Genomic DNA, 54363 nt, shown 5'->3' on the forward strand with positions numbered 1-54363 from the left:
CATTTCGAACCCGGAAGCTAAGCCTCACAGCGCCGATGGTACTGCAGGGGGGACCCTGTGGGAGAGTAGGACGCCGCCGAACAATCTTTGGGAAAACCCCCGCATCGAAAGATGCGGGGGTTTTCTGCGTTCACGGCCCTTTGCGGAGAGTCCTTTTCCGCAAGGCCTGGGAGACCTAGAAGGTCACCTCGGCCGTCTCCACCGTGCCACCCTGCCGGCCGGGTGCGTCGTGCCATTTCCAGTAGAGGTTGGTGTGCGCGATCACCTGCTCCGGGGCGGGAGCGCCGTACTTGGTGAGGTCCTCCGTGGTGTGGGCGTCGGCGACCAGCGTCGCGTCGTAGCCACGGACGATCGCGCCGTGCAGGGTGGATCGGATGCATACGTCCGTCTGGGCGCCCGTGACGAGCAGCCGGCCCACCTTCCGCTCCGCCAGCACCTCCTCCAGACGGGTGTCCTCGAAGGAGTCCGGGTAGCTCTTGGGGACCAGGGGCTCGGTGTCCCGGCGGACCAGCTCGGGGACGTAGGCCCAGTTCTCGCTGCCCTCCTCCAACTGCTCGTCGGAGTGCTGCACCCAGATGACCGGCACGTCCGCCGCGCGGGCCCTGCCGATCAGGGTGTCGATGTTGGCGATGACGCCGTCGCGGTCATGGGCATCCGCCACCACGCCGTTCTGGACGTCGATGACGAGCAGTGCGGTGTTGGGTCGTTCGGGAAGTGTGGTCATGGGGGCCACCGTAGAGCCAGGCACCGACAGTGGGCGCCCGTATATCGGGTGAGGGTGGTGACGGGCGCGGCTACCGTGGCCGCATGAGTACCCCGACCAGCGATGACTACGTCGTCCGCGCCATACGCCCCGACGAGTGGGCGGCCGTGAAGCAGTTGCGCCTGGACGCGCTGCGGGACCCGGTCGCGCACATCGCTTTCCTCGAGACCTACGAGGACGCCCTGGGCCGACCGGACTCCTTCTACCAGGAACGGGCGATCGGGTCCGGTGAAGGGTCCGACACGGCGCGGCAGTTCATCGCCGAGGCGCCCGACGGGAGCTGGGCCGGCACCGTCACCGTGCTGCTGGAGCAGGCCGGGACGACGGACTGGGCCGGGTATCCGGTCGAGCGGCGGCAGTGTCATGTGGTCGGTGTGTTCGTCCGGCCGGAGCACCGTGGAAACGGGCTGATCAAGATGCTGTTCGACGCCGGTGTCTCATGGGCCTGGCGGCAGCGTGCCGAGCGGGTGCGGCTGTTCGTGCACGCGGACAACGCGCGGGCCCAGGGCGCCTACCGCAAGGTGGGCTTCGGGCCGAGCGGGCTGGTCGTGTCGTTCTCGAAGGACGAGGCCGAGAACGAGCTGGAGTTCGTGCTGGAGCGGTGACCAGCCCGCCGCGGCCTACTTGGGGCCCGGGACGGCGGTCAGGCCGGCAGTTCCCGGTGCGGCCAGCGGGCTCTGGCCTGTTCGCGGGAGCGGAGCAGGGCGAGGGTGGGCATGCCCTGGTCGGCTCCGGTGGCGAGCAGATCGGGGAGTTGGGGCACGGGGGCCACGGCCGCGATGTCGTCCAGGACCAGGGTCAGTGGTGGGTCGAGCCGACCGGAGGATGACCGTTCGGCCATGCGCCGGCCGTGCTCGACCACGCTCGAGACGAGGGCCGTCAGGAGGGGCATCGCACCCGGGTGGGTCCTGGGGTCCTCGATGGATTCACCGACCACATAAAGCGTGCCCCCTTCGTGGACGAAGGAATCCAAGGCAAGGGCATCAGTTCGGTTCGGAGTGCAGGCTTCGCGGATGTTGACAGTGGACAGGGCGGACAGCGCCCGGCTGATCAACTCCTGTGCCATGTCCCGCCGTTCGGGATGCGCGGTGAGGGCGGCCTCGAGCTCGCCCGCGGCGCCGGGGGCGGCCTTGGTGTGGGTGCGGAGGGTGCGTACGGCGTCCTGGACCTGGGTGCCCTGGGCCCAGCGGTGGACATGGCGGACGGTGCGGGACTCCAGGGCGGCGGCGTGCAGGTAGCTGCGCAGCAGCGTGGTGGCGGTGTCGGCCACGGCCTGGTCGAGTTTTCCGGTGGGCCGGACGGGGCCGAGGAGGCCCTTGGCCCTGTTCAGCGCCGTTTCCTTGTCCTCGCAGCCGCTGGTGGGGGACCAGTGGAGGCGGGCCGGGGTGTCGCAGAGGTGGGTGGGGTCGTAGAGGTGGACGGGGCCCAGTTTGGTTCTGGCGTCCTTGGTCTCCGCCCAGAGGGCGGGGTTGGAGGTGACCACCAGGGTCGGGCCCGGGGCGTGCTGGACGGCCCGGACCGCGGTGGTGTGCCGGGTCGCCGGCGCGCCGTAGCGCACCCCGCCCTCGCCGCTGGACGCCTCCGGATCGGCCGTCGGAGCAACGCCGCCCATGAGGTGTTCCACAGGCTGTGGAGCCGGCTCGGTGCGCGCCACCAGGACCTCGTGCCGCTGCTCCGGCACCGCCTCGGGCACGGGGACGACGGCAGGAACGGCAGTCGCGGCGGCAGTCGGGTCAGGAGCGGCAGCGGGCGCCGTGACCTCCGTCCGGCCCGGCGCCGTTCCCCGCTCGGAGGCGCGCCGTGCCTTCTCCGCCCGCCATCTCGCCACCGTGCTCATCACGAACAGGGTGAGGACGAGCAGGATCATGAGCTGGCCGATGAACAGGCCCCAGAACAGGCCCCAGCCGGAGAGCTGGGCGGTGGGGGTGTCCGGCCAGGCGCCGGGCAGGTCGTGCGGCTCGCCGATGAGGTGACGCATGGCCAGGGCCGTGCGGGTGAACGTCACGCCGTCCGGCCACGCGCCGTGGGCGAACAGGGCCGCCAGACCGGTGGCCGTCCACACCAGCACCGTCATGCCGAGGAGGAAGGCGAGGATGCCGATCAGCAGCCCGTCGGGGATTCCGCCCTGACCCTCCCGACGGGTGTCACGGCGCTCGTCCGGTCTCACTCCTGCCTCCCCCTACGCCACCGTCGATTCCGAGTCGCCCAGGTGCTGCTCCACGTAGGCCGCCGCCCGCTGCTCGGCCTCCAGTTCGGCGGCGCGCAGGGCGTCGCCGGCCGCCCGGTCGCTGGAGGACTCGGTCATCGCGCGGTCGGTGAAGACCAGCGGGCGCTCGGTCTCCGTGACGAGGTGTTTGACCACCTGGACGTTGCCGTTGACGTCCCAGACGGCGATGCCCGGGGTGAGGGAGGGGATGATCTCGACCGCCCAGCGCGGCAGACCGAGGACCCGGCCCGTCGCTCTCGCCTCGTCGGCCTTCTGGGCGTAGATGGTCCTGGTCGACGCCATCTTCAGGATCGCCGCCGCCTCCTTCGCCGCGGCGCCGTCCACCACGTCGGACAGGTGGTGGACGACCGCCACGAAGGACAGGCCCAGCCGGCGCCCGAACTTCAGCAGCCGCTGGAAGAGCTGCGCCACGAACGGGCTGTTGATGATGTGCCAGGCCTCTTCCACGAGGAAGATGCGCTTCTTGCGGTCGGGGCGGATCCAGGTGTGCTCCAGCCACACGCCGACGATCGCCATCAGGATGGGCATGGCGATGGAGTTGCGGTCGATGTGGGACAGGTCGAACACGATCAGCGGGGCGTCCAGATCGATGCCGACCGTGGTCGGGCCGTCGAACATGCCCCGCAGGTCACCGTCGACCAGCCGGTCCAGGACCAGGGCGACGTCCAGGCCCCACGCCCGTACGTCGTCTATGGCGACGTTCATCGCCTCCGCGGACTCCGGCTCCGGGTGCCGCAGTTGCTCCACGATGTCGGTGAGGACCGGCTGGCGGTCGAGGATGGACTCGTTGACGTAGGAGTGGGCGACCTTGAGGGCGAAGCCGGAGCGCTCGTCCAGGCCGTGCCCCATCGCGACCTCGATGATGGTCCGGAGCAGCGCGAGCTGGCCCGTGGTGGTGATCGAGGGGTCCAGGGGGTTCAGCCGGATGCCGTGGTTCAGGGCGGCGGTCGGGTCCAGGCGGATGGGAGTTATCCCCAGCTCCTCCGCGATCAGGTTCCATTCGCCGACGCCGTCCTCGCCCTGGGCGTCCAGGACGACGACCTGGCGGTCCTTGAAGCGCAGCTGCCTGAGGACGTACGTCTTCTCCAGGGCCGACTTGCCGTTGCCGGACTCGCCGAGCACCAGCCAGTGGGGGGCCGGCAGCTGCTGGCCGTAGAGCTGGAAGGGGTCGTAGATGTAGCCCTTGCCGGAGTACACCTCGCGGCCGATGATGACGCCCGAGTCGCCGAGGCCGGGCGCGGCGGTGGGCAGGTACACCGCCTGGGCCTGGCCCGTGGAGGTGCGCACCGGCAGCCGGGTCGTCTCGACCTTCCCGAACAGGAAGGACGTGAAGGCTTCCGTGAGGACGGACAGCGGGTCCCGCATCAGCGCATCAGCCCCTACCTTCGAATGCCGGTGGCGAAGGGAAGTGTGTTCACGAAGGCCCGGTGGTGCTCGCGGTCGCACCACTCCAGCTTCAGGTACGACTTTCCGGCGGAGGCCCTTATGGTCCGCTTGTCGCGGTTGAGGGCCTCCGGGGACCGGGCGGAGACGGTGATGTAGCCGACCAGGTTGACGCCGGCCGCGCCGCTGGCGAGGTCTTCTCCTCGCTGGTCAAGACGGTTGTGGGCGGCGATGTCGCGCGGGTCGACGGTGCGGTTCATCTTGGCGGCGCGGGAGGCCTCGGCCTCGTCGTTTGTCTTCTCGGTCAGCATGCGTTCGATGGCTACCTCGGTGGGCTCGAGATCCATCGTCACGGCGACCGTTCGGATGACGTCCGGGGTGTGGACGAGCAGGGGTGCGAGGAAGTTGACGCCGACGGGGGTCATCGGCCACTCCTTCACCCAGGCGGTGGCGTGGCACCAGGGGGCGCGGGTGGCGGACTCGCGGGTCTTGGCCTGGAGGTAGGTGGGCTCCATGGCGTCCAGTTCGGCCGGCCAGGCGTTGCGCTGGGTCATCGCCTGGATGTGGTCGATGGGGTGGTCCGGGTCGTACATGGAGTGGATGAGGGAGGAGAGTCTGCCCTGCCCGAGGGGCTGGCGGACGCGGATGTCGGCCTCCTGGAGCCGGGAGCAGATGTCGGTCAGCTCGCGGGCCATGACGACGGCGAGCCCGGCGTCCCGGTCGACCTTGCCGCCGTGCGCGCGGACGGACCGGGCCATGACGTGTGCCTCGGCGGCCAGTTCGCGGCCGTAGTGCATGCAGGCGACGAGGTAGGCGCGGTGCTGCTCGCTGCTGGTGGACACCATGGACTGGAGCTGGTCGTAGGACCGGGACAGCCAGTCGGGTGCCTTGTCGTCGCCGCGCAGCGTAACGTCCTTGGCGTGGGCGTCGGGGTCGGCGGGCAGGGTGCGGGCGAGCATCTGCAGCCGGGTGACGAAGCCGTCGCCGTTGGCGACGTGCTTGAGCAGCGTGCCGAAGCGGTCGACGAGGGCTTCCTGGTCCTCGGAGTCGCGCAGGCCGACGCCGGGGCCCTCGATCTCGATGGCGGCGGTGACGGTCTTGCGGTCGGCGTGCAGCAGTACGGCGATCTCGTCGGGCCCGAACGGCGCGGCGAGCCAGGTGATCCGTCCGATGCCGGGCGGCGGCCCGACCTCGACCTCCCGCCCGTCCAGCCGGGTGCCGGCCTCGACCACTGCGGAGCGGTAGGTGGCACCGCGCTTGACGCTGCGCTTGTACGAGCGGTTGATCTCGAACCACTTGTAGAACGTGCGGCGCTTGTACGGCACGTAGACCGCGGCGAGCGCGAGCAGCGGGAAGCCCGTCAGCAGCACGATCCGCAGGGACAGGACGGGGACGAGGAGGCCGCTCATCATGCCGAGGAACGCGCCGGCGACGATCAGCGCGATCTCACCGGATTCGCGGTTCCGGCCGATGATCGCGTTCGGCCGGGCGCGGCCGATCAGATACGTACGGCGGGGCGTGACCGGATGGGACATGTGGGACTCGGTCGTCAACGCCCTTCACCTCCTGAGCGGTTGCTGCTGCTGTCGCGTGTGTTGCCGGCGTGCGGGGTGTTGACCGGGCTGGGCGCGCGCGGTGCGGGCGCGGCGGAGGGGACTGCTCCGCCGCCCTGTGCGGTACGGCCGCTGTGCGCGGCGACGCCGCCGGAGGCGGGGTTGGCGGGGCGGGCGCCGGTGGAGCCGCCGCCGCCCGAGCCGTTGTTGTCGGCGCGGGTGCTGTGCGTCTTGATGCCCTGGGCGACGAGGGTGGCCGGGGAGCTGATCACCGCGGCGGCCTTGCCTTCGGCGCCCTGCATGATGCGGTTGCTGCGGGAGCCGGCGATCTCGTCGCCGAAGCCGGGGACGAAGCGGTAGATCATCGCGCTGGCGAAGATGGCGAGCAGGATGATGGCGAGGCCGGAGACGACGGCGGAGAAGGCGTCGGGGCCGTTGTCACCGGCCAGCGCGCCGGCCAGGCCGAGCACGATGACGATGACGGGCTTGACCAGGATGACGGCGATCATGATCCCGGCCCAGCGCCGTACGTGGCCCCACAGGTTCTTGTCGACCAGTCCGGCGTAGACGACCGTGCCGAGCAGGGCGCCGACGTAGAGCAGGGCGGCGCGGATGACCAGTTCGAGCCAGAGGATGCCGGCGGCGAGGATGCTGACCAGGGAGACGACGATCAGCATGATCGGTCCGCCGCCGATGTCGTCGCCCTTGTCGAGGGCGCCGGAGAAGGTGCCGAAGAACGTGTCGGTCTGGTCGCCGGTCGCCCTGGCGAGGACGTCCGTGACGCCGTCGGCCGCGGAGACGACGGTGTAAAGGATCAGCGGGGTGAAGGCGGAGGCGAGCACCGTCAGCCACAGGAAGCCGACGGCCTCCGAGATGGCGGTGGTCAGCGGCACGCCGCGTACCGCCCGCTTGGCGACGGCCAGCAGCCACAGCAGCAGCGTGAGGATCGTGGAGGCCGCGAAGACCACGGCGTACTGCTGCAGGAACTTGGTGTTCGTGAAGTCGACGTTGGCGGTCTCCTGCACGGCGTCACTGAGCTTGCCGATGGTCCAGGACGCGGCGTCGGCACAGCCCTTGCCGAGGGAGGAGAGGGGGTCGAGGGTGGAGGTGAGGGGGTTGTCGGGGGTGGTGAGGCCCTTTTTCGAGCCGCCTCTGTCCTTCTCGCAGAACTGTTTGGCGGCGCCGCGGATCAGGTCGCAGGCGTCGTCGCTCTTCGAGGGTGAGGGCGTGGGCGCGGCGACGGCGCGGGCGGCCAGCAGCACCGTGGCCGTCTGCACGGCTCCGAGAACCGCCGTGATCCTGAGGACGCGGTGGTTAGCGCGCATACGTGAACCCTCCGTACTCCTCGACGGCCTTCGTCATGTCGTCGGCGGTGGAAGCCGTCTGATCGCGGCCCACGGGAACGGGTCCGTCCTTCTGCTGGAAGTCGGTGACCTTCCAGTCGTTGTCCATCCACTTCAGCTCGTACGTCGTGGTGTACCAGCTCTCGGTCACCGGGTTGGTCGAGCCTTCGCCGGAGAGGCCGAACAGCGAGGTGTACCAGACCTCGACCGCCATGGTGTCCGTGCCCGACGAGGCGACCTTGGTGCCGACGGGGATGACCCGCGAGACGAACGTCTGGCCCTTGGGGGCGGAGCCATCCTTGGCCAGGCCGATGTTGGCGAGAAACTTCTCGCTGGTGTAGGCACTGTCCATGTCGGACTGCTTGGCCGCGGCCACGTCCGGGGCATAGACCAGGTTGACGATCTGGTGCCGCCACCCGGTGTTGAACATCTCCGCCGACCCCAGCGACACCGCATAGTTAGCGGCAGCGCTCTGCGCCCCCTGCTCCGTGTGGGCGAAGCCCGAGGGGATGTTGGCGGACTTGGTGTCGACCGGCTTCGTGCCGGTCGCCGCCGTGGACGCGGCCTTCGGCCGGTCCCCCTTGTCGGCGGAGGCGTCCGTCGAGGAACCGTCTCCCCGGTTCGCGAAGGCGATCGCCGCGATGAGGAGGACCACCACGCCGACGACCGTGATCAGGCCCCGGGAGGAGGAGCGGCCCGTTCTGCGGGGTGCGCCGCCGTAGGGGTCGCCGCCGGGCAGGCGGGTACGGGTCTGGCCCGTCTCGGTGTAACCCTGCTCGTCTCCGGGACTCATGCCGGGTAGGCCCCCTCCACGTCGTAGACATACGACGGTAGCCGTGCTGGTTCCCGCGCGGGCGCGGTGTGGTGACTCGACATCAGGGAAACGCAACCTCAGCCGGTGGGCACGACGGGTGGGTGGGGTGGAGGGGACGACCGGGCCGGCCCGGCGGTGGAGGGGGTGTCAGACCGCCATGCCGTACACGATCGTGAACAGGGTGCCGAGGGAGCCGATGATGAACACCCCGGTGAGGCCCGCGATGATGAGGCCCTTGCCCTGTTCCGCGCTGAAGGTGTCCCGCAGGGCCGTCGCGCCGATCCGCTGCTTGGCCGCTCCCCAGACCGCGATGCCGAGGCAGAGCAGAATGGCCACGGCCATGACCACCTCGATCATCACCTTGGCCTCGTTGCCCAGGCTGCCGAAGGGGCCCCAGTCCGGAGCGATCCCGCCGATGATGGTGTTGATGTCTCCCTTGTCGGCCGCAAAGAGCATGTAAGTCACCGCCCCTGGTGGGTAGTTCCGCAAGCCCCCTGCGGTGTGCAGAGGTCAGGTCCATTCTCGCCGACAACGCCGCGGTCGTATGTCGACTTGACGTCATTGGCCGGCGGGTTTCGTACGAATGAGTCGTACGGTCACTCTGTGTATCACGGCAGGTCACGCCGGGCAACGACGCCGGAGCGGAACCTGTCGTGTGGTTCCGTCGTTGACCCCTTCTACGACTCCGCACGCTTTCTGACGGCTGGTCGGGTGAGGCGTCGACACGATGTTCTCACGCCGGGTCAGCCGACCTCGATGTGCTGGTCCATCCCGAGCTGCTTGTGGCCGTCGACCGGGCAGTACAGGTCGTACGTGCCCTTCTTGAGGTGCACCGTCAGCGTCCCTTCCTGACCGCTCTGGAGATTCTTCGTCCTGGCGTCCTCCACGCCGGGGCCGTCGATCGACAGGGCGTGCGTGATCCTGCCGTGGTTGTCGGAGACGAAGGTGTAGGTGCCCGGTGCGAGGGACGACCGGGACAGCTTCAGCGCGTACTCGGTCTCGGTGACCGTCACCCGGGTCCCCGAGTTCGCCCCGGTCGCGGAGTGGCTCGCCGTCGTGCCGCCGCCCCCACCGGAGCAGGCGGCGAGAACGAGCGCGGCCGCGCACGCTCCCGCCGCGGCACCGAGTGGCGTGAGGGTCCTGTGTGCCGAGAGTGTCATGCGGCTCATCCCCTTCCGGGTGAAAGGCCGTCCATGGCTGTATACGGGCGAGTACGCGCCAGGGTTTGCCGCGACCGGGTGCCCCCTTGGGCGACGGGGATGGTGACCTGATGTGACGACTCGGGAGGCGGGAGTGGCGGGGGGACAGTACGGTGGATGCGACCGCGCGGCCCCGTTCGGGAGGTCTCGCGGGAACGGTTTCGGTGTGGTCGGGACGGCTTTCTCAGCTCGTGGCGGGGAGTGGGGGCCTGATGCAGCGCATCTCTCGCACCGCCCGTGTCTGGTTCACCTCGCGGCCCGCGCTCCTCGGTGCCGTTGTGCTGCTCGCGCTGACCTCCGCCTCCGTCGCGGCTGCCGACGACGGGCCCGGGCCGCTCGGGCTCACGGCCGCGGCCGCCGAGACGGCGCGGACCGTGCGGGTGGGCGCGCTGTTCGGGGCCGACCGGGTCGGCGAACTGGCCGGCGGGCACTTCTGCACCGCATCGGTAGTGCACAGCCCGCAGCGCGATCTGATCGTCACCGCGGCCCACTGCGTGGACGGTGTCGACGGCGATCTGGTGTTCGCGCCGGGATACCGGGACGGTGAGGCGCCGTACGGGGTGTGGAGGGTGGGGAAGCGGTTCGTTCCGGACGGGTGGGCGAAGGGGCAGGACGAGGACAGCGACGTCGCCCTGGCCCACCTGGACGCGCTGGACGGCAGGAAGATCGAGGACGTGGTCGGGGCCAACCGGTTCCGGACCGGGGTGGCCACCGGTGCCGACGCCGTGACGCTGACCGGCTACCCCGACTCCCGCGAGGCGCCCGTCAGCTGTACCAACAGGCCTGACCGGGACAGCCGTACCCAGCAGCGCATCGACTGCCCCGGCTTCCCGGCGGGCACCAGCGGCAGCCCGTGGACCGACGGCGAAGGTCAGGTCGTCGGGGTGCTCGGCGGGCACGAGAAGGGCGGGGACACGGCCGACGTCTCGTACAGCGTGGTGCTGCGCGGGCAGGCCGCGGAGCTGTACCGGGAGGCCACGGCGGCGCCCTGAGGGCGCGTCAGCCGCCGCGCCGCTCGCCGTTCCCGCCGTTCCCCTGTGAAATGGCGCCACTTCAGGCCGATGAGGACTGGAACCGGTCCGACATGGGGGAGAGTTGGACCGTGCGGAAGGTATGGGTGCTCGGGGGTGCGGCGGTCGGGCTCGGCATGGGCTTCGTCATGCTGCTCGTCGTCGGGGTGTACGTGGTCGCCGGAAACCTCGTCAACAACGTCGCCGCGGGCAGCCGCGGGCTCGCCAAGGGCGCCGTACCGGCCGCCTACAAGCAGCTCGTGCAGCGGTGGGGCAACCTGTGCCCCGCGCTGAGCCCGGCGCTGCTCGCCGCCCAGCTGTACCAGGAGAGCGGCTGGAACCCGACCGTCGTCAGCCCGGCGGACGCGCGCGGCATCGCCCAGTTCATCCCGAGCACCTGGGCGACCCACGGCATCGACGGCGACGGCGACGGCAAGCGCGACATCTGGGACCCGAATGACGCGATTCCGTCGGCCGCGTCGTACGACTGCGAACTCGCCAAGTACGTCAAGGACGTTCCGGGGAACGTCTCCGACAACATGCTCGCCGCCTACAACGCGGGCGCCTACCGCGTCATAAGGTCGGGCGGGGTGCCGGCCATCAGCGAGACCCAGAACTACGTCAAGCGGATCCGCAGCCTGGAGAAGAGCTTCGCCGCGCCGGTCACCCGGCTCGACCCGAGCCGGCAGGCCGCCGGTGCCATCGGCTTCGCCCAGAGCAAGCTCGGAACGCCCTATCTCTGGGGCGGCGACGGTACCGCCGACCAGGGAGGACGCTTCGACTGCTCGGGTCTGACCAAGGCCGCGTACGAGAAGGTCGGCATCACCCTGCCCCGGGTCGCCAACGACCAGTACAACGCCGGTCCGCACCCCTCACGGGACGAGCTGATGCCGGGCGATCTGGTCTTCTTCTCCGACGACCTCACCGACTCGCGGGCCATCCGGCACGTGGGTATCTACGTCGGCGGCGGGTACATGATCGACGCGCCGAGGACGGGTGCCGTGATCCGGTTCGACTCCGTCGACACCCCCGACTACTTCGGTGCCACCCGGGTGACGGAAGATGGCGCAAAAGCACTCCCCACCAACGTGTGAACCAAGCGTGAACCTGCCCCCTGAGCTGCGGAGATGAGTCTCTCTTCGATAACGTCTGCGTGATCATTCGGTGGAGAGTGGAACGTATTGACGGGGACCGTGCGTTCCTGTTGACGTAGCCGAGCGGACGTCAGTGCGGCAGCGCAGCGGATGCGGATCTACGACCACGGGGAGCCGGAGCGACGCACACGAGGTGCGTCCGGGACTACGACGAAGGGGCCACAGCACCATGGCTGTACTCGCCGAATCCGGATCGAACCCCGACGTCGACCTGCTGTACGACATCAATGGCCTGGCCAAGGAAGCGCCGCACTGGTTCGACCGGGTCATGGAGTTCGTGGGTGAGTACGGGCTGCTGGTGGCCATGGTGCTGCTCGTGCTGTGGTGCTGGTGGTCCGTGCGGCGGCGCGGCGGCGAGGAGGCGGCCTCCTCCGTAGCGGCGCTGGTGTGGGCTCCGCTGGCGGCCGGCATCGCGGTCCTGGTGAACGTGCCGATACGGGGGTTCGTCGAGCGGCCGCGGCCCTTCGTGGACCATCGGGGGCTGGACGTCCTCGTCTCCGGGAAGACGGACTTCTCCTTCGTCAGCGACCACGCGACGATCACGATGGCGCTGGGGGTCGGGCTGTTCGTGGCCAACCGCCGCTTCGGCCTGGCCGGTATCGGGGTGGCGCTGCTGGAAGGGTTCTGCCGGGTCTACATGGGCGTGCACTACCCGACGGACGTCGTCGGCGGATTCGCCCTGGGCACGGCGGTCGCGCTGCTGCTGTCGCCGCCGGCCATGGCGCTGCTGACGCCGCTGATGAAGGCGGTCGAGCGGTCGGCGCGGGCGGGGTGGCTCGTGCGGAGCCGCTCCGCGGGGGAGCGGCGAAACGCCCTGCTTCCTGATTCCCGTGACGCGTTGAAGTCCGAGGAACGGGACCTCGCGGCGTAGCCACGGCTGGTGCGGGGTCGTCCCCCGGCGCTCCCGGTCAAGTCATCGGCGTTCCCGCCGAAGTGACTGGCGCTCCCGCCGAAGTGACTGGCGCTCCCGGCCAAGTCACTGGCACTCCACGCCAAGGCGGTCCGCGGTGCGTCCGGCGACGATGGGTTGCCGGAACAGCACTCCCGAACCGACCTGGGGGAACCAGATGACCAAACGGCACGCGCTGCCCGTCGCGGCCGGCCTGGCAGCGGCGGTGTTGGCGCTGACGTCGACCAGTCAGGCCGAGGCCGCATCCGCGCTTCGGCACAAGAACTCCCGCTCCGGCTACTGCCTGGGCATGCACTCCAGCAGGAGCACCATCAACCTGATGGGATGCGGCTCCTCACGCACCTACTGGAAGTCGTACGCGGCGACCTATGTCGGCGGCAAGAAGTACGTGAAGCTCAAGAGCATCCACAACCGCAAGTGTCTGGGCGTCGCCGGCCAGTCCACCGCCGGCGGTGCGGCGCTGGCATGGGGCAACTGCACCAGCACGAGGGACCACTCGCAGCTGTGGCGGGTGCACTACGTCCGCGGCGGCAACTATCTGATCATCAACGCCGATTCGGGGAAGTGCGTCGGAACGCGGGGCAGTTCGACGGCGAAGGGGACCCTGGTCGTTCAGGGGCGCTGCAACTCGGCGACGGGAAGCACCCAGCTTTGGAAGCGGCTCTGAGCGGCTGAGCCGGCGCCTTCAACAGCGGCGGTTCGGGGCCCGGGGCGCTGTCGCCCCGGGCCCCGGCCGTCCGTGCGTGCCGCTTTCCGTCCCGCTGTACGTTCCGCTTTCCGTTCCGCGGGAATGGGCCCGGTCGCGGTAGTCGCTGGGCGTGATGCCGTGCAGCGCGCGGAAGGCGCGGGTGAAGTCCGCGGGCCGGGGGAATCCCCACCGGTGCGCGACGGCGGCGATGGCCAGATGACGCTTCGCCGGGTCGGCCAGGTCCCGGCGGCAGTGCTCCATGCGCCGGGCGCGTGTCCAGGAACGCACGCTCACGCCGTGCTGCTGGAAGAGCCGGTGCAGCGAGCGGACCGATATGTGGTGGGCAGCCGCGATCCCCTCCGCGGTGAGCGCGGGGTCGCCCAGGTGACGCTGGATGAACGAGGTGACGCGCAGGAACAGGGCACGTTGCCGGGTGTCGGCCGGGACATCGCTCTCCCGGTCCAAGTGGTGGGCGAGGACGGCGGTGACCAGGTCCAGACCGACCGTCCCGAGCCGCGCGGCGTCCTGGGGGGTGTAGCGGGTGGTGTCCTCCGCCAGGTGGGTCAGAAAGGTCGCCAGCAGCAGTCCGACCCCCTCGTCGCCGGGGAGGGCCCGGGCCGTGAGCCGCTCGACGCGGGGGGCGGGCAGGGGGAGCAGCGCCCGGGGGAGCTGGATGAGGAGGGCCTCGCCGTCGGCGTAGCCCTCGAACGGGCGTGAGCTGTCGAAGAGCAGCAGCTGCCCCGGCTCGGCCGGGACCTGGCACCGGTTCTGTTCGAGCACGTGGGAGCCGGAGCGGGGAAGCGCGATCTGGAGGCACTCCGGGTCCGAGGCGTGGATCAGGCGTGGTGTCCGGAGCGTGCGGAACGACGAGTACGACATCGCCGAGACCTGCGCCGGGCCCAGCGGCATCGTCTTGAACCAGCCGGCGAAGGTGTCGATGTCCACCAGCCGGAACGCCGTCGGCATCACCGCGTGACGGGTGACCTCGGCCCACGCGGCAAGAGCGTCCCGCGCGGGAAAGTCCCCGCTGTCAAAGACCTTCTCCACGATTTTCTCCCAGGCCGCCTGACCCGTGTCGGCCGTCCTGCGCGCTTCCCCGGTCTGGATGCTCCCACGAGGAGCGCGCCGACGGCGACGGTACGTGGCGGTTTACACCCCTTGGGGGTAAGAGAAGAAGCGGTCCGGGTCGTACTGCTTCTTCACCGTGCTCAGCCGCGTCGCCGCGTCTCCGTAGTAGGCCTGGCGCCAGTTCTTCAGGGTGGGGTCCGTGTAGTTCTGGTAGGCCGCGCCGGAGGCGTGGGGGACCATGGCCTGGTGAGCCGACGTCAGCCACGACTGCGCCGTGCCGCCGGAGGCACCCGCGCCCCAGGAGGCGATGTACTGCGCCAGCATCCGGGAGCGGCGGTGGACGAAGGCCGTCGCCGTGGGGGAGACCCGGTTGACCGCGCCGCCGAGGGCGGTGAACGCGATGCTGCCCGCGCCGCCGCGGACGGAGCCGATCTGCTTGAGCAGGGTCTGGATGCCCGCGGCGGACAGCGAGCGGTCGAAGAAGTCGGAGCGGGCCGCGTAGGTCTCCCGGCCCAGCCTGCCCTGGGAGGAACGGCCCGGGGTGGAGCCGGGCAGGTGGCACTGGGCGTCGGAGGAGAAGGAGGAACAGCCGGCGTAGATCTCCATGGCCTCCTCGTAGCCCCGGCGGCGCAGCGAGACCGAGGAGGCGTTCGCGCCGGCCTTGTGGGCCAGGCGGTCCACGGCGTTCTGCAGCTCGCCGTAGGTGCCCAGGGAGAAACAGGCCACCGAGACGGTGGGGGTCCGGCCCGGTGAGCAGGCCAGGTGCAGGGAGGACCAGATCTCGTCCGGCTGGGACGGGCCCCACTCCTGCCAGGCCTTGACGACCGCGGCCGCCTTGGACCAGGGCCAGGTCATGTACGCGGTCACCGCCTGCGGCGCCGGGTGGGTCTTGAAGTGCAGCTCGGTGACGACGCCGAAGTTGCCGTTGCCCGCGCCGCGCAGCGCCCAGAACAGGTCGGAGTGGTGCTGCGCGTCGGCCGTCACCTGGGTGCCGTCGGCGGTGACGAGCGTCGCCTGGGTGAGGCTGTCGCAGGTCAGGCCGTAGGCGCGGGAGGCGACACCGTGGCCGCCGCCGAGGACCAGGCCGGAGACGCCGACGGTGGGGCAGGAGCCGGCGGGTATGGTCACGCCCTTCGCGGCCAGCGCGCGGTAGACGTCGATCAGTTTGGACCCGGCACCGACCACCGCCTGCCCGCCGCTCACCCGGATCCGGTTCAGCCGGGAGACGTCGAGGACGAGCCGCTTGTCGCCGGAGGAGTAGCCCGCGTAGGAGTGGCCGCCGTTGCGTATCGACACGCGTATGCCGTGGGCCTTCGCGTACGCCAGCGTCGTACGGATGTCGGCGGTGTGGGCGACGTAGGCCACCGCTGCCGGTTTCAGGCCGTCGAAGCGGGTGTTGTACAGCTGGTGGGCCGTCGTCCAGCTCGCGTCCCCGGGGCGCATCAGGGTGCCGTCCAGGTCGTGGGCGAGGGCCGCCCAGTTCGCGGCGGCGGCCTGGCTGGTGGTCTTCAGCGCCGTACCGGAGGATGAGAATGACCGCGCCGAGGACCGCGCCGAGGACCGCGCGGAGGCGTCCGTGCCGGAACTGCAGCCCGCCAGCGCGGTGGTGGCCAGCGCGGCCGTGCCGCCCGTGATCAACGTACGCCGTTCCATGTCCGTCGCCTTTCCTCGGCTCTCCTGGAACGAGACGACGTCATGCGCACACGGGTTCCCGTCGCACGAGGACGAACATCGAAGGTGTGTCCGCGCGAGAGGGAGGCCGGAACCTCCACGTGCTCTCCCCGTGAGCATTCCGTGACCTCACCGGGCCGACGGCAGGGGTTCACCCCACGTTCACTTCCGGCCATCGGCGGCTTCACCTGTTCTGCCTAATTTCGGCCTTACGCGGTGCTCGGGGCGGCCATGAACGCGCTCACGCACCTTCGATGTCTTCGCACGCCGCCCACTGCGGCGGCTCCTGGAAGGAACTCCCGAAAGTGAAGCTTCAGCGCAAGAACCGGCTGCGCGCCCTCTCGCTCGGTGCTGTCGCCGTCTCCGGCGCCCTGGCCCTGACGGCGTGCGGTTCCGACGACACGGGCAAGAAGGCGACGGACGGTTCCTCGTCGTCGACCAGCGCCGGCTCCATCAAGTGCGACGACGCCAAGGGGCAGCTCCTCGCCGACGGCTCCTCCGCGCAGAAGAACGCGATCGACGCCTGGGTGAAGAACTTCTCGCAGGCCTGCGGCGTGCAGATCAACTACAAGGGCGGCGGCTCGGGCGCCGGTGTCACCGCGTTCACGCAGGGCCAGGTCGCCTTCGCCGGCTCCGACTCCGCGCTGAAGCCGGAAGAGGTCACCGCCTCCAAGAAGGTCTGCTCCGGCGGCCAGGGCATCGACCTCCCGATGGTCGGCGGCCCGATCGCCGTCGGCTTCAACGTCCCGGGTGTGGACAACCTGGTCCTGGACGCGCCGACCCTCGCCAAGATCTTCGACAGCAAGATCACCAACTGGAACGACCCGGCGATCAAGAAGCTGAACCCGTCGGCGAAGCTTCCCGACCTCAAGATCCAGCCGTTCCACCGCTCGGACGAGTCCGGCACCACGGACAACTTCACCAAGTACCTGATGGCCACCACCCCGGACAACTGGAAGTACTCCGGCGGCAAGGCCTGGCAGGCCAAGGGCGGCCAGTCCGCTCCGCAGTCCGCGGGCGTGGCCCAGCAGGTGAAGCAGACCTCCGGCGCCATCGGCTACTTCGAGCTGTCCTACGTCTCGGACGGCATCAAGCCCGTCTCCATCGACACGGGCGCCGGCAAGCCGGTCGCGCCCAGCACCGAGAGCGCCACCGCCGACATCGCGGCCGCCAAGGTCGTCGGCACCGGCAAGGACCTGTCGCTGCAGCTCGACTACAAGACCAAGGCCGAGGGCGCGTACCCGATCACCCTGGTCACCTACGAGATCGTCTGCGACAAGGGCAACAAGGCGGACAGCCTGCCCGCCACCAAGGCCTTCCTGCGCTACATCGCCAGCGAGGACGGCCAGAAGATCCTCTCGGGCATCGACTACGCGCCCGTCCCCGACGAGATCATCGCCAAGGTCCGCACCACCATCGAGGGCCTGAACTGACCTGAGTGCGGTCCGGCCCCCCGCGGGGCCGGGCCGCACCGTCCGGTGCACCGCCGCCCGGAGTCGCACCGCCCCCCGACGGGCGTACGGCTCCACCGAGCCGCCCATCGAAGCGGCTCCGCAGACCGGAGAACCCGATGGACATATCGACGCAGACAACCGACGCACTTCCACCCCGTCCCGAGCCGACCCTGACCGAGCAGGCGCGCAGCGCCCGCGGCGCGAGCCGCCCCGGTGACCGCGTCTTCCTCGGCCTGTCCCGTGGCTCGGGCATCCTGCTGCTGGTGATCATGGCCGCGATCGCGGTCTTCCTCACCTACCGCGCCTCGCTCGCGATCAGCAAGGACCACGGCAACTTCCTGACCACCTTCGAGTGGAACACCAACCTCACCCCGCCGGTCTTCGGCATCGCGGTGCTGGCCTTCGGCACGGTCGTCTCCTCGGTCGTCGCCATGGCCATCGCGGTCCCGGTCTCGGTCGCCATCGCGCTGTTCATCACGCACTACGCGCCGCGCAGGCTGGCCGGCCCGGTCGCGTACGTGATCGACCTGCTCGCCGCCGTGCCGTCCATCGTGTACGGCCTGTGGGGCGCCCTGATCCTCGTACCGCACATGACCGGCCTCTACGGCTGGCTGGACAAGTACCTGGGCTGGACCGGCGTCTTCGACTGGCAGGGCGGCGCCCCGCGCTCGATGCTCACCGTCGGCCTCCTGCTCGCGATCATGATCCTGCCGATCATCACCAACGTGAGCCGTGAGGTCTTCCGGCAGGTCCCGCAGATGCACGAGGAGGCCGCGCTGGCCCTCGGCGCCACGCGCTGGGAGGTCATCCGCATGGCGGTGCTGCCCTTCGGCCGCTCCGGCGTGATCTCCGCCTCGATGCTCGGCCTCGGCCGCGCCCTCGGCGAGACGATGGCCGTCGCCACCGTGCTCTCCCCGACCTTCGACATCCAGGCCAGCCTGCTCGACCCGGGCGGCGGCACCTTCGCCCAGAACATCGCCAGCAAGTTCAGCGAGGCGACGCAGGACGGCCGGGACGCGCTGATCGCCTCCGGTCTGGTCCTGTTCGTCATCACCCTGCTGGTCAACGGTGCGGCCCGCGCGATCATCGCCCGCCGCAAGGAGTACTCGGGGGCCAACGCATGAGCACCGCCAGCCTCGCCGACAAGCGCGCCAACTCGCTGCGCGGCGCGAGCCTGCCGAAGTGGTCCCCCTGGGCCATCGCCGCCGGATCCCTCGTGGTCGCGGTGGGCGTCGGCCTCGCCGCCGGCCTGGACAGCAAGGTCCAGTGGGGCCTGATCGCCGCGATCCTGTTCATCCTCGGCACGTTCGGCATCGCCGCCCGCGTCGAGGGCCGCCGCCAGGCCAAGGACCGCGTCGCGACCTCGCTCGTCTGGGTCGCCTTCCTGCTCGCCGTCATCCCCCTGGTCTCCCTGATCTGGGTGACCGTGGCGCGCGGTGTGAAGGTCCTCGACGTCTACTTCCTCACCCACTCCATGGGGGTCGTCGCCGACTCCGAGCCGGGCGGCGGCATCTACGCCGCCATCATCGGCAGCCTTGAGCAGGTCGGCCTCGCCACCGTGATCGGCGCGCCGGTCGGCATCCTCACCGCGATCTACCTGGTGGAGTACGGCCGCGGCAGGCTCGCCAAGGCCGTCACCTTCTTCGTCGACGTGATGACCGGCATCCCCTCGATCGTCGCGGGCCTGTTCATCCTCAGCCTGATGCTGATCTTCAGCATGCAGCCCTTCGGCTTCGCCGGCTCACTCGCGCTGGCCATCCTGATGATGCCCGTCGTGGTCCGCTCCACCGAGGAGATGCTCAAGCTCGTACCGAACGAGCTGCGTGAGGCGTCGCTGGCGCTGGGCGTGCCGAAGTGGCGCACCATCCTCAAGGTGGTCCTGCCGACCTCGATCGGTGGCATCACCACCGGCGTCATGCTCGCCGTCGCCCGTATCGCGGGCGAGACCGCGCCGGTGCTGCTGCTGGTGTTCGGCAACCCGTTCATCAACAACAACCCCTTCGAGGGCGCGCAGGCGTCGCTGCCGCTGTACATCTACCAGCAGTACTCGCAGAGCGCTGGTGCCAACGCGGCGTACGACCGAGCGTGGGCGGCCTCGCTCACGCTGATCGCCTTCGTGATGATCCTCAACATGGTGGCCCGGGGCATCGCCCGCTGGAAGGCCCCGAAGACCGGTCGCTAAGGCATCGATCGGCGGCTACCGCCGCGTGGCGACCCCCTCAGCGACTGACTGGAAGTGAAGTAGTTATGGCCAAGCGAATCGACGTGAGCGGACTCACCGCTTACTACGGCTCCCACAAGGCGATCGAGGACATCTCGATGACGGTCGAGCCGCGCTCGGTGACGGCGTTCATCGGGCCGTCCGGCTGCGGCAAGTCGACGTTCCTGCGCACGCTGAACCGGATGCACGAGGTGACCTCCGGCGGCCGTGTCGAGGGCAAGGTGCTGCTGGACGACGAGGACCTGTACGGCGCCGGGATCGACCCGGTGTCGGTGCGGCGCGAGGTCGGCATGGTGTTCCAGCGGCCGAACCCCTTCCCGACGATGTCGATCTTCGACAACGTGGCGGCGGGGCTGCGGCTGAACGGCAGCTACAAGAAGTCCGAGCTCAGCGACGTCGTGGAGAAGTCGCTGAAGGGCGCGAACCTCTGGAACGAGGTCAAGGACCGGCTGAACAAGCCCGGCTCCGGCCTGTCCGGCGGTCAGCAGCAGCGGCTCTGCATCGCCCGGGCGATCGCCGTGGAGCCGAAGGTGCTGCTGATGGACGAGCCGTGCTCGGCCCTGGACCCGATCTCCACGCTCGCCATCGAGGACCTGATCGGTGAGCTGAAGGAGCGCTTCACGATCGTCATCGTGACGCACAACATGCAGCAGGCGGCCCGGGTGTCGGACCGCACGGCGTTCTTCAACCTGGCGGCGGTCGGCCAGCCCGGGCGGCTGATCGAGATCGACGACACCGAGCGGATCTTCTCCAACCCGTCGGTGCAGGCCACGGAGGACTACATCTCCGGACGCTTCGGATAGGTCCTCCCGTTCGGATCAGGCCGGACCAGGGCGCGGTACCGGGCCCGCGAGCCCGGCGTGATCCACACCGGAGGGCCTGAGTCCCAGATCCCCTCGCGGTGCTGCATGGCGGTGCCACCGCGAGGACGCAAAAGGGCCCGCCCCCGGAATTCCGGGGGCGGGCCCGATTCGTCGTACCGGCCGTCCCGCCGGAGGACGGTCTACAGGACGGTCAGGTTCACGATCCCGAAGGCCGCCGCGGCGACCAGGGCCGCCGCCGGCATCGTGATGAACCAGCCCATGACGATGTTCTTGGCCACGCCCCAGCGCACCGCGTTCACCCGCTTCGTCGCGCCCACGCCCATGATCGCCGAGGTGATGACATGGGTGGTGGAGATCGGCGCCTTGAAGATGAACGCCGTGGTGAACATGATCGACGCGCCCGTCGCCTCGGCCGCGAACCCCTGCGGCGGGTCGAGCTCGATGATCTTGCGGCCCAGCGTGCGCATGATCCGCCAGCCACCGGCGTACGTCCCCAGGGACAGCATCACGGCGCAGACGATCTTGACCCAGACCGGGATCGGGTCGCCGAAGGTCTCGTGGCCCGAGATGACCAGGGCCAGCACCACGACACCCATGGTCTTCTGGGCGTCCTGCAGACCGTGCCCGAGAGCCATCGCGGCCGCCGACACCGTCTGCGCTATACGGAAGCCCCGCTTGGCCTTGTGCGGGTTGGACCGGCGGAACAGCCACAGGATGGCCGTCATCACCAGGTAGCCGACGATCAGGCCGACGACCGGCGACAGGAACATCGGAATGACGACCTTGTTCAGGACGCCGTTCCACAGCACCTCGGTGCCGCCCGCGAGCGCCGCGCCCACCATGCCGCCGAAGAGGGCGTGCGAGGACGAAGAGGGCAGGCCGAAGTACCAGGTCAGCAGGTTCCAGACGATGGCACCGACCAGGGCCGCGAAGAGGATGGCCATCCCCTTCGAGCCCTGTGGTGTCTCGATCAGGCCCTCGCTGACGGTCTTGGCGACCCCGGAGCCCAGGAAGGCACCGGCGAGGTTCATCACCGCGGCCATGGCGAGAGCCGCCCGCGGGGTCAGCGCCCGCGTCGACACCGAGGTCGCGATCGCGTTCGCGGAGTCGTGGAAGCCGTTCGTGTACGTGAAGAAGAGCGCGACCGCGACGGTCACGATCAGGGCGAGGGTGTCCATCGACGCCTCAGGACTCCTTGACGGCGATGGTCTCCACCGTGTTCGCCACGTGCTCGAACGCGTCCGCCGCCTCCTCGAGCACATCCACGATCTGCTTCAGCTTCAGCACCTCGATCGCGTCGTACTTGCCGTTGAAGAGGTGCGCCAGCAGCTTGCGGTGGATCTGGTCGGCCTGGTTCTCGAGCCGGTTGATCTCGATCCAGTACTCGGTGAGGTTGTCCATCGTGCGGAGGTTCGGCATCGCCTCCGCGGTCAGCTCGGCCGCCCTGGCCAGCACCTCGATCTGCTGCTCGACGCCCTTCGGCAGCTCCTCGACGTTGTAGAGGACGACCAGGTCGACGGCCTCTTCCATGAAGTCCATGATGTCGTCCAGGGACCCGGCGAGGGTGTAGATGTCCTCACGGTCGAAGGGCGTGATGAACGAGGAGTTCAGCTGGTGGAAGATCGCGTGCGTGGCGTCGTCACCTGCGTGTTCCGCGGCCCGCATACGCTCTGCGATCTCGGCCCGGGCGGAAGCGTCCGCCCCGAGCAGTTCCATCAGGAGCTTCGAGCCGGTGACGATGTTGTCCGCGGACGCGGCGAACATGTCGTAGAAGCTCGTCTCCCTGGGGGTCAGACGAAAGCGCACTTGGGGTCCTCTAGGTGCTTCGGTTTCGGTCAGGCTGATGCTAGGCGCAACATCCGGCCACGGCTATCGGGCCGTCTCCCAGTGTCGCCCATCGTTCGGATCGATCAGCACGGGGGCGTACCAAGGGCCCTCTACCCCGCGAAATTCGTTACCATATACCCAGTAGGGGTATCTATCCGCAGCTCGTCCCGACATGGAGGCCCGTGATGACGACGACCGAGGCCGGCGCCACGCACGGTTACCACAAGCAGAAGGACGAGCACCTCAAGCGGCTGCGCCGCATCGAGGGCCAGATCCGCGGCCTGCAGCGCATGGTCGACGAGGACACGTACTGCATCGACATACTCACCCAGGTGTCCGCCTCCACCAAGGCCCTGCAGTCCTTCGCCCTGCAACTGCTGGAGGAGCACCTGCGGCACTGCGTGGCGGACGCGGCCCTCAGGGGCGGCGAGGAGATCGAGGCCAAGGTGGACGAGGCGACGAAGGCGATCGGCCGGCTGCTGCGCACCTGAGCTGCGCCGGTCTCAGAGCCGGTCCCGGCTCCGGGGGCGATCGGCGGATTTCCGCTCCTCGGCCACCCGCAGCACCTCGTCGATGCTCTCCAGGCTCAGCCGGTCCTCGGCGGCCGAGGCGGCGATGATCAGCTCTCCGCACAGCTCGATCTCGGCCAGGGCCACGTGGTCCTGAACTGCCGTACCGCCGAGCGGAGCCACGTGCGTCACCTCGTCTCTGCCGTCACCGACTTCCTAGAGTAGGCAGCGCCCCACACACCGCGCATGGCACGGACGGGCTAGTTCGACAGGCGCGTCACTGACTAGTGCCCTGACTGGATCTCGTCCCCGGCGCCGGGCTCGCTCTCGGCGACGCGGCCCGCGTAGATGTCCGCCGCGCTCGGCAGCCGCACGTCCACGGGGGTGCCGAACCCGAACAGCAGCGTGCTCGAGGCGACCGCGACCGGCGTCTTCTCGCGGCCGTTGACGAAGCTGAAGCGCTGGCGCAGCTTGCGGATGCGGCCCTGGTCGTCCAGGTAGGCGTCGAACGGCACCTCCGCCGTGGCGAACCCCTTCGCCGCCGCGGCCAGGGACGCCCGGTTGTCCGCCGAGGCGCTCACCGACGCACGGGACAGGTCCGCCGTCCCCCGGTAGTGGCGCACCGGAGTCCCGCCCACCTCGGTCCGCCCCACGTACGTCGCCGTGCGTGTCCCGCGCAGCACCTCCGCCGCCGCGTACGGGTCGGTGGCGCCGCCGGTGACGAGGTTGCCGTCGGACAGGCCCGCGGTCTCCACCCGTACCCACTTGTCGGCGGGTACGCCCGCGCCCCGGTTCTTCATGAACAGGGCACCGGGCGCGAGGAGCTCGGTGATGGGCCGGTGCTCGGGGGTGCCCGCCGGGTCCTCCGGGAGCACCACGGTCAGCTCCCCGAGCCGGTGCCGGAAGTCGTAGCCGCCCCGGCCGCGGATGGTGACCCGGGTGCCGCCGGTCGCCATCTCCATGGACGTGGTGGCCTTGGAGCTGCCCGCCTCGCGCAGGGTGTCGGCGGCCCGCCGCAGCACGGCCACCGGGTCGCCGCCGGCGCCGTGCGCGCCCTCGGCCGCGGCCCGGTCACCGGTGCACCCGGTGGCCGCCGCCCCTAGCCCGAGCATGACTCCCACCGCGAGGGCGATCCTTCCCGCGCGCCTGTACTGCCGCCGATCCATCGCGTGAAACCCCCAGCCGGTAGGTCCGTCACGGGCCCCCTGTCTTCCCGGTTAACGACCGGTAGGGAGCACCGTCACGCGCTGCCGTACCGTTGTCACCGTGGTGCAGCAGGACGGGCCGGGGCGAGCCCGGCAGGGGCAGGAACACCTCACGGCGACGACCGAGCAGGGCCGCTTCTGCGTGGCCCGCTGCAGCTGCGGCTGGCGCGGCCCGGCCCGCCGGGCCCGCAGCCTCGCCAGAGCGGACGCGGAGGCCCACGCGGAGGTGGAGTGAAGCGGCCCTACCGGGCAGCCCCTCAGCGGTGTTCGAAGCGCCGGGTGAGGGCGTCGACGAGGTCGCGGTCGCGGGGCTGGGTCAGCCGGTGGCGGGCCTCGGCGGGGGAGAGCCACAGGATCCGGTCCACCTCGTCGTTCGGGGCGAAGGCTCCCGCGGTGGCCTCGGCCGCCCAGTAACGCACCCGTTTGGGACGGCCGTTGGCCAGGTAGCTCAGGGTCGGCAGCTCGGATCCGGGCTCGGCCGTGTACCCGGTCTCCTCCGCGACCTCGCGCAGGGCGCCCGCGAGCGCGTCCTCGCCCCGCTTCAGCTTGCCCTTCGGGTGGGACCAGTCGTCGTACTTGGGCCGGTGGACCAGGCAGAGCTCCAGACCGCCGGCCGCCGGCGAGCGGCGCCACAGGACGCAGCCCGCCGCCTCGACCGTGGTGTCGTTCACACCGCCTCCTCGCGGGGGTTCAGGACGCGCCGACCGTCTGCTTCTGCCAGGCCTGCTGGAAGGCGAACCTGGCGGCCTCCACCTCGTGCCGCTGGTCGGCGTGGAGCACGCCCAGGGCGTACGCCGTCGCCGGGGCGATGCGGGGGGTACGGGCCGCCTGGGCCGCCGCTGCCGCCGCCTCCGAGGCGTCCCGGTGGCGGTTCAGGGACTGGCCTGCCGTCAGCAGCCGTACGTCGACAGGGGAGTTGCCGCCGTGCAACACCTCGCGGGCGTAGCGGTGCAGGCGCAGCAGCAGGCGGACCTGGTGCCAGGGGCCGTCCTGGGGGTGCGGCGACGGGTCCGGGGACAGGCCGTGGACCAGGGCCGCCGCGTTGTAGGGGTGGCCCGCGGTGAGCAGCGGGAGGGCGGCGACGGCCTGGGTGAGGCGTTCCTCGGCCGCGGCGGCGAGGGGGTGCAGCGCGGTGCCGGTCGCGTTGGGGGTGAGCGGGACCTCGCTCGCCAGTAAGGCCACTTTGTCGGCGACCGCGTGGAAGCGGGAGGAGCCGAGGGCCTGCAGGGCCGTGGAGTGGGCCCGGGTCCGGGCCAGGGTGAGCTGGCGTTCCAGCAGGGCCCCCGCCTTGGCCGCACCGACCGTCAGGTTGCCGCGTTCCGGGGCGTGCGCCGGACGGGCGGGGCCACCGGTGCCGGGCAGCGCCGCGTTCACCGGGGCGGGTGCCGACCCGGTGCCGCGACCGCCGGCCGCCCCGGCCGCGTCGGTCAGGGTGCCGACGGTCACCGCGGCCACGGGCTGGGCCGGCAGCGCCGCGGTACCCGAGAGCCGGTTCAGGGCCTGCAGCAGCCGTTCCAGGCGGGCCTCGTAGGCGTGCTCCAGTTTCAGGGTGCCCGACAGCCAGGCCAGTTCCGGGCGCATCTCCTCCGACCAGTCCGGGTCGAGCAGCGGGCGGAAGGTGTGCAGGCTGGCGCTGATGCGGCGGACCGAGCGGCGCAGCAGCAGCGCCGCGTCGACGGACTCCTGCGCGCCGCCCGCGCTGACGCCGCCGGTCTCCCGGTGCGCGCGCAGCGCGCGGAGGAACTCCGTGGCCCGGCCGCGTAGATGGCCCGCGAGGGCGTCTCCGGTCACCGCCTGGGCCGTGGGGTCCGTCGGGTCAAGGTGTCGCTGTGCCACGCCGGCGCCTCCGGGCGTCTATGAGCATCTCCTGGACGTTGCGCAGGGGCTGTCCGTCCGCGTCGGTCGCGTGCCGGGTCCACTCGCCGTCGGGGCCGAGGTGCCAGGAGGCGGTGGTGTCGGACATACCGGTGTCGAGCAGCCGGTTCAGGGACGCCCGATGGCCGGGGTCGGTGACCCGGACCAGGGCCTCGATCCGGCGGTCGAGGTTGCGGTGCATCATGTCGGCGCTGCCGATCCACACCTCGGGTTCGCCGCCGTTGCCGAAGGCGAACAGCCGGGAGTGCTCGAGGAAGCGGCCGAGAATGGAGCGCACCCGGATGTTCTCCGACAGGCCCGCGACGCCGGGGCGGACGGCACAGATGCCGCGCACCCACACGTCCACCGGAACGCCGGCCTGGGAGGCGCGGTACAGCGCGTCGATGACCGCCTCGTCGACCATCGAGTTGACCTTGATGCGCACGAAGGCGGGGCGGCCCGCCCGGTGGTGCTGGACCTCCTTGTCGATCCGCGCTATCAGGCCGTCGCGCAGCGACTTGGGGGCGACGAGGAGGCGGCGGTAGGTCTCCCGGCGGGAGTAGCCGGACAGCCGGTTGAAGAGGTCGGAGAGGTCCGCGCCGACCTGCGGGTCGGCGGTGAGCAGGCCGAGGTCCTCGTACAGCCGGGCCGTCTTCGGGTGGTAGTTGCCGGTGCCGACGTGGCTGTAGCGGCGGAGGGTCTCGCCCTCCTGACGGACCACCAGGGACAGCTTGCAGTGCGTCTTCAGGCCGACCAGGCCGTACACCACGTGGCAGCCGGCCTCCTCCAGCTTGCGCGCCCACTTGATGTTGGCGTGCTCGTCGAAGCGGGCCTTGATCTCGACCAGGACGAGGACCTGCTTGCCGGACTCGGCGGCGTCGATGAGGGCGTCGACTATCGGGGAGTCGCCGGAGGTGCGGTACAGGGTCTGCTTGATCGCCAGGACGTCCGGGTCGGCGGCCGCCTGCTCCAGGAAGGCCTGCACGGAGGTGGAGAAGGAGTCGTACGGGTGGTGCAGCAGCACGTCCCGGGCGCGCAGGGCGGCGAAGATGTCCGGCGCGGACGCCGACTCCACCTCGGCCAGGTCGCGGTGGGTGCCCGCGACGAACTTCGGGTACTTCAGCTCCGGCCGGTCGAGGCTGTGGATGCGGAAGAGACCGGTGAGGTCCAGGGGGCCGGGCAGCGGGTACACCTCGGCCTCGGAGATCTTCAGCTCGCGGACCAGCAGGTCCAGCACCTCGCGGTCGACGGACTCCTCGACCTCAAGGCGCACCGGCGGTCCGAAGCGGCGCCGCATGAGCTCCTTCTCCAGGGCCTGGAGCAGGTTCTCGGTGTCGTCCTCCTCGACCTCGAGGTCCTCGTTGCGGGTGAGCCGGAAGGCGTGGTGCTCCAGCACCTCCATGCCCGGGAACAGTTCCTCCAGGTGCGCGGCGATGACGTCCTCGAGCGGGACGTAGCGGCCCGGGGCGGCCTCCAGGAAGCGGGACAGCAGCGGCGGCACCTTCACGCGCGCGAAGTGCCGGTGGCCGCTGACCGGGTTGCGCACGACGACGGCCAGGTTCAGGGACAGGCCGGAGATGTACGGGAACGGGTGCGCGGGGTCGACGGCCAGCGGGGTCAGCACGGGGAAGATCTGGTGCCGGAAGAGCGTGAAGAGGCGTGCCTGCTCCTTCTCGGTCAGCTCGTTCCAGCGGACCAGGTGGATGCCCTCGTCGGCGAGCGCGGGGGCCACGTCCTCGTGGTAGCAGGCGGCGTGCCGGGCCATGAGCTCGCGCGAGCGGGCCCAGATCATCTCCAGCACCTCGCGCGGCTGGAGACCGGACGCGGAGCGGGTGGCGACACCGGTGGCGATGCGGCGCTTCAGGCCGGCCACCCGGACCATGAAGAACTCGTCCAGGTTGCTGGCGAAGATCGCCAGGAAGTTGGCCCGCTCCAGCAGGGGCGTGTTCGGGTCCTCGGCGAGTTCCAGGACGCGCTCGTTGAAGGCGAGCCAGCTTCGCTCCCGGTCGAGGAAACGACCCTGGGGCAGCGGCGCCCCGTCGCTCTGCGCCTCTTCGTAGGCGTCGAGGTCGGCGTCGAGGTCGGGTTCCAGGTCGGAAACGGTCGCGGCGACCGCATGGGACCGGTGCGCGGCGATGGAGCCCACGGAGGGCTGCGTGTGCTGGGCCTCTGCCTGGGTGTCTTGCTGACTCATGACACCATTCTTCCGCGCCACCCGCGAGACAGGCGCGTCGGAACGTGCGGGCGGGAGCGTCACGGCCCCGTTCCCCGCGGGCCCCCCGGGGGGCGGCGAAGGCTCTGGCACGACGGGCTTCATTGGCCGAGCGTCGCAAGCCAGTCTGAATCGATGGTTACGGAGACATGACGTCCCGGATATCGGGGGGCGGCCCCCGGGTGCGTCCCTCCCCCCGTGGAAGGGACGCACACCCGGGTAACGGCCTAGGCGGCCCGGCGGCGCAGCACCAGGAAGGCGGCCGTCGTCACCAGCGTGGTCAGGGCCAGCACGACGCCCGTCTCCACCAGGTGCAGGGGCCAGAAGTGGGACGCGGGGTGGTAGACGGCGAAATCGCCGCCGGCGTTCCGTCCCTCGCGCACCTGCCAGGCGCCGGCCGGCAGCGTGAACGGTTTCGGGGAGGTGCGGGTGAGCGCCGGCCACAGATCCGCGCGGTACTGGGTGAGCAGCAGGTTGACCAGCCACATCGCGGCGACGGCGGAGCCGAGCGCGGCCAGGGTCCGGCGCAGCAGCAGCGCCGCGAGGGTGCCGACGGCCAGCGCGCACAGGCCGTACGCCACGGTGAGCGGGCCGCGGGCGACGAAGACGTCGCCGGTGGACCAGCGGTCGCCCATGAGTGAGCGGTGGGCTCCCCAGCCCCAGCGGTACATCAGCACCAGGACGGTGCCGCCGGCCGTGACGGCCAGGGCCGGCAGGGCGAGCTTGGCGGTCAGCCAGCGGATGGGCGTGACGCCCTGCGTCCAGGCGAGGCGGGCGGTGCCGGACTCCAGTTCCCGGCCGATCAGCGCACCGCCCGCGAACGCGGCGACGGCGAGGAAGCTGTAGCAGACGAGGGTGCCGATCCAGGCGGTCGGTTCGCTGTAGCCGAGGCCGGCGAAGACGTCCCGGCACATGTCGGCGTGCCGGCAGCGGGCCAGGGACGCGAGGACGGAGCCGGCGGTGACCTCGTTCAGCCACACCAGCCAGCCGGTCAGAGCGGCGACGGCGGCGGCCCACACGAGCAGGGCGGTGCGGTGCAGCCGCAGCACGGTGCGGGGCAGGCCCTGGAGGGCGGCGCTCACGCGGTGGCCCCCTTTCCGGCCCGGAGCGACCCGGACAGGCGCCTGAGCACGCGGAACGCGGCCAGGGTGAACAGCGCGGCCAGGGCCAGCAGGAAGGCGCTGGTGGTGAGCTGGAGCGGCCAGTAGTGGGAGGCGGGGTGGTAGGCGTGGAACCAGCCGACGGCGCCCCGCTCACGGAAGATCCGCGCGCAGCCTTCCGTGGTGGCCGCGTAGCACTCGGGCTCGGGGATGTGCCCGCCGCCGCGGATGGCCAGACCCTTGGCCACATCCACGCCGGAGTAGGGGGCGGCGTAGCCGTGTTCGAGGCTGGTCACGCGGGTGACGGCCGGCCACAGGTGCGGCATGAGCCACTGCGCCAGGCCCCAGACGCCGGCGGTGAGGACGACGGAGACGGCGAGCGCGGGCAGGGCACGGCCCAGGGCCAGGCCGGTGAGGGCGCCGGCGGCCAGGGCGGCCAGGGCGAGGGCGACGGTGGTGGGGCCGTTGGTGTGGAAGGTCCAGAAGTCGTACCAGTTCTTGGCGGTGTCCACGCGGCCGTCGGCGGCCGACCAGGCCCGGTGGTGCAGGAACACCAGCAGACTCGTGCCCGCGGCGACCGCGGCGGCGGGCAGGGCCAGCCTGGTCACCAGCCAGCGGACGGGCGTGATGCCCTGGGTCCAGGCGAGGCGGGCGGTGCCGGACTCCAGCTCGCGGCCGGTGAGGGCGGCGCCGGCCCAGGCGGCCACGAGGAACGGCAGGGCGGCGAGGGACAGCGTGAGGTAGTTGTAGACGTCCTTGTAGCGCAGGATCGCGTCCTGGGCGTAGGGGCACTTCTCGGACCACTTGCAGGCGTTGTACTGCCGCCAGCCCTCCGCGGCCGCGTCGGTGAGCGGTCCGGCGAGCCACAGCAGCAGGGCGGCGCCGAGGATCACCAGAGCGGTCCAGACGACGAGCGCCGGACGGTGCAGGCGTAGCAGCCAGCGGGCTGTCCGGGGCCGCGCGGCGGGGGCCCGGACGGCGGCCGGGGCGGTCGCGGCGCTCATGCGGCACTCTCCTCGGTCGCGGCCGGTGCGGTGGTGAGGGCGGGGGCCTGCGGGTTGCGCAGATGGGCGAGGACCAGTTCCTCCAGGGTGGGCTCCGCGGCGCGCCAGTCGTCGCCGAGCGGGCCGGTGGGGCGGATCAGCGCGGTCCGCTGGCGGCCGGTGACCCGGTCCTCGACCACGGTGTGCGCGTCCAGGCCCGCCTTCTCGGCGGGCCCGCTGACCCGCAGGTGGGCGGCGAGCAGGTCGTCGATCTCGCCGGCCAGCCGGACCCGGCCGTCGCCGACCAGCAGCAGGTGGTCGCAGGAGTCCTCCAGCTCGGCGACCACGTGCGAGGACATCACGATGGTGGTGCCGTACTGGGCGGCCTCGGCCATCAGGGTGCCCATCAGCTCGTGCCGGGCGAGCGGGTCCAGGTCGGCCATCGGCTCGTCCAGGAGCAGCAGTTCGGGCCGCTTGCCGAGGGCCAGGGCGAGTGCGACCCGGGTGCGCTGGCCGCCGGACAGCGACCGTATGCGGGCCTTGGGATCGAGCGGACCGGCGGCCACGATCCGTCCGGCGGTCTCCGCGTCCCAGCGCTCGGGGTTGAGGTCGGCGCCCATGCGCAGCGTCTCGGCGACCGTGAGCTGCGGGTACAGCGGCTTGTCCTGGGCGACGTAGCCCACCCGGGCGCGGGCCGCGGCGGGCGTGGTGCCGAGCACCGTCAGCCGGCCCTCGGTGGGCGGGAGCAGTCCCGCGGCGAGGGCGAGCAGCGTCGACTTGCCGGCGCCGTTGGGCCCGACGACGGCGCACACCCGCCCGGCGGGCAGCCGGAAGCCGCAGTCGCGCAGCGCCCAGCCTCCCCTGCGCCCGAAGCGCTTGCCGAGGCCGGTGGCCTCCAGAGCCGTGTCGCTCATGAACGTTCTCCCTGGAAGTGCTTGTCGAGTACGGCGGTGAAAAGGGCCGCCACGTCGTCCCGGTCAAGGCCCGCCGCGGCGGCCCTCGCCGTCCACTGCTCCAGCTCCGCCCGCAGGGGGGAGTCGGCCGGGGCGGCGCCCAGTGAGCGCCGGACGAAGGTGCCGAGTCCGCGCCGCGCCTCGACCAGGCCCTCCCGTTCCAGCTCGCGGTAGGCCTTGAGGACGGTGTTGGGATTGATGGCGGTGGCCTCGACGACCTCGCGGGCCGTCGGCAGCCGGTCGCCCGGGCGCAGCAGGCCCAGCCGGAGGGCCTGTTTGGTCTGCTGGACGATCTGGACGTAGGTGGCGACCCCGCTGTGCCGGTCGATGCGGTATTCGACCACGCGATGAACCACCCTTTCACTAATTGAGTAGTGAAAGGGTGGTGCAAGAGAGGGGTGGCCGTCAAGCCGGCCACCCCTGGGGTCTGCGCCGGGCGCCTGCGCGCGCCCCGGTATGTCAGGTTTCGGCGCGGTACATCAGGTCGGTCTCGTACGTCGTGAAGCCCAGCCGCTCGTACACCGCGACCGCCGCCTTGTTGTCGGCGTCGACGTACAGCATGGCCGTCGGCAGCCCCTGCGCCGCCAGATGCCGCAGGCCGGTCAGGGTCAGGGCCTTGCCGAGCCCGCCGCCCTGCTCGCCCGGCCGGACCCCGAGCACGTACACCTCGCCGAGCCCCTCCTCGGCGTGCACCTTGGTCCAGTGGAAGCCCACCAGCTCCCCGCGCCGCTCCGCCAGGAAGAACCCGGCCGGGTCGAACCACGGCAGGGCCTTGCGGTCGTCCAGGTCGCGCTGGGTCAGCGAGCCCTGCTCGGGGTGGTGCGCGAACGCGGCCGCGTTGACCGCGAGCCAGGCCGCGTCGTCCTTGCCCGGCACGAAGGCCCGCACGCTCACGCCCTCCGGCAGTACCGGCTCGGGCAGCTCCGGGTCGGTCAACGGCCGCCGCATCTGGCGCAGTTCACGGAACAGGGTCAGGCCGAGCACCTGGGCGAGATGACGGGCGGCGGAGTGCCCGCCGTGCGCCCACACCCGCAGCCGCTTGCCCGAGGCGGCGAGCATCGCCGAGCCCAGCGCCCGGCCGTGCCCGTGCCCGCGGTGCGCCGGGTGGACGACCAGTTCGGCGGCCGGTGCCTCCACCGGGTCGGTGTCCTCCAGCTGGCCGTAACCGACCAGTTCGCCCCCGGCGGTCAGCAGCAGGTGCGAGACGCCCTCGCGAGGGCCCCCGCGAAGCTGCAGCCGGCCCTGCTCGGACACCGGCTGCTGCCCGTCGACGCGGGCGGCCTCGGCGAGCAGTCCGAGCACGGCCTCGGCCTGGTCCGGGTCGAGCGCGGAGCGGGTCTCGAGGGAACGGGAGGGGACCGGCCGTACGGTGTCGTCGCTGCTCATGCGTACGAGGGTACGGGGCCGCCGGGGCGAAGTCCCGGTACCGCGGAGGGGAGAAGTCCCGGTACCGCGGAGGGCGGAAGTCCCGGTACCGCGAGGGAAGAAGGACGGCCAAGGGAAACCAGGACGTAACCCCGAACCCCCTGTCGCGCTACGCGCGTTGACCTTAGGCTGCGCGGCGAACGGGGGCCACGCGCCCCAGCCGACCCACAGGGGGGTTTCATGTCAGCCGCACCCCGGCTCACCAGACGCAGGACCTACGGCCTTCTCGCCACCACCGCCGCTCTCGCCACGGCCGCCGGCCTGGCCGCCGCCCTGCCCGCGCAGGCGCACACCGGCAAGGGTGGCCACGGGCACGGTCATTCCAGCCGCTACCAGGACGTCCAGCTCCTGTCCTTCAACGACCTGCACGGCAACCTGGAGCCCCCGTCCGGCTCCTCCGGCCGGGTCACCGAACTCCAGCCGGACGGCACGACGAAGACGATCGACGCGGGTGGCGCCGAGTACCTCGCCACCCATCTGCGCCAGGCCCGCCAGGGCCACCCGTACTCCATCACCGCGGCCGGCGGCGACATGGTCGGCGCCTCCCCGCTGCTGTCCGGGCTCTTCCACGACGAGCCCACCATCGAGGCGCTCAACAAGCTGAAGCTGGACGTCACCTCGGTCGGCAACCACGAGTTCGACGAGGGCGCGAAGGAACTGGCCCGTCTGCAGAACGGCGGCTGCCACCCCACGGACGGCTGCTACAGCGACAAGAAGTTCGAGGGCGCCGACTTCCCGTACCTCACCGCCAACGTCCTGGACGACAAGACGGACCGGCCGATCCTGAAGCCCTACTGGGTCTGGCAGAAGAAGGACGTCAAGATCGGCTTCATCGGCGTCACGCTGGAGGGGACCCCTGGCATCGTCTCCGCCGACGGCGTCAAGGGCCTGAAGTTCAAGGACGAGGCCGAGACGATCAACAAGTACGCCAAGGTGCTCCAGCGCCAGGGCGTCCAGTCGATCGTGGCCCTGATCCACGAGGGCGGCTTCCCGGCCTCCGGCTCCTACAACTACGACTGCGACTCGGCGGGCGCGGGCTCCGGCATCTCCGGCCCGATCGTGGACATCGCGAAGAACGTCACGCCGGCCGTCGACGCGCTCGTCACCGGCCACACCCACAACGCCTACGTCTGCACGATCCCCGACCCGTCGGGCCGGCCGCGCATGGTCACCTCGGCGTCCTCCTTCGGCCGCCTGTACACGGACACCACGCTCACCTACGACCACCGCACCGGCGACATCGTGCGCACGGCCGTGAAGTCCGCGAACCACGTGGTCTCCCGGGACGTCCCCAAGGCGGCGGACATGACCGAGCTGATCTCGAAGTGGAACACCCTGGCCGCCCCGATCGGCAACCGGCCCATCGGCTACATCGCCGGTGACATCAACAACACCGGCACCGAGTCCCCCATGGGTGACCTCATCGCCGACGCGCAACTCGCGCACGGCAAGGAGCTGGACCCGAAGACCAGCCTCGCCCTGATGAACCCGGGCGGCGTGCGCACGGGCCTGACCTACGCGGCCAAGGGCGCCGAGGGCGACGGCGTCGTCACCTACGCCGAGGGCTTCACGGTCCAGCCCTTCGCCAACACCGTGAACCTCCAGGACTTCACCGGTGCCCAGCTGATCCAGGTGCTCAAGGAGCAGGTGAGCGGGCCCAACGCGGCGGCCCCGAAGATCCTCCAGCCCTCGGCCGGACTCACCTACACGCTCGACATGACCAAGTCCGGGGCGGACCGCGTGGTCACCGACTCCATCCGGCTGAACGGCGCCGCCATCGACCCGGCGGCCACCTACCGCGTCGCCACCAACAGCTTCCTGGCGGGCGGCGGCGACGGCTTCCCCACCCTGGGACAGGGCACGAACGACCTGGTCGGCAGCGACGACCTGGCCGCGCTGGCGAAGTACCTGACGGCCAACTCCTCGGCCACGAACCCGATCGCCCCGCCGAAGGCGGACCGCGTCACGATCACGCAGTAGCCGCCATGAGCCGGCTCGCACACCTCGGGTAGAGGTTGCGGGTGGGGTCCCGACCCCTACGACGGGCCGGGCGCGCCCTGGGGGGTCCCCCCTCGGCTCCAAGTGGGCCGCTGAGTGGACCCGTAATTTCTGTGTGAATGCTCTGCCGGTTCCGAAATGGCCCTGAGAATTACTCTCAGGGCCATTTCATTGAAGTCTCAGCGGAATTGGTATTTCCGCGCTTTCGGCCGCCGTAGTGTTTTCCATGTCGAAAGCGAACGGCGCTGAAGACACCGAACCGACAGGAAAGGTGAAGCACATGAGCTTCCACAAGATCGCCCCGGTGGAGAAGACCCGCAAGCCCGCCCCGCAGCCGGTGCACCAGAAGAAGGGCCCGAAGAAGCCCGCTCCGAAGCGCCCGGTCGGCCACAAGTAAGGGCTTTGTGAGTGCCGGTGTGATCCGGCGGTAAAAGCAAGCTGAGTTCAGCCGGTGAAAAAGCTGGGTTCGGTACACAGGAACCCGTTGAGGCGGGGCCACCGAAATCCGTGTGGTCGGACGGTGGCCCCGCCTCGGCCGTGCCCGGACCCGGGTCCGGAAGAGGGAGTCGACGTTGTTGAGGGAAGCCAGCGGGGCCTTCCGCCGTTTCTGGCCGCTGACCCGCGGCGACCGCGGGTGGCTCGCACTGATCGTGGCCTGCGTGGTCGTCGCCGCGCTCGCCGAGACAGCGGCGATCCTGCTGTTCGCGCGCCTGACGGACCACGCCCTGAAGGCCGGCTCGCTCGCCGCCTTCTGGGGGCCGGCCGGCGCCTGGCTGGGCGTGGCCGTGCTCGCCGCTCTCGCCGGCTACCTCGGCAACTCGCTGGCCACCTGGACCGCCGAGAGATTCGTACTGCGGCTGCGCGCGGCCGTCTTCCGGCACGTGCAGGACCTGCCCCCGCACTTCTTCCAGCGGCACCGGCAGGGTGACCTCGTCGAACGGCTCACCGGGGACGTCGAGTCCATCGAGCAGCTGGTGGTCTCCGGGATCGTGGGCGCCGTCTCGGCCGGCTTCTCCGCCGTCTTCTACGCCTGTGCCGCTCTGTGGCTGCGCTGGGACCTGGCGCTGGCCACCTTCGTCCTCGCACCCCTGTTCCTGCTCGCCGCCCGCCGCTTCTCCGGCCGGATCCAGCAGGCGTCCCGGGACGAGCGGGCCGCCGACGGTGCCATCACCTCCGTGGTCGCGGAGTCCCTGGGCAACATCATGCTCACCCAGGCCTACAACAGGCAGCGCGACGAGGCACGGCGGCTCGACCGCGAGGCCCGCGCCTGGCTGCGGGCCAGTGTGCGCGGGGCCCGGCTGAGCGAGCTGTACGAGCAACTCGTCGAGGTCGTCGAGACGCTGTGCGTGCTGGCGGTGATCGGGCTCGGGGTGTGGGAGATCTCGGCTGGGCGGATGAGCCTCGGTCAGCTTCTCGCCTTCGCCGCCTTCCTCGGCCAGCTGTATCCGCCGGTCCGCAGCCTGGGCGGGCTCGGTCTGACGGTGACCGCGGCCACCGCCGGCGCGCGGCGCATCGGGGAGATCCTGGACGCCGAGCCCGCCGTCGCCGACCCCGACCACCCGGTGGCCGCCTGGCCGGTGCGCGGCCGGATCGGCTTCCACGGCGTCTCCTTCCGCCACCCGGACTCCTCCCGCCCCGCCCTGCGGGACATCAGCTGCACCGCGGGACCGGGCGAGCTGGTCCTCGTCACCGGCCCGAGCGGCGCCGGGAAGTCCACCCTCGCCGGGCTCCTCACCCGCTTCCACGACCCCTCGGCCGGCGTCGTCCGCCTGGACGGCGTCCCGCTCACCGACATACCCCTGCACTTCCTGCGCGAGCAGATCGCCCTGCTCCCGCAGCAGACACTGATCCTGAGCGGCACCGTCCGCGAGAACATCGGCTGCGGCCGGCCCGGCGCGAGTGACACCGAGATCGAACGGGCGGCCCGGGACGCGGCGGCGCACGACTTCGTCACCGCGCTGCCCGACGGCTACGACACCCGCCTCGCCCCCGGTGCCTCCGCCCTGTCCGGCGGCCAGCTCCAGCGCATCGCCATCGCCCGCGCGATGCTCCGCGCCGCCCCGGTGCTCGTCCTGGACGAGCCCACGGCGGGCCTGGACGCGGTGGCCGCCCGCCAGGTGGTGCGGCCGCTGCGCCGGCTGATGGCGGGGCGCACCACCGTCATGATCACCCACGACCTGAGCCTCGCCCCCGACGCGGACCGCGTCCTGGTCCTCGACCACGGCCGGCTGGTCGAGGCGGGGACGCACGCGGAACTGCTGGCGCGCGGCGGCGTCTACGCCCGGCTCGCCGGGCCCCTGCCGGAGGCCGCGGCCGGACCGGACACGGCGCCGGGCACGGCCGACGACACGCTGATCCTCAGGTGGTAACGGGCCGCCTCCGGGCCGCTACCCCACCGGCTTCTCCGCAAGGCCCTCACCCTACGGAGCGGCTCTCGGCGTCAGGAAGAGGCGGGCGTCCGGTCGCCCAGCCAGTCGGCGACCTCCTGGTTCGCGGCCTGGACGTCGGTCAGCCGGGGACGGTCCGCGCTCGCCGTGCCCGCGCCCGGCCCGCTGTCGCGGTAGTTCGGCGAACCGGTCGTCCTTCCACGAGAAGCCGCTCGCGACGGCCCCGCGGCGCCGGCGGTGACGGGGGGTGCGGGGGCTCATGGGCGGCTCCGGTCCCGGAGGAGGTGTGAGTGTCCTCAAGTCGCCACGGGACGGGGAAAGGTTGCCCCGTCCCCTGTCCCCCATGCCCCGTCTCGGATCCGACGGTGCCGTGCCCGGCCCGCCCGGCTGTCTACACGGTCTCCGGCGGAGCCGTGGCCGCGCCCGGGAGGCGGATCGTGGCGGTCGTGCCGCCGCCCTCCGCCCGGGCCAGGGAGACCTCGCCGCCCGCCCGCTGAACCGTGCGGGCCACGATGGACAGGCCGAGGCCGGAGCCGGGCAGGGCGCGGGCGCTGGGGGAGCGCCAGAAGCGGTCGAAGACGTGCGGGAGTTCGTCGGCGGGGATGCCGGGGCCGTGGTCACGGACCGTCAGGACACCCTTGGCCAGCCGCACCTCGACGGTGGCGCCCTCCGGGCTGAACTTCACCGCGTTGTCGAGGACGTTGACCACCGCCCGCTCCAGCGCGGAGGGCTCCGCGCGGACGTACCAGGGCTCCAGGTCCGCCGTGATGGTCAGTTCGGGGCCGCGCAGGCGGGCCCGGCGCAGGGCCGCCTCGACGCTGTCCTGGAACGACACCACCTGGACGCGCTCGCCCCGCTGGCCCTCCGAGCGGGACAGCTCCTGCAGGTCGCCGATCAGCGCGGCCAGTTCCGTCATCTGCGCCTTCACCGAGGCGAGCAGCGCCTTGCGGTCCTCCGGGGGCAGCGGGCGGCCCGTCTCCTCGCTGCGGGTGAGCAGCTCGATGTTCGTGCGCAGCGAGGTGAGCGGGGTGCGCAGCTCGTGGCCGGCGTCCGCGATGAGCTGCTGCTGGAGGTCGCGGGAGCCGGCCAGCGCGGTGGTCATCGAGTTGAAGGAGCGCGAGAGCCGGGCCACCTCGTCCTCGCTGTCGTCGTCGACGGGGATGCGGATGCCCAGGTCCTCGGTCCGGGCCACGTGCTCGACGGCCTCCGTGAGCTTGTCGACCGGGCGCAGCCCCGCCCGGGCCACCGCGAGTCCCGCCGCGCCGGCCCCGACCACCCCGATACCGGAGACGAGGAGCAGGATCAGGGCGAGGTCCTTCAGCGTGTCCTGGGTGTTCTTCAGCGGTATGGCGACCATCAGGGCCGTGTTCGGGTACATCTGGGGCTGCGTCCCGGGCCCCGGGCTGAACGTCAGCGGCTGGGTCAGCACCCGCACCGCGTTGCCCTCGGAGTCGGTGCCGTCGCGCAGGATGCCGTCGTGCTGCAGGCCGTCGTGGTCGTCCGCCCGGGCGATGACGTCGGTGTCGGCGGAGGTGGTCTTCACCCGGCCCGCGGAGTTGGAGGACACACAGGCGGTGCCGTTCTGCTTCACGAGCTGGATGTAGTAGTAGTTGCCGTGCGCGTGGAAGTCACCGAGTCCGGCGTCGCCGGGCGTCTGCGGGCACGACTCCAGCGTGGAGACGATGTTCACCAGCCGCTGCGGCTCCGAGACCTTCTGCAGATCGGCGTCGACCTGGTCGTACAGCTTGCGCTCCACGATGAACCAGCTCGTCACCGAGACCGCCGCCACCGCGAACGCCACCGCCGCCGCGACCAGCATCGCCAGCCGGGCCCGGATCGGCAGCGCCCGGTAGCGGCGCGCCAGCCGGCTCACTCGGCCCCGCCCTGCCGCAGTACGTACCCCACGCCCCGGACGGTGTGCACGAGCCGCGGCTCGCCGCCCGCCTCGGTCTTGCGGCGCAGGTACATGACGTAGACGTCCAGCGAGTTGGAGGAGGGCTCGAAGTCGAAGCCCCAGACGGCCTTCAGGATCTGCTCGCGGGTGAGGACCTGGCGCGGGTGGGCCATGAACATCTCCAGGAGCGTGAACTCCGTGCGGGTCAGTTCCACCTGCCGGCCGCCCCGGGTGACCTCCCGGGTGGCGAGGTCCATGCGCAGATCGCCGAAGGTCAGCGCCTCGTCCGCCTGGGCCTCGGCCGACACGTCGGCCGCGTACGAGCTGCGCCGCAGCAGCGCGCGGATACGGGCGAACAGCTCGTCCAGCTCGAAGGGCTTGACCAGGTAGTCGTCGGCCCCGGCGTCCAGCCCCGTCACCCGGTCGCCCACCGTGTCGCGGGCCGTGAGCATGAGGATCGGGGTGGTGTCCCGGGCGCCCCGGATCCGGCGGGCCGCGGTCAGGCCGTCCATGCGGGGCATCTGGATGTCCAGCACCACCAGGTCCGGCCGGTACGCGGCCGCCTTCTCCAGGGCGTCCGCGCCGTCGACCGCGACCTCGGTGTCGTATCCCTCGAAGGCGAGGCTGCGCTGCAGTGCCTCGCGCACGGCGGGCTCGTCGTCGACGATCAGGATGCGCTGGGGGTCACGGTCGCCTTCGGCGGGGCTCATCGCTCGCGGTTCCTCGGGGTGCGGTGGGTGGTGGACGGGGTGCCTCTCAGCCTCGCACGCCCGGGGGCCGTGGGGCACGCACGCCGGGCTCAGGAGCCCAGCGTGCTCAGGCCGCGCGCCGCGCTCAGCTGGTGCACCGCGCTCAGACGGCGCAGCGGCACCTTGCGGCGGTGCGGACGGTCGGCGGAGGTGCGCAGGCCCATCAGCTCCGGGGCCGGCACCGCGACCTCCGGGACGCGGGGGCCGGCGGCGGCCGCGTGCAGCTCGTACGCCGCCGCCAGGGGGAGGGTGAGGGCGGCCGGGCCGGTGCCCGTGACGTCACTGTGCGAGACCTGAGTGATCATGACGTGCTCCCTACTATGCCGGGTGGGTCGTTCAGCTGGTCGAGCCGGCCCGCAGCTTGGCGAGGTCGGACTTGACGGTGTCGACGGGGATCGCGAAGCCGAGCCCGACGCTGCCCGCGTCCGAGGACGAGGAGGCCTGCGAACTCGAGGAGTACATGGCGGAGTTGATGCCGATGACATGACCGCTCGCGTCGATCAGCGCGCCGCCGGAGTTGCCGGGGTTCAGCGAGGCGTCGGTCTGGATCGCCTTGTAGGTCGTCGTGGACGAGCCGGTGTCGCCGTTGAACTGGCGGCCGCCGAACTGGAACGGCCACTGGCCGTCTTCGCCCTGGCCCCGGCTCTGGCCCTGGCTCTCGTCGGTGGAGACGGTCACGTCCCGGTCGAGGGAGGAGACGATGCCGCTGGTGACGGTGCCGGTCAGACCCTCGGGGGAGCCGATCGCGACGACCGAGTCGCCGACCTGGACGTCGGAGGAGTCGCCCAGCGCGGCGGCCGTCAGCCCGGAGGCCCCCTGCAGCTTGATCAGCGCGAGGTCCTTGGAGCTGTCGGTGCCGACGACGTCCGCGGTGTAGCTCTTGCCGTCGCTGGTGCGCACCTTGATGGAGGAGGCGCCGGAGACCACGTGGTTGTTGGTGACGATCTCGCCGCCGGACGTGATGATCACACCGGAGCCGGTGGACGAGCCGTTGCTGAGGGTCGCCTGGATCTCGACGACGCTCGGGCTCACGGCCGAGGCGATCGCTGCGACGTCGCCCCTCTTGCTCGAGGGGACCACGGTGGTCGTGGTGCCGGGCGAGGCGACCGTGTCCTTGCCGGTCAGCTCCTGGAAGGCGTAGGCGGTGCCGCCGCCGACCGCGGCCGCGACGATCGCCACGGCGGCGAGCAGCGCTATCGGCCCCCGGGTGCGCTGTCCGGCCGGTCCGGCGGCCGGCTCGGTGCCCGGCGCCGTGACCGTGGCCGCCGCGGGCTCGTACGGCGGCGGGGGCGGCCACTCGGGGTTCACGGGAGCGGAGTGGACGTGCTGCTGGGCGTACCCGCCCTGGGGTCCCTCGTACTCGTACTCGCCGCTGCGGCGGATGCTCTCGGTCATGACAATGAGCATGTCCCGCGACCATGAGAGCCGCCTGAGTGCTCCCTGAGAAGCCCGGCAGAACCGCGTTCGCCCGATATGAAGACGCTTCTCGTCGCTTGGAGCGGGCTCTCACCCGCCCCTCATGAACGCGCCGGAGCCCTCAGTTCGAGCAGCCGCAGGACGCGCGCACCACGAGTCGCGACGGGAACGTCTTCAGCCGCTCGCGCCGGGATCCGGCCACCCGCAGTCCGTCGTCCAGGACCAGGTCCACCGCCGACCGGGCCATCGCCGGGCGGTCCGAGGCGACCGTGGTCAGCGGCGGGTCGGCGAGCGCCGCCTCCTTGATGTCGTCGAACCCGGCCACCGCCAGCTCGCCGGGCACGTCGATGCGCAGTTCGCGCGCGGCCCGCAGCAGGCCGATCGCCTGGTCGTCGGTGGAGCAGAAGAAGGCGGGCGGGCGGTCCGGGCCGGAGAGCACGTCGAGGGCCACCCGGTAGGCGTCGTAGCGGTTGTACGGGGCCTCGTATAGGCGGCCCTCGGTGGGGATGCCCGCCTCGGCCATCGCCCGCTTCCAGCCCTCGACGTGGTCGGAGACCGGGTCGCCGACGGCCGGTGTCTGTGCCGTACCGCCCATACAGGCCACGTACTCGTAGCCGTGCTCCAGCAGGTGCCGCACGGCGAGCTGGGCGCCGCCCCGGTCGTCGGTGACGACGGCGACGTCGTCGATCGCCTCCGGGCGCTCGTGCAGCAGCACCACCCGGGCGTCCCAGGCGTCGATCTCGGCGGCGGCCAGGTCGTTCAGGGCGTGCGAGACCAGGATGAGGCCGGAGACCCGCATGCCGAGGAACGCCCGCAGATAGTGGACCTCGCGCTCGGCGATGTAGTCGGTGTTGCCGACGAGGACCATCTTCCCGCGCTCTGAGGCGGCCTGCTCGACCGCGTGCGCCATCTCCCCGAAGAAGGGCTGGCGGGCGTCCGGGATGATCAGGCCTATCAGGTCCGTCCGGCGCGAGGCCATGGCCTGGGCGACCCGGTCGGGCCGGTACCCCAGCTCCTTGATCGCCGCGAGGACACGCTCGCGCGTGGCCGGGGCGACCGGCCGGGGTCCGTTGTTGATGACGTAACTGACGACGGCGGTGGAGGTCCCAGCCAGCCGTGCCACGTCATCGCGAGTCACCTTCGCCACGCGCGGAGTCTACGCGGATTGACCCGCTCTGGGCAGGGCGTATCACATCCCGGCCATGCGCCGGTGGCGCCCTGCCCGGGCCCCGGCCGTGCCCGCGCTACGCCTCCGCGTGGATCTCGGGGGCGTCGAGCGCGGCCGAGGTGTCCGTATCGTCCGCCTTCGCCCGGTCGGTCTTGGCCTTGCTCTCGTCGGCCGAGCGGTCGCCCTTCTCGGGGGTGACGAAGCGGTAGCCGACGTTGCGGACGGTCCCGATCAGCGACTCGTGCTCCGGGCCGAGCTTGGCGCGCAGCCGCCGTACGTGCACGTCGACGGTGCGGGTGCCGCCGAAGTAGTCGTAGCCCCACACCTCCTGCAGCAGCTGGGCGCGGGTGAAGACCCGGCCGGGGTGCTGCGCGAGGTACTTGAGCAGCTCGAACTCCTTGAAGGTCAGGTCCAGGACCCGGCCCTTGAGCTTGGCGGAGTAGGTCGCCTCGTCCACGGAGAGGTCGCCGTTGCGGATCTCCATCGGGGAGTCGTCGTTGACGATCTGCTGCCGGCCCATGGCGAGCCGGAGACGGGCCTCGACCTCGGCCGGGCCGGCGGTGTCCAGCAGTACGTCGTCGATGCCCCAGTCGGCGGTGACGGCCGCGAGGCCGCCCTCGGTGACGACCAGGAGCAGGGGGCAGCCGGGACCGGTGGAGCGCAGGAGCTGGCACAGGCTGCGCACCTGCGGCAGGTCGCGGCGCCCGTCGATGAGGATGACGTCGGCGCCCGGGGTGTCGACGAGGGCGGGGCCCTCGGCCGGAGCCACCCGCACGTTGTGCAGCAGCAGGCCCAGCGCGGGGAGCACCTCCGTCGACGGCTGGAGGGCGTTGGTCAGGAGCAGCAGAGAACTCATACGTCTGGTTCCTCCTCGGTCCCTGCGAGGACATGTGCGGTACGGAACTGCTCTGCGATCCCGAAGGCCCCGTACACCCGCGGTCTCCCGCTTCGTATACAACGCTCCCGAAAGCACAAAAGGACCCGGGGGCTGCGCTGCCCGAGTCCTCTGCCAAGCAGAATAGCCCACATGAGCAACCGTCCGTCAGGTCATGCGGCGCGTTCCACCGTTCGTCCGAATCGCGAGACGGCCGGACGGACCCCTATCCGGACGTTCCTGCGCACATCCGACGGAATCGCGGTCGACTCCGTATACGATCCGGGCCCGGTCGTATACGAAGCGTCTCCGTACACCGCCACGCCGCCCTCCGGCACCCCGGTGTTCGTGATCGCCCACGGCTTCACCGGGGACGTGGGCCGCCCGCACGTGCGCAGGGCGGCGGCCGTGCTCGCCCGGTACGGCGCCGTCGTCACCTTCTCCTTCCGCGGCCACGGCGCCTCGGGCGGCCGGTCCACGGTCGGCGACAAGGAGGTGCTGGACCTGGCCGCCGCGGTGGAGTGGGCGCGCGGCTTCGGGCATACGCGCGTGGTGACCGTCGGCTTCTCCATGGGCGGCTCGGTGGTCCTCCGGCACGCGGCCCTGCGGTCCGGCACGGTCGACGCGGTGGTCGCGGTCAGCGCGCCCGCCCGCTGGTACTACCGGGGCACGGCCCCCATGCGCCGCCTGCACTGGCTGGTCACCCGCCCCGCGGGCCGCCTGGTCGGCCGCTACGGGCTGCGCACCCGTATCCATCACCGGCAGTGGGACCCGGTGCCGCTGTCCCCGGTGCAGGCGGTGCCCGGGATCGCACCGACCCCGCTGCTGATCGTGCACGGCGACCGCGACGGCTACTTCCCCCTCGACCACCCCCGGATGCTGGCCGAGGCGGCCGGTGAGCACGGCGAGCTCTGGGTGGAGCCGGGCATGGGCCACGCGGAGAACGCGGCCGGTGACGCCCTGCTGGGCCGGATCGGGGAATGGGCCCTCCGCCGGGCGGGCTAGCCTGACACCACACTTTCCCTGTTTTCCGCCGTCGATAGAGGAACCAGATGCCCAAGGTCACGGTCCGCTACTGGGCCGCCGCCAAGGCCGCGGCCGGGGTCGGCGAGGAGCCGTACGACGCGGCCACGCTCGCCGAGGCGCTCGCCGCGGTGCGTGCGCGACACCCCGGTGAACTCACCCGCGTACTGCTGCGTTGTTCCTTCCTCGTCGACGGTGACCCCGTCGGGACCCGCGCGCATGAGACGGTACGGCTGGCCGAGGGCGGCACGGTCGAGGTGCTCCCGCCGTTCGCAGGAGGATGAGGCGATGAGCGACCAGCCGTATCAGGGCGGGCCGTACGAGGGGTACGACCCGTACCAGCAGCAGCCGTACCAGCAGCATCAGCAGCAGCCGCAGGAGCAGCAGCAGGCGCACCAGGGGCAGCAGGCGTGGTCCGGTTACGACGAGCACGCGCAGCCCGGCTACGACCCCCAGCTCACCCAGCAGTGGCAGGGGCAGACGTGGGAGACGCAGACCCACGCACCGGTCCAGCCGGCCGACGGGGCGTACCCGCTGCCGCCGGAGCAGCAGGCGGACCAGCAGCCGCGGCACGCGGCCCAGCACCACCCGCAGGCCGCCGAGCCGTACGCGCCGCAGGCCCAGCCGGAGACGCACGCGCGGTCGCACACGGCACCGGCGGCGGAGGCCGCCGCGGGCACCGGAGCGGACCTCGGGTACGGCCCCGCCACCCTCGCCGGCAACAGCCGCGTCACCGACGCCCAGCGGGCCCGCCTCGAAGGCCGATCCCCGATCATCGAGCCCGGCATGCAGCCGGCGCTGCTCACCGCCCTGCTGGGCCTGCTGCTGGCCGTGACGGCGCCCGTCGCCTCGTACGCCCTCGTCGTACCGCTGGTGCTGCTCCAGGCCGTGACGGCCGCGGGCTGGTTCCGGCTGAACGGCATGTGGCCCGCCCGGCAGGGCATCGCGCTGGCCTTCGCGGGAGCGCTCACCGCGGACGTGGCGGTGCTGGCCGCGGGCCGCGACCACGCGCCCGCCGCGATCCTCGGCCCGCTCGGCGTCTGGGTCCTGCTGTCCCTCGTCCTCCAGCTCCGCTCGCACGCCTCGCCCGACGAGCGGATGCACGGCCTGATGGCGACGGTCGCCTCGACGGCCCTGTCGGTGCTGGCCACCGGCTACCTGGGCGCCGACCCGCACGCGGTGTCGGTGGGCGCGGCGGCGGTCGCGGTGGCCGTCGTGGCCCGCGCCCTGCCGCTGCCGACCCCGGCCTCGGTCGTGGTCGCCGTGCTGGCGGCGGCCGGGGCGGGCATCGCGGTGGGCGGCATGACCGGGTTCGGCGCGAAGGGCTCCGCCCTGGGCGCGGCGGCCGGTGTCTGCGCGCTGATCGGCCACCGTGTCGCCGGCTACGACTACCCGTCCCGCTTCGTGCACTTCACGGCGGGCGTGGCGCTGCCCCTGTCGGCGGCGGCGCCGGTGGTGTGGGTACTGGGGCGGGCGCTCGGCTAGCCGGCCGCCCCCTCCCGCGTCGCCCCGGCCACGCGGACATGCCGAAGGGCCGCATCCCCCTGGCGTCCAACCCAGGGATGCGGCCCTTCGCCGTCACCGAGCCCGCTCAGCCCGCTCAGACCGCGATGGCGACCTCGGCCAGCCCGCCCTGCTGGGCGACGACCGTGCGGTCCGCCGTGCCACCGGGCACCAGCGCGCGGACGGTCCAGGTGCCCTCCGCCGCGTAGAAGCGGAACTGGCCCGTGGCGGAGGTGGGCACCTCCGCGGTGAACTCGCCGGTCGAGTCCAGCAGCCGGACGTAACCCGTCACCGGCTCGCCGTCGCGGGTCACCTGACCCTGGATCGTGGTCTCACCGGGCTTGATCGTCGAGGCGTCCGGGCCGCCGGCCTTCGCTCCACACATGTGTCTCTCCAGAGGGGTCTGACCAGAAGGTCGGTCGGGAAGGGTTGGTTGCGGTTACTTGCCGGAGCCGAGCTCGATCGGCACGCCGACCAGGGAGCCGTACTCGGTCCAGGAGCCGTCGTAGTTCTTGACGTTCTGCACACCGAGCAGCTCGTGCAGCACGAACCAGGTCAGGGCCGAGCGCTCACCGATGCGGCAGTAGGCGATGGTGTCCTTGGCGAGGTCCACGTCCTCCGCGGCGTAGAGGTCACGCAGCTCGTCGTCCGACTTGAAGGTGCCGTCGTCGTTGGCGTTCTTCGACCACGGGATGTTCGCGGCGGTCGGGACGTGGCCCGGGCGCTGGGACTGCTCCTGCGGCAGGTGGGCCGGGGCGAGCAGCTTGCCGGAGAACTCGTCGGGGGAGCGGACGTCGACCAGGTTCTGCGCGCCGATCGAGGCCACGACGTCGTCGCGGAAGGCGCGGATCGAGGCGTCCTGTGGCTTGGCCTTGTACTCGGTGGCGGCACGCTCGGGCACGTCGTCGCCGGCCACCAGCTCGCGGGCGTCCAGCTCCCACTTCTTGCGGCCGCCGTCGAGGAGCTTGACGCTCTCGTGGCCGTACAGCTTGAAGTACCAGTAGGCGTAGGACGCGAACCAGTTGTTGTTGCCGCCGTAGAGGATCACGAGCGTGTCGTTGGCGATGCCCTTCTTCGACAGGAGCTTCTCGAAGCCCTCCTGGTCGACGAAGTCACGACGGACCGGGTCCTGCAGGTCCTTGGTCCAGTCGATGCGGATCGCGTTCTTGATGTGGTTCTTCTCGTAGGCGGACGTGTCCTCGTCCACCTCGACGATGGCGACGTTCGGGTCGTCCAGGTGCTCCTGGACCCAGTCCGCGTCTACGAGGACGTCGCTGCGGCTCATGCTCTTTCTCCTCCGGGGCAGTTACGGCGGGGCGTGCGAGTGCGTGGGTGCGGGCGCTCGGCTGCGAGCGGCGCACGGGTGCCCTTCGAAACAGGGCGGTGGGGAACGCGGAGGGCCGGGGGCGGCCGCTACCGCTTCAGAAAGGGCGACAGAGCATGGCGGCAACGCGGCACAGGTCCACTGCCCGCCGCTTCGTGAGATCCGCCTGTCGCCTCATGGGTTCGATCGTAGGGATGTCTGGGCGGACGTGTCACCGTGGTGTCGCATTCTGAGACGCGATCGTCCGCATGATGGGAACGAAAGAGCGCCCGGGCCGTCGTCGTACGGTCCCCGGGCGCTCGTCCACGTCCTCGCATCTGCGGTACGGACACGGGTGTCTCGACTGTCGGACACCCGCCATCACCGCCGGCTGTCGTACTACCCCGCCAGCTTGACGTCCGAACCCTTCACGCTGATCTCCACGCCGTTCTCCGCGGCCTGCACCTTGTCCAGCTCGATGCCGCCCGGCAGCTGGTCGATGGCCTGCTGGAAGTCCGTGATCTCGCGGACCCGGTTCTCGGCGAGGGCCGCGCCGGCGATCCGGGGGAGGTTGTCGGCGTGCACCCGCACCTTGTCGTTCTGAACCGCGACCGTGCTCAGGACCGGCACCGTCTTCTTGATGTTCAGCGCCTGCACCTCCACCTCCACCGCGACCTTGATCTTGCCGTTGCCGCCGTCGGACAGGCCGACGACGCGGGCCTCGACGCCCGGGGCGACCGCGGTCGGCTCGGACTTCGCCGTCTTCAGCAACTCGGCGTAGGAGATGGTCGCGGTGCCGGTGGCGGTGGCCGCGGTGGCCGAGCTGTAGTCGCCGGAGAACTCGACGCCCTTCATGTCGGCCGTCAGGTCGTCGATGCGGATCGTCCCGCCGCCGGTGCCGGTGGCCGCCCGGTAGTCCTTGATGCCGACCTCGACGTCGTCCAGGGAGCCGCCCGCGACCTGGGTCAGGAACGGGAAGCCCTTGATGTTCACGTCGGGCGTCGAGGCCAGGTTCTCCGTCGTCCTCAGCTTGTCCGCGGCCTCGCCCTCGGCGAAGTGCACGGCGACCCGGTCCACGATCACGAAGAGCCCGCCCAGGATCACGACGAGGATCAGGATTATTCGCAGGGCGCGCATGGTGTGGTTCCCCCGGGTCGGCGGTGGTCTGGATACGCCACGGTAACCGTGCGGGGCGCGGCATGCGGAAGTTTGTCGATCAGTTGTGACAGCGGCGGGACCGGACCCCGCGACCTACCCTTGAACCATGCTCGCCCGTCGACGGCACGTCTACTTCGCCATGATGGGGACCTGCATCGGTCTCTTCGTCCTGGCGTGGGGAGTGGTGCGGCTGTGGTCGATCCCGGCGGCCGTGGGCATGTGCGTGGTGGCCATGGTCATTCCGCCGGTCGCCGCGATGATCGCGAACCGGCGGGGTCCGGACGATCGCTGGTGGGACGACCCGTCCGGCGACCCGAAGTCCGACGAGTGGTGGGACGAGCTGGACGGCAAGAGACGCCGGCAGTAGGAGGGGCCCCGCATGCCATCCGCACGGCTGTCCACGGTGGTGCTCGACGCGCGGGACGCGCACGCGCTGGCCGGCTTCTACCTGCGCCTGCTCGGCTACGTCATACGCGCCGAGGAACCCGACTGGGTGCTCATCGGGCCGCCGGGCGGCGGCACCGCGCTGTCGTTCCAGACGGAGCCCGGCTACGTCGCGCCCGTCTGGCCCGGCCGCGGCCCCGGCGACCAGCAGATGATGCTGCACCTCGACATCGAGGTCGACGACCTGGAGAGCGAGACCGCACGCGCACTCGCCGGAGGCGCGACGCTCGCCGCGCACCAGCCGCAGTCCGACGTCCGGGTGCTGCTGGATCCCGCGGGGCACCCCTTCTGCCTGTGGACCCAGCAGGGGAGTTGAACCGGCCGGAACGGCGGTCTCAGTAGACGAGCGCCTGGGTCCCGTCGGCCAGCGCCTCCTGCACGAAGACCTGCGCGCCCGCGATCCGTACGCCCTCGATGACGTCCTTCTCGGTGATCTCGCGCCGGGCCGCGCACTGGGTGCACAGGGTGACGCCGCCCGCGGCGAGGACCGAGTCGATCAGGTCCGGCAGCGGCGCCGCGTGCGGCAGTTCGAACTCGGCGGCCCGCCCCGGCAGCGCGAACCAGGACGACTCCCCGGTCAGCCACAGTGAGACCTCGACCCCGCTGGCGACGGCGACCGCCGCCACCGTGAACGCCTGCGAGCACCGCTCCGGGGCGTCGGCCCCGGCAGTCACCTTGATCACGAGCTTCTTCGCCATGACCGAATCGTAATCAACGCCCCCGCAACTCCCGGACCTGACCATGAGTCTGCTGTGAGGCGTGGATTCGGAATTCACGCTTCCCGTTCTGTGGGGGGACGTCTTGGAAGAGCCAGAAGAACCGGAAGAGAGACCCGACGCGTCGGATGTTCCGGGTGTGGCGAATGATCCGGTTGTGCGGGACGACAGCGGCGCGGCGGACACCTCCGGCGCACCCGCCGCGCCCCGGCCCCGCCGGCGCGGCCGCACGGCCCGGCTGGTCGGTGCCGGTGCCCTGCTGGGCCTGGTGACCGGCGTCTGCGCCGGGTACCTCGTCCAGGCCGACCGCGAGCCCACGAAGCTGCCCCCGCTCTCGCAGCCGGTGATCGAGCAGGCCAAGGGCGGGGCCGAGCCGCTGTCCGCCGCCCAGGACCGCAAGGTCAAGACGGACGGCGACCTGCGCAAGCTGCTGCTGGACAAGCCGCGCGGCGCGCGTACGGCGTCCTGGGTGCCCCAGGACGGCTGGCTGGAACTGGGCGATTACGCCGACTACTTCGACCACCCCGGGGAGAAGTTCAGCTCGCTGGCGACGGACCAGTTCCGCCGGGCGGCCGTCACCGGCTGGAAGGCCGGTGCCTCGTCCATCGTCGACATCCGGCTGATCCAGTACCGGCAGGAGGACTCCATGGCGGCGGCCGACGCCACCCACAACGTGGAGGAGGCCGTGGAGTCCGCCCCCGGGACCGACAGCTGGAGCATCCCCGGGACCGGGGACGGCATGGCCTACGTCCACCAGCGGCCGGTCGCCGACTTCGGCGTGGGTCCGCTGTACGGGGCCGAGGCGTACGCCTGGCGCGGTGACATAGCGATGGAGATCTGGATCTACAGCAGCGGGCCGATCGCCAAGAAGGAGATCAGGGACCTGGCCCGGCGGCAGATGGAGCGGCTGTGACCGAGAAGCAGAACGAGCCCGTCGAGCCCACCGCGCCCGCCGGGCAGGCCCGTTCGGAGTCCGTCGAGCCCACCGCGCCCGTCGAGCAGGCCCGCCCGGAGTCCGTCGAGCCGGCCGAGCAGCCCCTCCCCGAAACCGTCCGGCCCGCCGAGCAGCCCCTCCCCGGAGCCGCCGAGGGCGGCGGTGAGCCCGGGCCCCGCCGCCGGAGCCGCGTCCCCGTGGTCGCCGGGTCCGTGCTGCTGGCCGGAGCCCTCGTCGCCGGGGTGGGCTGCACCGCCGTCACCGTGCGCGCGGCCGACCGCGACGCGGGCGCGCCCGTCTGGAAGTTCCCCAGTGTCGCGGCCGGCAAGCACAAGGAGACGCCCCGGCACGGGCTCGCGGGGATGCTCGTGCCGTACGGGACCGGCACCTGGGTCCGCGGTCCCGACATCGGGGAGTTCGGCACCGACGCCGAACTGAACGGCGCCCAGGCCACGACCCTGCGCAAGCAGTCGGTGAGCGGCCTGCCCCGGTCCACGCGCAAGCAACTGGAGCTGCAGATCGACCGCCAGCACATCACCGGCATGGCCATGCGCAGCTACTTCAGCTCGCAGTCCCAGCCCTACCTGTGGAACGAGGAGGTCTACGCGGTGAGCATCACGCTGTCCCGGATGGGGGACAAGTCCGCGGCCCGCCGGATCTCCACGTCCACCAGCAAGCTCATCCAGGAGCTCGGCGCCCTGCGGACGGGCCCGGCCGTCAAGGGTCACGAGGACGCCAAGTGCTTCCGCTCGCCCAAGGGCTCCGACGAGGACGTGAACGAGATGTTCTGCTCGGCCTACGTCGGCGACGTCCTGGTCACCACCACCGCGTCCGGCGCGAAAACCCTCGACGGCACCGGCGTCGCGAAGCTCCTGGGTACCCAGCTCGACCGCATCGCAGAGCCGGGAGCGGCCGTATGAGCGAACAGCAGGTGACGCAGCCGCCCGTCGAGCAGCCCGCCGTACCGCCCGCGCCCGAGCTTCCGCCGCCCGCACCCGGCAAGGACCGCCGCGTCCTGCGGGCCGTGCTGCGCTGGACCGCGGCCGTCGTGGCGTTCGCGGCGGTCGGGGCGGGCACGGCGTACGGGATCACCCGGATGGAGCGGACGGACGTACCCGGACTCGCCACCGGGTCGGACGGCCGCTGGGACTACCCGGAGCTGACCAGGCCCCCGCTGCCCGCCGGCAGCCCCGCGCCCTTCGCCGAGTCGAACCGGGCCGGCTCGCACTACGCCGACCTGCGCGCCCTGCTGCTCCCCGCGCCGAAGGGCGCTACGGAGGACAAGGCGCTGCGCGGCCGGGACGGCTGGCTGGCCACCGGCGCCTACCTGGCGGAGTACCCGCAAAAAGAGGAACGGGACGAGTTGCGGCAGAAGCTCGTCGACACCGGTCTGCGGCACATCGCGGCCCGCGGCTGGACCATGCCGGACGGCACCCGGACCCGGGTCTACCTGCTGCAGTTCGGCACGGCGAACGTCGTGGAGAACGAGTTCGCCAGCGACAACGTCGCGTACAGCGTCCCCGGCCGCCAGGTGCGCGGCGTCGGCGAGGCCGTCTACGACGAGCGCTTCCCCGACGCGGCCGCGGTGTCCGGGACCGAGCGCACCGCGTACGTCGAGACCAGGCCCTACGGCGCCGAACAGGTCCGTCAGGCCTACGTCGCCGCGGGGGACGTCTACGCCGTGATCCTTCAGTCCCGGAAGGGCTCCGCCCCCGCGATCCCCTTCCAGCAGACGGTGGTGCTGCAGAGCCAGCTACTCGGCTGACCCCCTGAAGGACTCCGAGGAACCACCTCGGAAGGAGGGCCGGGCCCCGGCCGCGTAAGCTGGGCCCCGGCTCTGTCGTACGCCCACCCTCGCTCAAGGAGCACCCGTGGAGATCTTCTTCGAATTCCTGCTGGTCCTGGTCTGCGTCGGCGTTCTCGCCTTCGCCGGTCTGACCGTGAAGAAGCTGTACCAGGGCCAGCGCTGACCACCACCACCCAGGAACACTGCCGATCATGATCGAGATCCCGTCCGACCTGCACAAGGACCTCGTCCCGCTCGCCTTCCTGCTCGGCAACTGGGCCGGCGCGGGCGTGCACGACTTCCCCGGCTCGGAGAAGTGCAACTTCGGTCAGGAGGTCACCTTCGGCCACGACGGCCGGGACTTCCTGGAGTACCACTCCCGTACCTGGGTGCTGGACAACGACGGCAACAAGGTCCGCCCGCTGGAGTCGGAGTCCGGCTTCTGGCGGATCGACGCCGAGCGCCGCGTCGAGGTGACGATGACCCGCGACGACGGCGTCATCGAGATCTGGTACGGCAGGATGGCCGACAAGAAGCCGCAGATCGACCTCGCCTCCGACACCGTCGCCCGCACCCCCGACGCCCCGCCCTACAGCGGCGGCACGCGGCTGTACGGCTACGTCAAGAGCGACCTGATGTGGGTCGGCGAGAAGCAGACCCCCGAGGTCGAGCTGCGCCCCTACATGTCGGCCCACCTGAAGAAGGTCGTCACCCCGGGGGACGTCGAGCGCTGGGCCAAGGCCCTGCCCGACGACATGCCGGACGACGGCATCGCGTTCTTCAAGTAGGCCCCGCCTTCCGGTCGGCCCGTTCTCCGGTCGGCTCGTCTTTCCACCGGCCCGTCCGTCGGCAGGTCCGCCTCGCGGCGGGCCCGTCCGGCAGGCGGGCCTGCCGGCGAGTGTGCCCCGCCGGCCGGTGGCCCTAGACTTTCCGGTGTGGTGAGCACCGACTGGAAGAGCGACCTCAGGCAGCGCGGCTACCGGCTCACGCCGCAGCGGCAACTCGTGCTCGAAGCCGTGGACGCCCTGGAGCACGCGACCCCCGACGCCATCCTCGGCGAGGTGCGCAGGACCGCCTCGGGGGTCAACATCTCCACCGTCTACCGCACGCTGGAGCTGCTCGAGGAACTCGGCCTGGTCAGCCACGCCCATCTCGGTCACGGTGCGCCCACCTACCACCTCGCCGACCGCCACCACCATCTGCACCTGGTGTGCCGCGACTGCGAGAACGTCATCGAGGCGGACGTGGACGTGGCCGCGGACTTCACGGCCAAGCTGCGTGAGCAGTTCGGTTTCGCCACCGACATGAAGCACTTCGCGATCTTCGGCCGCTGCAAGGACTGTGCCCTGAAGAGTTCAACTACCACGACGTAGGCTTGCCCGTATGAAAAGCCCTCTGCTGTCCCTGCCCGGCGCCGTACCCGGCGAGGGCCCGGACGAAGGCGTCGCCGCCCACTACGGCGAGCTGTTCCGCGAGCAGCGCGCCCTCGCCGATGGCACCGGTTTCGTGGACCTGTCCCACCGCGGGGTGATCACCGTCACCGGCGAGGACCGGCTGAGCTGGCTGCACCTGCTGCTCACCCAGCACGTCAGCGACCTGCCGGCGGGCGAGGCCACCGAGGCCCTGATCCTCTCCGCGCACGGTCACATCGAGCACGCGCTGTACCTGGTGGACGACGGCACGACGGTCTGGGCCCATGTGGAGCCCGGCACCGAGGAGGCGCTGATCGCCTACCTGGAGTCGATGAAGTTCTTCTACCGGGTCGAGGTCGCCGACCGCACCGCCGAGGTGGCGGTGGTCCACCTGCCCGCCGGCTCCATCGCCGCGGTGCCCGAGGGCGTCGCCGTACGCGAGACGGCGTACGGCCGTGACCTCTTCCTGCCGCGCGCCGAGCTGGAGTCGTTCGCCGCGAAGTCCGGCCCCGCCGCCGGTCTGCTCGCCTACGAGGCGCTGCGCGTGGAGCACCACCGCCCGCGCCTCGGCTTCGAGACCGACCACCGCACCATCCCGCACGAGCTGGGCTGGATCGGCACCGCCGTCCACCTCCAGAAGGGCTGCTACCGAGGCCAGGAGACGGTGGCCCGGGTGCAGAACCTGGGCAAGCCGCCCCGGCGGCTGGTCTTCCTGCACCTCGACGGCAGCGAGGTCCACCTGCCCGCCCACGGCACCGAGATCCGCCTCGCGGACGAGGGCCCCGACGGCCGCAGGATCGGCTTCGTGACCACGTCCGTGCGCCACCACGAACTGGGCCCGGTGGCCCTCGCCCTGGTCAAGCGCAACGTACCGCTCGACGCCCGGCTGGTGGCCGGGGAGACGGCCGCCGCCCAGGAAGTGATCGTCGAGCCGTAGGGCCTTCGCCCGACGACGGGAATCCGGCGGCGGGCCTAGGCCCTTTCGTTTGGATCATGCCGGGCTCGCGGGGTCTGGCACCGCGCCTCGCCGCGTTGTCGTCGGTTGCCATGGCTCCGCCATGGCGCCCTCCTCCGCCTTGCGATGCACGGCACCAGACCCCGCTCCCTGATCCGGCCTGATCCAAACGAAAGGGCCTAGATCTCGAGCAGCACCGTGAACGGCCCGTCGTTCGTCAGGGACATCCGCATCCGCGCCCCGAACCGCCCCGTCGCCACCGTCGCCCCCAGCGTCCGCAGCTGGGCGACCAC

58 protein-coding genes, 1 rRNA gene and 1 pseudogene (1 of these 60 only partly in view) are annotated in these 54363 nt (G+C 71.3%); 25 read left to right on the top strand and 35 right to left on the bottom strand.

Annotated elements, in window-relative coordinates:
• A 5S ribosomal RNA gene (gene rrf, locus ACFVVO_RS12400) occupies positions 1-82 on the top strand; the annotation flags it as partial.
• Positions 83-175: 93 nt separating this feature from the next.
• Here the strand turns inward: rrf and ACFVVO_RS12405 are convergent.
• Positions 176-724, bottom strand: a complete 549-nt coding sequence (locus ACFVVO_RS12405; RefSeq protein ID WP_390054149.1) for a cysteine hydrolase family protein — start codon at positions 722-724, stop codon at positions 176-178.
• A gap of 83 nt (positions 725-807) precedes the next feature.
• On the opposite strand from ACFVVO_RS12405, the gene ACFVVO_RS12410 reads away from it, so the two are divergent.
• A complete protein-coding gene (locus ACFVVO_RS12410; RefSeq protein WP_390054151.1) occupies positions 808-1368 on the top strand; it encodes a GNAT family N-acetyltransferase in 561 nt (186 codons plus the stop codon).
• 38 nt (positions 1369-1406) lie between these two features.
• On the opposite strand, the gene ACFVVO_RS12415 is transcribed toward ACFVVO_RS12410, so the two are convergent.
• From ACFVVO_RS12415 to ACFVVO_RS12445, 7 genes are all read right to left on the bottom strand, one after another.
• Positions 1407-2930 carry a type IV secretory system conjugative DNA transfer family protein gene (locus ACFVVO_RS12415; protein WP_390054152.1) on the bottom strand — a complete coding sequence of 508 codons (1524 nt, stop codon included), beginning with the start codon at positions 2928-2930 and terminating at the stop codon, positions 1407-1409.
• A 12-nt stretch (positions 2931-2942) separates the two neighbouring features.
• On the bottom strand, positions 2943-4355 hold the full coding sequence (locus tag ACFVVO_RS12420; protein ID WP_390054154.1) for an ATP-binding protein: 1413 nt from the start codon (positions 4353-4355) through the stop codon (positions 2943-2945).
• Between the two features lie 14 nt (positions 4356-4369).
• Complete coding sequence (locus ACFVVO_RS12425; protein WP_390054882.1) at positions 4370-5908, bottom strand: SCO6880 family protein; 1539 nt, start codon at positions 5906-5908, stop codon at positions 4370-4372.
• A 14-nt stretch (positions 5909-5922) separates the two neighbouring features.
• Entirely contained in the window at positions 5923-7251 is a 1329-nt protein-coding gene (locus tag ACFVVO_RS12430) for a hypothetical protein (protein WP_390054156.1), read from the bottom strand.
• On the bottom strand, positions 7241-8062 hold the full coding sequence (locus tag ACFVVO_RS12435) for a hypothetical protein (RefSeq protein ID WP_390054157.1): 822 nt from the start codon (positions 8060-8062) through the stop codon (positions 7241-7243). The genes ACFVVO_RS12430 and ACFVVO_RS12435 overlap by 11 nt, the downstream gene beginning before the upstream one ends.
• Positions 8063-8230: 168 nt before the next feature.
• Complete coding sequence (locus ACFVVO_RS12440) at positions 8231-8539, bottom strand: hypothetical protein (protein WP_014673544.1); 309 nt, start codon at positions 8537-8539, stop codon at positions 8231-8233.
• A 287-nt stretch (positions 8540-8826) separates the two neighbouring features.
• On the bottom strand, positions 8827-9243 hold the full coding sequence (locus ACFVVO_RS12445; RefSeq protein WP_390054159.1) for a copper-binding protein: 417 nt from the start codon (positions 9241-9243) through the stop codon (positions 8827-8829).
• A gap of 251 nt (positions 9244-9494) precedes the next feature.
• Here ACFVVO_RS12445 and ACFVVO_RS12450 point away from each other — a divergent pair, with 251 nt between their 5' ends.
• The 4 genes from ACFVVO_RS12450 to ACFVVO_RS12465 all read left to right on the top strand — a co-directional run bounded on the left by ACFVVO_RS12450 (position 9495) and on the right by ACFVVO_RS12465 (position 13023).
• Positions 9495-10274, top strand: a complete 780-nt coding sequence (locus tag ACFVVO_RS12450; protein ID WP_390054161.1) for a trypsin-like serine peptidase — start codon at positions 9495-9497, stop codon at positions 10272-10274.
• Positions 10275-10384: 110 nt separating this feature from the next.
• Positions 10385-11386, top strand: coding sequence for an NlpC/P60 family protein (locus tag ACFVVO_RS12455; RefSeq protein ID WP_390054162.1), 1002 nt, complete (start codon positions 10385-10387; stop codon positions 11384-11386).
• Positions 11387-11615: 229 nt separating this feature from the next.
• Positions 11616-12317: a phosphatase PAP2 family protein gene (locus tag ACFVVO_RS12460; protein WP_390054163.1), complete on the top strand. Its 702-nt coding sequence runs from the start codon at positions 11616-11618 to the stop codon at positions 12315-12317.
• Positions 12318-12513: 196 nt separating this feature from the next.
• Complete coding sequence (locus ACFVVO_RS12465; RefSeq protein WP_390054165.1) at positions 12514-13023, top strand: RICIN domain-containing protein; 510 nt, start codon at positions 12514-12516, stop codon at positions 13021-13023.
• 18 nt (positions 13024-13041) lie between these two features.
• Here the strand turns inward: ACFVVO_RS12465 and ACFVVO_RS12470 are convergent, their stop codons facing one another.
• Together ACFVVO_RS12470 and ACFVVO_RS12475 are read right to left on the bottom strand one after the other, a co-directional pair.
• Complete coding sequence (locus ACFVVO_RS12470) at positions 13042-14091, bottom strand: helix-turn-helix domain-containing protein (RefSeq protein WP_390054167.1); 1050 nt, start codon at positions 14089-14091, stop codon at positions 13042-13044.
• 102 nt (positions 14092-14193) lie between these two features.
• Positions 14194-15765 carry an FAD-binding oxidoreductase gene (locus ACFVVO_RS12475; RefSeq protein WP_390054169.1) on the bottom strand — a complete coding sequence of 524 codons (1572 nt, stop codon included), beginning with the start codon at positions 15763-15765 and terminating at the stop codon, positions 14194-14196.
• 323 nt (positions 15766-16088) lie between these two features.
• On the opposite strand from ACFVVO_RS12475, the gene pstS reads away from it, so the two are divergent.
• From pstS to pstB, 4 genes are all read left to right on the top strand, one after another.
• Positions 16089-17216, top strand: a complete 1128-nt coding sequence (gene pstS, locus ACFVVO_RS12480; protein WP_390054884.1) for a phosphate ABC transporter substrate-binding protein PstS — start codon at positions 16089-16091, stop codon at positions 17214-17216.
• 137 nt (positions 17217-17353) lie between these two features.
• The gene (pstC, locus tag ACFVVO_RS12485; protein ID WP_390054170.1) at positions 17354-18361 is read left to right on the top strand and encodes a phosphate ABC transporter permease subunit PstC; all 1008 of its coding nucleotides are present in this window, start codon (positions 17354-17356) and stop codon (positions 18359-18361) included.
• Positions 18358-19419, top strand: coding sequence for a phosphate ABC transporter permease PstA (pstA, locus tag ACFVVO_RS12490; protein WP_390054172.1), 1062 nt, complete (start codon positions 18358-18360; stop codon positions 19417-19419). Before pstC ends, pstA begins: the two co-directional genes overlap by 4 nt.
• 65 nt (positions 19420-19484) lie before the next feature.
• Entirely contained in the window at positions 19485-20261 is a 777-nt protein-coding gene (pstB, locus tag ACFVVO_RS12495; RefSeq protein WP_390054174.1) for a phosphate ABC transporter ATP-binding protein PstB, read from the top strand.
• Between the two features lie 200 nt (positions 20262-20461).
• On the opposite strand, the gene ACFVVO_RS12500 is transcribed toward pstB, so the two are convergent.
• Both ACFVVO_RS12500 and ACFVVO_RS12505 read right to left on the bottom strand, forming a co-directional pair.
• Positions 20462-21460 (bottom strand): anion permease, encoded by a 999-nt coding sequence (locus tag ACFVVO_RS12500; RefSeq protein ID WP_390054176.1) that lies wholly within the window; start codon positions 21458-21460, stop codon positions 20462-20464.
• A gap of 7 nt (positions 21461-21467) precedes the next feature.
• Complete coding sequence (locus ACFVVO_RS12505) at positions 21468-22088, bottom strand: DUF47 domain-containing protein (RefSeq protein WP_390054178.1); 621 nt, start codon at positions 22086-22088, stop codon at positions 21468-21470.
• Positions 22089-22294: 206 nt separating this feature from the next.
• Between ACFVVO_RS12505 and ACFVVO_RS12510 the strand changes: the two genes are divergently transcribed.
• Positions 22295-22600 (top strand): metal-sensitive transcriptional regulator, encoded by a 306-nt coding sequence (locus tag ACFVVO_RS12510; protein WP_390054180.1) that lies wholly within the window; start codon positions 22295-22297, stop codon positions 22598-22600.
• 12 nt (positions 22601-22612) lie between these two features.
• On the opposite strand, the gene ACFVVO_RS12515 is transcribed toward ACFVVO_RS12510, so the two are convergent.
• Positions 22613-22810 carry a hypothetical protein gene (locus ACFVVO_RS12515; RefSeq protein ID WP_390054181.1) on the bottom strand — a complete coding sequence of 66 codons (198 nt, stop codon included), beginning with the start codon at positions 22808-22810 and terminating at the stop codon, positions 22613-22615.
• 92 nt (positions 22811-22902) lie between these two features.
• A complete protein-coding gene (locus tag ACFVVO_RS12520) occupies positions 22903-23784 on the bottom strand; it encodes a hypothetical protein (RefSeq protein ID WP_390054183.1) in 882 nt (293 codons plus the stop codon).
• Positions 23785-23884: 100 nt separating this feature from the next.
• Here ACFVVO_RS12520 and ACFVVO_RS12525 point away from each other — a divergent pair, with 100 nt between their 5' ends.
• The gene (locus ACFVVO_RS12525) at positions 23885-24058 is read left to right on the top strand and encodes a hypothetical protein (protein ID WP_390054185.1); all 174 of its coding nucleotides are present in this window, start codon (positions 23885-23887) and stop codon (positions 24056-24058) included.
• A 22-nt stretch (positions 24059-24080) separates the two neighbouring features.
• On the opposite strand, the gene ACFVVO_RS12530 is transcribed toward ACFVVO_RS12525, so the two are convergent.
• From ACFVVO_RS12530 to mshD, 8 genes are all read right to left on the bottom strand, one after another.
• Positions 24081-24494, bottom strand: coding sequence for an NUDIX hydrolase (locus tag ACFVVO_RS12530; RefSeq protein ID WP_390054187.1), 414 nt, complete (start codon positions 24492-24494; stop codon positions 24081-24083).
• A gap of 19 nt (positions 24495-24513) precedes the next feature.
• Entirely contained in the window at positions 24514-25659 is a 1146-nt protein-coding gene (locus ACFVVO_RS12535; protein ID WP_390054188.1) for a CHAD domain-containing protein, read from the bottom strand.
• Positions 25640-27994, bottom strand: coding sequence for an RNA degradosome polyphosphate kinase (locus tag ACFVVO_RS12540; protein WP_390054189.1), 2355 nt, complete (start codon positions 27992-27994; stop codon positions 25640-25642). Before ACFVVO_RS12540 ends, ACFVVO_RS12535 begins: the two co-directional genes overlap by 20 nt.
• Positions 27995-28116: 122 nt before the next feature.
• Complete coding sequence (locus ACFVVO_RS12545; RefSeq protein ID WP_390054191.1) at positions 28117-28971, bottom strand: hypothetical protein; 855 nt, start codon at positions 28969-28971, stop codon at positions 28117-28119.
• Positions 28968-29993 (bottom strand): ABC transporter permease, encoded by a 1026-nt coding sequence (locus ACFVVO_RS12550; RefSeq protein WP_390054193.1) that lies wholly within the window; start codon positions 29991-29993, stop codon positions 28968-28970. The genes ACFVVO_RS12545 and ACFVVO_RS12550 overlap by 4 nt, the downstream gene beginning before the upstream one ends.
• Positions 29990-30886: an ABC transporter ATP-binding protein gene (locus ACFVVO_RS12555; RefSeq protein WP_390054195.1), complete on the bottom strand. Its 897-nt coding sequence runs from the start codon at positions 30884-30886 to the stop codon at positions 29990-29992. Before ACFVVO_RS12555 ends, ACFVVO_RS12550 begins: the two co-directional genes overlap by 4 nt.
• Positions 30883-31269, bottom strand: coding sequence for a GntR family transcriptional regulator (locus ACFVVO_RS12560; protein ID WP_390054196.1), 387 nt, complete (start codon positions 31267-31269; stop codon positions 30883-30885). The genes ACFVVO_RS12555 and ACFVVO_RS12560 overlap by 4 nt, the downstream gene beginning before the upstream one ends.
• A gap of 115 nt (positions 31270-31384) precedes the next feature.
• On the bottom strand, positions 31385-32311 hold the full coding sequence (mshD, locus tag ACFVVO_RS12565; protein ID WP_390054198.1) for a mycothiol synthase: 927 nt from the start codon (positions 32309-32311) through the stop codon (positions 31385-31387).
• 219 nt (positions 32312-32530) lie between these two features.
• Between mshD and ACFVVO_RS12570 the strand changes: the two genes are divergently transcribed.
• Together ACFVVO_RS12570 and ACFVVO_RS12575 are read left to right on the top strand one after the other, a co-directional pair.
• Positions 32531-34330, top strand: a complete 1800-nt coding sequence (locus ACFVVO_RS12570) for a bifunctional metallophosphatase/5'-nucleotidase (protein ID WP_390054199.1) — start codon at positions 32531-32533, stop codon at positions 34328-34330.
• Between the two features lie 593 nt (positions 34331-34923).
• On the top strand, positions 34924-36717 hold the full coding sequence (locus tag ACFVVO_RS12575) for an ABC transporter ATP-binding protein (RefSeq protein ID WP_390054201.1): 1794 nt from the start codon (positions 34924-34926) through the stop codon (positions 36715-36717).
• Between the two features lie 71 nt (positions 36718-36788).
• Here the strand turns inward: ACFVVO_RS12575 and ACFVVO_RS12580 are convergent.
• The 7 genes and pseudogenes from ACFVVO_RS12580 to ACFVVO_RS12610 form a co-directional block, all read right to left on the bottom strand.
• A pseudogene (locus ACFVVO_RS12580) lies at positions 36789-36948 on the bottom strand (pectin esterase); the annotation flags it as partial.
• Positions 36949-37126: 178 nt separating this feature from the next.
• A complete protein-coding gene (locus tag ACFVVO_RS12585) occupies positions 37127-38608 on the bottom strand; it encodes a sensor histidine kinase (protein WP_390054203.1) in 1482 nt (493 codons plus the stop codon).
• Positions 38605-39339, bottom strand: a complete 735-nt coding sequence (locus ACFVVO_RS12590; protein ID WP_390054204.1) for a response regulator transcription factor — start codon at positions 39337-39339, stop codon at positions 38605-38607. The genes ACFVVO_RS12585 and ACFVVO_RS12590 overlap by 4 nt, the downstream gene beginning before the upstream one ends.
• A gap of 89 nt (positions 39340-39428) precedes the next feature.
• A complete protein-coding gene (locus ACFVVO_RS12595; RefSeq protein ID WP_390054206.1) occupies positions 39429-39683 on the bottom strand; it encodes a hypothetical protein in 255 nt (84 codons plus the stop codon).
• A 31-nt stretch (positions 39684-39714) separates the two neighbouring features.
• A complete protein-coding gene (locus ACFVVO_RS12600) occupies positions 39715-40773 on the bottom strand; it encodes a S1C family serine protease (protein WP_390054208.1) in 1059 nt (352 codons plus the stop codon).
• A gap of 142 nt (positions 40774-40915) precedes the next feature.
• Positions 40916-41941 (bottom strand): LacI family DNA-binding transcriptional regulator, encoded by a 1026-nt coding sequence (locus ACFVVO_RS12605; protein WP_390054210.1) that lies wholly within the window; start codon positions 41939-41941, stop codon positions 40916-40918.
• A 97-nt stretch (positions 41942-42038) separates the two neighbouring features.
• Positions 42039-42818 (bottom strand): winged-helix domain-containing protein, encoded by a 780-nt coding sequence (locus ACFVVO_RS12610; RefSeq protein ID WP_390054211.1) that lies wholly within the window; start codon positions 42816-42818, stop codon positions 42039-42041.
• A gap of 171 nt (positions 42819-42989) precedes the next feature.
• Here ACFVVO_RS12610 and ACFVVO_RS12615 point away from each other — a divergent pair, with 171 nt between their 5' ends.
• From ACFVVO_RS12615 to ACFVVO_RS12625, 3 genes are read left to right on the top strand one after another with little or no spacing between them, the layout of a single operon-like run.
• Positions 42990-43841 carry an alpha/beta hydrolase gene (locus ACFVVO_RS12615; protein WP_390054213.1) on the top strand — a complete coding sequence of 284 codons (852 nt, stop codon included), beginning with the start codon at positions 42990-42992 and terminating at the stop codon, positions 43839-43841.
• A 47-nt stretch (positions 43842-43888) separates the two neighbouring features.
• Complete coding sequence (locus ACFVVO_RS12620) at positions 43889-44143, top strand: MoaD/ThiS family protein (protein WP_390054214.1); 255 nt, start codon at positions 43889-43891, stop codon at positions 44141-44143.
• Between the two features lie 4 nt (positions 44144-44147).
• Positions 44148-45344: a hypothetical protein gene (locus ACFVVO_RS12625; RefSeq protein WP_390054216.1), complete on the top strand. Its 1197-nt coding sequence runs from the start codon at positions 44148-44150 to the stop codon at positions 45342-45344.
• Between the two features lie 115 nt (positions 45345-45459).
• Here the strand turns inward: ACFVVO_RS12625 and ACFVVO_RS12630 are convergent, their stop codons facing one another.
• The 4 genes from ACFVVO_RS12630 to ACFVVO_RS12645 form a co-directional block, all read right to left on the bottom strand.
• Positions 45460-45747 carry a DUF1416 domain-containing protein gene (locus ACFVVO_RS12630; protein WP_004986406.1) on the bottom strand — a complete coding sequence of 96 codons (288 nt, stop codon included), beginning with the start codon at positions 45745-45747 and terminating at the stop codon, positions 45460-45462.
• 54 nt (positions 45748-45801) lie between these two features.
• Positions 45802-46647 (bottom strand): sulfurtransferase, encoded by an 846-nt coding sequence (locus ACFVVO_RS12635; RefSeq protein ID WP_390054218.1) that lies wholly within the window; start codon positions 46645-46647, stop codon positions 45802-45804.
• 136 nt (positions 46648-46783) lie between these two features.
• Positions 46784-46864: an Ms5788A family Cys-rich leader peptide gene (locus ACFVVO_RS12640; RefSeq protein ID WP_351055874.1), complete on the bottom strand. Its 81-nt coding sequence runs from the start codon at positions 46862-46864 to the stop codon at positions 46784-46786.
• A 200-nt stretch (positions 46865-47064) separates the two neighbouring features.
• A complete protein-coding gene (locus tag ACFVVO_RS12645; RefSeq protein ID WP_390054220.1) occupies positions 47065-47802 on the bottom strand; it encodes a DUF2993 domain-containing protein in 738 nt (245 codons plus the stop codon).
• Positions 47803-47929: 127 nt separating this feature from the next.
• Here ACFVVO_RS12645 and ACFVVO_RS12650 point away from each other — a divergent pair, with 127 nt between their 5' ends.
• Both ACFVVO_RS12650 and ACFVVO_RS12655 read left to right on the top strand, forming a co-directional pair.
• On the top strand, positions 47930-48190 hold the full coding sequence (locus tag ACFVVO_RS12650) for a DUF3099 domain-containing protein (RefSeq protein ID WP_390054222.1): 261 nt from the start codon (positions 47930-47932) through the stop codon (positions 48188-48190).
• A gap of 12 nt (positions 48191-48202) precedes the next feature.
• Positions 48203-48583 carry a VOC family protein gene (locus ACFVVO_RS12655; protein WP_390054223.1) on the top strand — a complete coding sequence of 127 codons (381 nt, stop codon included), beginning with the start codon at positions 48203-48205 and terminating at the stop codon, positions 48581-48583.
• Positions 48584-48602: 19 nt separating this feature from the next.
• Here the strand turns inward: ACFVVO_RS12655 and ACFVVO_RS12660 are convergent, their stop codons facing one another.
• The gene (locus tag ACFVVO_RS12660; RefSeq protein WP_390054225.1) at positions 48603-48965 is read right to left on the bottom strand and encodes a DsrE family protein; all 363 of its coding nucleotides are present in this window, start codon (positions 48963-48965) and stop codon (positions 48603-48605) included.
• Positions 48966-49140: 175 nt separating this feature from the next.
• On the opposite strand from ACFVVO_RS12660, the gene ACFVVO_RS12665 reads away from it, so the two are divergent.
• From ACFVVO_RS12665 to ACFVVO_RS12690, 6 genes are all read left to right on the top strand, one after another.
• Entirely contained in the window at positions 49141-49896 is a 756-nt protein-coding gene (locus ACFVVO_RS12665; RefSeq protein ID WP_390054227.1) for a hypothetical protein, read from the top strand.
• Positions 49893-50837, top strand: coding sequence for a hypothetical protein (locus ACFVVO_RS12670; RefSeq protein WP_390054229.1), 945 nt, complete (start codon positions 49893-49895; stop codon positions 50835-50837). Before ACFVVO_RS12665 ends, ACFVVO_RS12670 begins: the two co-directional genes overlap by 4 nt.
• Positions 50834-51682: a hypothetical protein gene (locus tag ACFVVO_RS12675; RefSeq protein ID WP_390054230.1), complete on the top strand. Its 849-nt coding sequence runs from the start codon at positions 50834-50836 to the stop codon at positions 51680-51682. The genes ACFVVO_RS12670 and ACFVVO_RS12675 overlap by 4 nt, the downstream gene beginning before the upstream one ends.
• 233 nt (positions 51683-51915) lie before the next feature.
• Positions 51916-52491, top strand: coding sequence for an FABP family protein (locus tag ACFVVO_RS12680; RefSeq protein WP_390054232.1), 576 nt, complete (start codon positions 51916-51918; stop codon positions 52489-52491).
• 147 nt (positions 52492-52638) lie between these two features.
• Positions 52639-53076: a Fur family transcriptional regulator gene (locus ACFVVO_RS12685; protein ID WP_390054233.1), complete on the top strand. Its 438-nt coding sequence runs from the start codon at positions 52639-52641 to the stop codon at positions 53074-53076.
• A gap of 10 nt (positions 53077-53086) precedes the next feature.
• A complete protein-coding gene (locus ACFVVO_RS12690; protein ID WP_390054235.1) occupies positions 53087-54052 on the top strand; it encodes a YgfZ/GcvT domain-containing protein in 966 nt (321 codons plus the stop codon).
• A gap of 197 nt (positions 54053-54249) precedes the next feature.
• Here the strand turns inward: ACFVVO_RS12690 and dtd are convergent, their stop codons facing one another.
• On the bottom strand, positions 54250-54363 hold the final stretch of the coding sequence (gene dtd, locus ACFVVO_RS12695) for a D-aminoacyl-tRNA deacylase (protein WP_390054237.1). 312 nt of this gene lie beyond the right edge of the window; the window shows 114 of its 426 coding nt (coding positions 313-426); its start codon lies beyond the right edge, outside the window; its stop codon occupies positions 54250-54252.

Origin of the sequence: Streptomyces sp. NPDC058145 (assembly GCF_042884245.1) — a bacterium.
Classification (GTDB): Bacteria; Actinomycetota; Actinomycetes; order Streptomycetales; family Streptomycetaceae; genus Streptomyces.

Excerpts from the sequence above, each read along its gene's own strand:
- ACFVVO_RS12405 (WP_390054149.1), bottom strand. The coding sequence starts at position 724 with ATGACCACACTTCCCGAACGACCCAACACCGCACTGCTCGTCATCGAC.
- ACFVVO_RS12410 (WP_390054151.1), top strand. The coding sequence starts at position 808 with ATGAGTACCCCGACCAGCGATGACTACGTCGTCCGCGCCATACGCCCC.
- ACFVVO_RS12420 (WP_390054154.1), bottom strand. The coding sequence starts at position 4,355 with ATGCGGGACCCGCTGTCCGTCCTCACGGAAGCCTTCACGTCCTTCCTG.
- ACFVVO_RS12425 (WP_390054882.1), bottom strand. The coding sequence starts at position 5,908 with ATGTCCCATCCGGTCACGCCCCGCCGTACGTATCTGATCGGCCGCGCC.
- ACFVVO_RS12430 (WP_390054156.1), bottom strand. The coding sequence starts at position 7,251 with ATGCGCGCTAACCACCGCGTCCTCAGGATCACGGCGGTTCTCGGAGCC.
- ACFVVO_RS12435 (WP_390054157.1), bottom strand. The coding sequence starts at position 8,062 with ATGAGTCCCGGAGACGAGCAGGGTTACACCGAGACGGGCCAGACCCGT.
- ACFVVO_RS12440 (WP_014673544.1), bottom strand. The coding sequence starts at position 8,539 with ATGCTCTTTGCGGCCGACAAGGGAGACATCAACACCATCATCGGCGGG.
- ACFVVO_RS12445 (WP_390054159.1), bottom strand. The coding sequence starts at position 9,243 with ATGACACTCTCGGCACACAGGACCCTCACGCCACTCGGTGCCGCGGCG.
- ACFVVO_RS12450 (WP_390054161.1), top strand. The coding sequence starts at position 9,495 with ATGCAGCGCATCTCTCGCACCGCCCGTGTCTGGTTCACCTCGCGGCCC.
- ACFVVO_RS12460 (WP_390054163.1), top strand. The coding sequence starts at position 11,616 with ATGGCTGTACTCGCCGAATCCGGATCGAACCCCGACGTCGACCTGCTG.
- ACFVVO_RS12465 (WP_390054165.1), top strand. The coding sequence starts at position 12,514 with ATGACCAAACGGCACGCGCTGCCCGTCGCGGCCGGCCTGGCAGCGGCG.
- ACFVVO_RS12475 (WP_390054169.1), bottom strand. The coding sequence starts at position 15,765 with ATGGAACGGCGTACGTTGATCACGGGCGGCACGGCCGCGCTGGCCACC.
- pstC (WP_390054170.1), top strand. The coding sequence starts at position 17,354 with ATGGACATATCGACGCAGACAACCGACGCACTTCCACCCCGTCCCGAG.
- pstA (WP_390054172.1), top strand. The coding sequence starts at position 18,358 with ATGAGCACCGCCAGCCTCGCCGACAAGCGCGCCAACTCGCTGCGCGGC.
- pstB (WP_390054174.1), top strand. The coding sequence starts at position 19,485 with ATGGCCAAGCGAATCGACGTGAGCGGACTCACCGCTTACTACGGCTCC.
- ACFVVO_RS12500 (WP_390054176.1), bottom strand. The coding sequence starts at position 21,460 with ATGGACACCCTCGCCCTGATCGTGACCGTCGCGGTCGCGCTCTTCTTC.
- ACFVVO_RS12510 (WP_390054180.1), top strand. The coding sequence starts at position 22,295 with ATGACGACGACCGAGGCCGGCGCCACGCACGGTTACCACAAGCAGAAG.
- ACFVVO_RS12520 (WP_390054183.1), bottom strand. The coding sequence starts at position 23,784 with ATGGATCGGCGGCAGTACAGGCGCGCGGGAAGGATCGCCCTCGCGGTG.
- ACFVVO_RS12540 (WP_390054189.1), bottom strand. The coding sequence starts at position 27,994 with ATGAAGCCCGTCGTGCCAGAGCCTTCGCCGCCCCCCGGGGGGCCCGCG.
- ACFVVO_RS12550 (WP_390054193.1), bottom strand. The coding sequence starts at position 29,993 with ATGAGCGCCGCGACCGCCCCGGCCGCCGTCCGGGCCCCCGCCGCGCGG.
- ACFVVO_RS12555 (WP_390054195.1), bottom strand. The coding sequence starts at position 30,886 with ATGAGCGACACGGCTCTGGAGGCCACCGGCCTCGGCAAGCGCTTCGGG.
- mshD (WP_390054198.1), bottom strand. The coding sequence starts at position 32,311 with ATGAGCAGCGACGACACCGTACGGCCGGTCCCCTCCCGTTCCCTCGAG.
- ACFVVO_RS12570 (WP_390054199.1), top strand. The coding sequence starts at position 32,531 with ATGTCAGCCGCACCCCGGCTCACCAGACGCAGGACCTACGGCCTTCTC.
- ACFVVO_RS12590 (WP_390054204.1), bottom strand. The coding sequence starts at position 39,339 with ATGAGCCCCGCCGAAGGCGACCGTGACCCCCAGCGCATCCTGATCGTC.
- ACFVVO_RS12595 (WP_390054206.1), bottom strand. The coding sequence starts at position 39,683 with ATGATCACTCAGGTCTCGCACAGTGACGTCACGGGCACCGGCCCGGCC.
- ACFVVO_RS12600 (WP_390054208.1), bottom strand. The coding sequence starts at position 40,773 with ATGACCGAGAGCATCCGCCGCAGCGGCGAGTACGAGTACGAGGGACCC.
- ACFVVO_RS12610 (WP_390054211.1), bottom strand. The coding sequence starts at position 42,818 with ATGAGTTCTCTGCTGCTCCTGACCAACGCCCTCCAGCCGTCGACGGAG.
- ACFVVO_RS12615 (WP_390054213.1), top strand. The coding sequence starts at position 42,990 with ATGAGCAACCGTCCGTCAGGTCATGCGGCGCGTTCCACCGTTCGTCCG.
- ACFVVO_RS12620 (WP_390054214.1), top strand. The coding sequence starts at position 43,889 with ATGCCCAAGGTCACGGTCCGCTACTGGGCCGCCGCCAAGGCCGCGGCC.
- ACFVVO_RS12625 (WP_390054216.1), top strand. The coding sequence starts at position 44,148 with ATGAGCGACCAGCCGTATCAGGGCGGGCCGTACGAGGGGTACGACCCG.
- ACFVVO_RS12630 (WP_004986406.1), bottom strand. The coding sequence starts at position 45,747 with ATGTGTGGAGCGAAGGCCGGCGGCCCGGACGCCTCGACGATCAAGCCC.
- ACFVVO_RS12635 (WP_390054218.1), bottom strand. The coding sequence starts at position 46,647 with ATGAGCCGCAGCGACGTCCTCGTAGACGCGGACTGGGTCCAGGAGCAC.
- ACFVVO_RS12640 (WP_351055874.1), bottom strand. The coding sequence starts at position 46,864 with ATGAGGCGACAGGCGGATCTCACGAAGCGGCGGGCAGTGGACCTGTGC.
- ACFVVO_RS12645 (WP_390054220.1), bottom strand. The coding sequence starts at position 47,802 with ATGCGCGCCCTGCGAATAATCCTGATCCTCGTCGTGATCCTGGGCGGG.
- ACFVVO_RS12650 (WP_390054222.1), top strand. The coding sequence starts at position 47,930 with ATGCTCGCCCGTCGACGGCACGTCTACTTCGCCATGATGGGGACCTGC.
- ACFVVO_RS12655 (WP_390054223.1), top strand. The coding sequence starts at position 48,203 with ATGCCATCCGCACGGCTGTCCACGGTGGTGCTCGACGCGCGGGACGCG.
- ACFVVO_RS12660 (WP_390054225.1), bottom strand. The coding sequence starts at position 48,965 with ATGGCGAAGAAGCTCGTGATCAAGGTGACTGCCGGGGCCGACGCCCCG.
- ACFVVO_RS12675 (WP_390054230.1), top strand. The coding sequence starts at position 50,834 with ATGAGCGAACAGCAGGTGACGCAGCCGCCCGTCGAGCAGCCCGCCGTA.
- ACFVVO_RS12680 (WP_390054232.1), top strand. The coding sequence starts at position 51,916 with ATGATCGAGATCCCGTCCGACCTGCACAAGGACCTCGTCCCGCTCGCC.
- ACFVVO_RS12690 (WP_390054235.1), top strand. The coding sequence starts at position 53,087 with ATGAAAAGCCCTCTGCTGTCCCTGCCCGGCGCCGTACCCGGCGAGGGC.